The organism is Dermacoccus sp. Tok2021, from assembly GCF_019895135.1.
GTDB classification, from domain to species: Bacteria; Actinomycetota; Actinomycetes; order Actinomycetales; family Dermatophilaceae; genus Dermacoccus; species Dermacoccus abyssi.
The window spans coordinates 57,672-109,593 of record NZ_JAGTHU010000010.1 but is presented as its reverse complement, the minus strand read 5'-3'; the positions used below and the strand labels follow the sequence as shown (position 1 = coordinate 109,593).

The 51,922-nt window shown below is 67.9% G+C and carries 45 protein-coding genes and 2 pseudogenes (1 of these 47 running past the window's edge); 23 read left to right on the top strand and 24 right to left on the bottom strand.

Translation table 11 applies throughout. The features are described from left to right. Window positions 1–416 precede the first annotated feature (416 nt). Window positions 417–2,411 (top strand): heavy metal translocating P-type ATPase, encoded by a 1,995-nt coding sequence (locus K9D12_RS07690; protein WP_225911053.1) that lies wholly within the window; start codon window positions 417–419, stop codon window positions 2,409–2,411. 388 nt (window positions 2,412–2,799) lie between these two features. On the opposite strand, the gene K9D12_RS07685 is transcribed toward K9D12_RS07690, so the two are convergent. From K9D12_RS07685 to K9D12_RS07675, 3 genes are all read right to left on the bottom strand, one after another. Next, window positions 2,800–3,147, bottom strand: coding sequence for a hypothetical protein (locus K9D12_RS07685; RefSeq protein ID WP_182434792.1), 348 nt, complete (start codon window positions 3,145–3,147; stop codon window positions 2,800–2,802). A gap of 508 nt (window positions 3,148–3,655) precedes the next feature. Further along, window positions 3,656–4,588: a TniQ family protein gene (locus K9D12_RS15255; protein WP_370633476.1), complete on the bottom strand. Its 933-nt coding sequence runs from the start codon at window positions 4,586–4,588 to the stop codon at window positions 3,656–3,658. Continuing rightward, a complete protein-coding gene (locus K9D12_RS07675; RefSeq protein ID WP_223059863.1) occupies window positions 4,485–5,417 on the bottom strand; it encodes an ATP-binding protein in 933 nt (310 codons plus the stop codon). The genes K9D12_RS15255 and K9D12_RS07675 overlap by 104 nt, the downstream gene beginning before the upstream one ends. Before the next feature lie 643 nt (window positions 5,418–6,060). Here K9D12_RS07675 and dnaK point away from each other — a divergent pair. The 4 genes from dnaK (at window position 6,061) to K9D12_RS07655 (ending at window position 10,419) form a co-directional block, all read left to right on the top strand. Beyond that, complete coding sequence (dnaK, locus tag K9D12_RS07670) at window positions 6,061–7,941, top strand: molecular chaperone DnaK (protein ID WP_223059862.1); 1,881 nt, start codon at window positions 6,061–6,063, stop codon at window positions 7,939–7,941. A 162-nt stretch (window positions 7,942–8,103) separates the two neighbouring features. Beyond that, window positions 8,104–8,754, top strand: coding sequence for a nucleotide exchange factor GrpE (locus tag K9D12_RS07665; RefSeq protein WP_223059861.1), 651 nt, complete (start codon window positions 8,104–8,106; stop codon window positions 8,752–8,754). A gap of 169 nt (window positions 8,755–8,923) precedes the next feature. Then, complete coding sequence (locus tag K9D12_RS07660) at window positions 8,924–9,943, top strand: DnaJ C-terminal domain-containing protein (protein WP_223059860.1); 1,020 nt, start codon at window positions 8,924–8,926, stop codon at window positions 9,941–9,943. After that, complete coding sequence (locus K9D12_RS07655; protein WP_370633475.1) at window positions 9,940–10,419, top strand: heat shock protein transcriptional repressor HspR; 480 nt, start codon at window positions 9,940–9,942, stop codon at window positions 10,417–10,419. Before K9D12_RS07660 ends, K9D12_RS07655 begins: the two co-directional genes overlap by 4 nt. A 112-nt stretch (window positions 10,420–10,531) precedes the next feature. Here K9D12_RS07655 and K9D12_RS07650 read toward each other — a convergent pair. The 5 genes and pseudogenes from K9D12_RS07650 to K9D12_RS07630 form a co-directional block, all read right to left on the bottom strand. Further along, window positions 10,532–11,518 (bottom strand): annotated as a pseudogene (locus K9D12_RS07650) (IS481 family transposase). Window positions 11,519–11,659: 141 nt separating this feature from the next. Then, entirely contained in the window at window positions 11,660–12,046 is a 387-nt protein-coding gene (locus K9D12_RS07645; RefSeq protein ID WP_047310491.1) for a VOC family protein, read from the bottom strand. Next, complete coding sequence (locus tag K9D12_RS14845) at window positions 11,934–12,389, bottom strand: helix-turn-helix transcriptional regulator (RefSeq protein ID WP_225911068.1); 456 nt, start codon at window positions 12,387–12,389, stop codon at window positions 11,934–11,936. The genes K9D12_RS07645 and K9D12_RS14845 overlap by 113 nt, the downstream gene beginning before the upstream one ends. Window positions 12,390–13,139: 750 nt before the next feature. Further along, window positions 13,140–13,973 (bottom strand): SGNH/GDSL hydrolase family protein, encoded by an 834-nt coding sequence (locus K9D12_RS07635; RefSeq protein ID WP_225911052.1) that lies wholly within the window; start codon window positions 13,971–13,973, stop codon window positions 13,140–13,142. A 145-nt stretch (window positions 13,974–14,118) separates the two neighbouring features. Then, window positions 14,119–14,382: a hypothetical protein gene (locus K9D12_RS07630; RefSeq protein ID WP_118914607.1), complete on the bottom strand. Its 264-nt coding sequence runs from the start codon at window positions 14,380–14,382 to the stop codon at window positions 14,119–14,121. A gap of 90 nt (window positions 14,383–14,472) precedes the next feature. Here K9D12_RS07630 and K9D12_RS07625 point away from each other — a divergent pair, with 90 nt between their 5' ends. Beyond that, window positions 14,473–14,754 (top strand): hypothetical protein, encoded by a 282-nt coding sequence (locus K9D12_RS07625; RefSeq protein WP_047310487.1) that lies wholly within the window; start codon window positions 14,473–14,475, stop codon window positions 14,752–14,754. A 79-nt stretch (window positions 14,755–14,833) separates the two neighbouring features. On the opposite strand, the gene K9D12_RS07620 is transcribed toward K9D12_RS07625, so the two are convergent. Next, window positions 14,834–15,298: an SRPBCC family protein gene (locus K9D12_RS07620; protein ID WP_129664125.1), complete on the bottom strand. Its 465-nt coding sequence runs from the start codon at window positions 15,296–15,298 to the stop codon at window positions 14,834–14,836. A gap of 129 nt (window positions 15,299–15,427) precedes the next feature. Between K9D12_RS07620 and K9D12_RS07615 the strand changes: the two genes are divergently transcribed. Then, a complete protein-coding gene (locus tag K9D12_RS07615; RefSeq protein WP_129664127.1) occupies window positions 15,428–16,051 on the top strand; it encodes a DUF2382 domain-containing protein in 624 nt (207 codons plus the stop codon). Between the two features lie 211 nt (window positions 16,052–16,262). Next, window positions 16,263–17,114, top strand: a complete 852-nt coding sequence (hchA, locus tag K9D12_RS07610) for a glyoxalase III HchA (RefSeq protein ID WP_223059857.1) — start codon at window positions 16,263–16,265, stop codon at window positions 17,112–17,114. A 257-nt stretch (window positions 17,115–17,371) separates the two neighbouring features. On the opposite strand, the gene K9D12_RS07605 is transcribed toward hchA, so the two are convergent. Then, complete coding sequence (locus K9D12_RS07605; protein WP_223059856.1) at window positions 17,372–19,210, bottom strand: ABC transporter ATP-binding protein; 1,839 nt, start codon at window positions 19,208–19,210, stop codon at window positions 17,372–17,374. A gap of 330 nt (window positions 19,211–19,540) precedes the next feature. On the opposite strand from K9D12_RS07605, the gene clpB reads away from it, so the two are divergent. Beyond that, complete coding sequence (gene clpB / locus K9D12_RS07600) at window positions 19,541–22,180, top strand: ATP-dependent chaperone ClpB (RefSeq protein WP_047310482.1); 2,640 nt, start codon at window positions 19,541–19,543, stop codon at window positions 22,178–22,180. Between the two features lie 131 nt (window positions 22,181–22,311). Then, window positions 22,312–23,196 carry a universal stress protein gene (locus K9D12_RS07595; RefSeq protein ID WP_047310481.1) on the top strand — a complete coding sequence of 295 codons (885 nt, stop codon included), beginning with the start codon at window positions 22,312–22,314 and terminating at the stop codon, window positions 23,194–23,196. A gap of 72 nt (window positions 23,197–23,268) precedes the next feature. On the opposite strand, the gene K9D12_RS07590 is transcribed toward K9D12_RS07595, so the two are convergent. The 3 genes and pseudogenes from K9D12_RS07590 to K9D12_RS07580 form a co-directional block, all read right to left on the bottom strand. After that, window positions 23,269–24,699 carry an MFS transporter gene (locus K9D12_RS07590; RefSeq protein WP_129664133.1) on the bottom strand — a complete coding sequence of 477 codons (1,431 nt, stop codon included), beginning with the start codon at window positions 24,697–24,699 and terminating at the stop codon, window positions 23,269–23,271. A 5-nt stretch (window positions 24,700–24,704) separates the two neighbouring features. Further along, window positions 24,705–26,042: a M20/M25/M40 family metallo-hydrolase gene (locus K9D12_RS07585; protein ID WP_225911051.1), complete on the bottom strand. Its 1,338-nt coding sequence runs from the start codon at window positions 26,040–26,042 to the stop codon at window positions 24,705–24,707. Window positions 26,043–26,166: 124 nt separating this feature from the next. Continuing rightward, a pseudogene (locus K9D12_RS07580) lies at window positions 26,167–27,387 on the bottom strand (MFS transporter); the annotation flags it as partial. Between the two features lie 68 nt (window positions 27,388–27,455). On the opposite strand from K9D12_RS07580, the gene K9D12_RS07575 reads away from it, so the two are divergent. After that, window positions 27,456–27,794: a TetR/AcrR family transcriptional regulator C-terminal domain-containing protein gene (locus K9D12_RS07575; RefSeq protein WP_129664137.1), complete on the top strand. Its 339-nt coding sequence runs from the start codon at window positions 27,456–27,458 to the stop codon at window positions 27,792–27,794. A gap of 58 nt (window positions 27,795–27,852) precedes the next feature. Here the strand turns inward: K9D12_RS07575 and K9D12_RS07570 are convergent, their stop codons facing one another. After that, window positions 27,853–28,713 carry an alpha/beta fold hydrolase gene (locus K9D12_RS07570; RefSeq protein WP_129664139.1) on the bottom strand — a complete coding sequence of 287 codons (861 nt, stop codon included), beginning with the start codon at window positions 28,711–28,713 and terminating at the stop codon, window positions 27,853–27,855. 131 nt (window positions 28,714–28,844) lie between these two features. Between K9D12_RS07570 and K9D12_RS07565 the strand changes: the two genes are divergently transcribed. Both K9D12_RS07565 and K9D12_RS07560 read left to right on the top strand, forming a co-directional pair. After that, window positions 28,845–29,555: an LppX_LprAFG lipoprotein gene (locus K9D12_RS07565; RefSeq protein WP_129664141.1), complete on the top strand. Its 711-nt coding sequence runs from the start codon at window positions 28,845–28,847 to the stop codon at window positions 29,553–29,555. After that, on the top strand, window positions 29,552–31,282 hold the full coding sequence (locus K9D12_RS07560) for an MFS transporter (RefSeq protein ID WP_129664143.1): 1,731 nt from the start codon (window positions 29,552–29,554) through the stop codon (window positions 31,280–31,282). Before K9D12_RS07565 ends, K9D12_RS07560 begins: the two co-directional genes overlap by 4 nt. An 81-nt stretch (window positions 31,283–31,363) precedes the next feature. Here K9D12_RS07560 and K9D12_RS07555 read toward each other — a convergent pair whose 3' ends face one another. The 7 genes from K9D12_RS07555 to K9D12_RS07525 form a co-directional block, all read right to left on the bottom strand. After that, window positions 31,364–32,293 carry a formate/nitrite transporter family protein gene (locus K9D12_RS07555; RefSeq protein WP_129664145.1) on the bottom strand — a complete coding sequence of 310 codons (930 nt, stop codon included), beginning with the start codon at window positions 32,291–32,293 and terminating at the stop codon, window positions 31,364–31,366. 202 nt (window positions 32,294–32,495) lie between these two features. Continuing rightward, complete coding sequence (locus K9D12_RS07550) at window positions 32,496–33,317, bottom strand: CoA ester lyase (protein ID WP_129664147.1); 822 nt, start codon at window positions 33,315–33,317, stop codon at window positions 32,496–32,498. A 105-nt stretch (window positions 33,318–33,422) separates the two neighbouring features. Continuing rightward, window positions 33,423–33,932 carry a MaoC family dehydratase gene (locus K9D12_RS07545; RefSeq protein ID WP_047310477.1) on the bottom strand — a complete coding sequence of 170 codons (510 nt, stop codon included), beginning with the start codon at window positions 33,930–33,932 and terminating at the stop codon, window positions 33,423–33,425. A gap of 199 nt (window positions 33,933–34,131) precedes the next feature. Continuing rightward, the gene (locus K9D12_RS07540; RefSeq protein ID WP_129664149.1) at window positions 34,132–35,310 is read right to left on the bottom strand and encodes an acyl-CoA dehydrogenase family protein; all 1,179 of its coding nucleotides are present in this window, start codon (window positions 35,308–35,310) and stop codon (window positions 34,132–34,134) included. A 71-nt stretch (window positions 35,311–35,381) separates the two neighbouring features. Continuing rightward, complete coding sequence (locus K9D12_RS07535; RefSeq protein ID WP_223059855.1) at window positions 35,382–37,556, bottom strand: biotin carboxylase N-terminal domain-containing protein; 2,175 nt, start codon at window positions 37,554–37,556, stop codon at window positions 35,382–35,384. A gap of 6 nt (window positions 37,557–37,562) precedes the next feature. Continuing rightward, window positions 37,563–39,140, bottom strand: coding sequence for a carboxyl transferase domain-containing protein (locus tag K9D12_RS07530; protein WP_129664153.1), 1,578 nt, complete (start codon window positions 39,138–39,140; stop codon window positions 37,563–37,565). Between the two features lie 218 nt (window positions 39,141–39,358). Beyond that, complete coding sequence (locus K9D12_RS07525; protein ID WP_129664155.1) at window positions 39,359–39,637, bottom strand: hypothetical protein; 279 nt, start codon at window positions 39,635–39,637, stop codon at window positions 39,359–39,361. Between the two features lie 227 nt (window positions 39,638–39,864). On the opposite strand from K9D12_RS07525, the gene K9D12_RS07520 reads away from it, so the two are divergent. Beyond that, window positions 39,865–40,407 (top strand): GNAT family N-acetyltransferase, encoded by a 543-nt coding sequence (locus K9D12_RS07520; RefSeq protein WP_240730138.1) that lies wholly within the window; start codon window positions 39,865–39,867, stop codon window positions 40,405–40,407. Between the two features lie 70 nt (window positions 40,408–40,477). Here the strand turns inward: K9D12_RS07520 and K9D12_RS07515 are convergent, their stop codons facing one another. Further along, window positions 40,478–41,179 carry a hypothetical protein gene (locus K9D12_RS07515; RefSeq protein WP_129664157.1) on the bottom strand — a complete coding sequence of 234 codons (702 nt, stop codon included), beginning with the start codon at window positions 41,177–41,179 and terminating at the stop codon, window positions 40,478–40,480. Between the two features lie 234 nt (window positions 41,180–41,413). Here K9D12_RS07515 and K9D12_RS07510 point away from each other — a divergent pair, with 234 nt between their 5' ends. From K9D12_RS07510 to K9D12_RS07490, 5 genes are all read left to right on the top strand, one after another. Beyond that, window positions 41,414–42,040 carry a TetR/AcrR family transcriptional regulator gene (locus K9D12_RS07510; RefSeq protein WP_129664159.1) on the top strand — a complete coding sequence of 209 codons (627 nt, stop codon included), beginning with the start codon at window positions 41,414–41,416 and terminating at the stop codon, window positions 42,038–42,040. Between the two features lie 127 nt (window positions 42,041–42,167). Then, a complete protein-coding gene (locus tag K9D12_RS07505; protein ID WP_223059854.1) occupies window positions 42,168–43,805 on the top strand; it encodes an AMP-binding protein in 1,638 nt (545 codons plus the stop codon). Window positions 43,806–43,872: 67 nt separating this feature from the next. Next, on the top strand, window positions 43,873–44,376 hold the full coding sequence (locus K9D12_RS07500; RefSeq protein WP_223059853.1) for a tRNA (cytidine(34)-2'-O)-methyltransferase: 504 nt from the start codon (window positions 43,873–43,875) through the stop codon (window positions 44,374–44,376). A 72-nt stretch (window positions 44,377–44,448) separates the two neighbouring features. Beyond that, window positions 44,449–45,708 carry a glucose-1-phosphate adenylyltransferase family protein gene (locus K9D12_RS07495; protein ID WP_223059852.1) on the top strand — a complete coding sequence of 420 codons (1,260 nt, stop codon included), beginning with the start codon at window positions 44,449–44,451 and terminating at the stop codon, window positions 45,706–45,708. Window positions 45,709–45,817: 109 nt separating this feature from the next. Then, entirely contained in the window at window positions 45,818–46,264 is a 447-nt protein-coding gene (locus K9D12_RS07490) for a hypothetical protein (RefSeq protein WP_223059851.1), read from the top strand. Here the strand turns inward: K9D12_RS07490 and K9D12_RS07485 are convergent. Continuing rightward, window positions 46,257–47,729: an NAD(P)/FAD-dependent oxidoreductase gene (locus K9D12_RS07485; protein WP_223059850.1), complete on the bottom strand. Its 1,473-nt coding sequence runs from the start codon at window positions 47,727–47,729 to the stop codon at window positions 46,257–46,259. The genes K9D12_RS07490 and K9D12_RS07485 overlap by 8 nt on opposite strands. Window positions 47,730–47,804: 75 nt before the next feature. Next, a complete protein-coding gene (locus K9D12_RS07480; protein WP_047310470.1) occupies window positions 47,805–48,593 on the bottom strand; it encodes an exodeoxyribonuclease III in 789 nt (262 codons plus the stop codon). A gap of 731 nt (window positions 48,594–49,324) precedes the next feature. On the opposite strand from K9D12_RS07480, the gene K9D12_RS07475 reads away from it, so the two are divergent. The 4 genes from K9D12_RS07475 to cobA all read left to right on the top strand — a co-directional run. Further along, window positions 49,325–50,104: an SDR family oxidoreductase gene (locus K9D12_RS07475; protein WP_223059849.1), complete on the top strand. Its 780-nt coding sequence runs from the start codon at window positions 49,325–49,327 to the stop codon at window positions 50,102–50,104. 20 nt (window positions 50,105–50,124) lie between these two features. Then, window positions 50,125–50,679 (top strand): orotate phosphoribosyltransferase, encoded by a 555-nt coding sequence (pyrE, locus tag K9D12_RS07470; protein ID WP_129664175.1) that lies wholly within the window; start codon window positions 50,125–50,127, stop codon window positions 50,677–50,679. Window positions 50,680–50,808: 129 nt separating this feature from the next. Further along, entirely contained in the window at window positions 50,809–51,696 is an 888-nt protein-coding gene (locus tag K9D12_RS07465) for a DUF4031 domain-containing protein (RefSeq protein ID WP_223059848.1), read from the top strand. Window positions 51,697–51,855: 159 nt separating this feature from the next. Beyond that, window positions 51,856–51,922: the beginning of a uroporphyrinogen-III C-methyltransferase gene (gene cobA / locus K9D12_RS07460; protein ID WP_225911048.1), read on the top strand. It continues 686 nt past the right edge of the window; 67 of the gene's 753 nt are visible here — the first part of the coding sequence; the start codon lies at window positions 51,856–51,858; its stop codon lies off the right edge, out of view.

Sequence of the window (51,922 nt, the reverse complement as noted above, 5' to 3'; positions counted from 1 at the left end):
CCAGCCTTGCCGGCACCGACGCGTCTGGATTTCAGACGGCCTTCCTCGTCGCTGCGGTCGCGGCTCTGGTTGGCGCAGTTGTCGCTGGCGTGGTGATTCCCCGCGCACGTCAGTAGCTGCACCAAGCCATGTTCACCCGACCCGCTCCCCGGTGGCGACCGCCGTCGGGGAGCGGGATACCGCGCGTTGACTTATACCCCTAGGGGGTATAACTTCCACGGATGAGCTCGAGCCATGACCACATGTCAGCACCGGGATCAGACGAGCGCGAGAAGCGCAACTCGCACCAAGCGGACAGTCCCGGGCACACACACGCGGGCCATCAGAATCACGACACAGGCCATAGCCAAGCTGATCACGGCGGGCATGCAGGTCACGGTGACCATGTCGGGCAGTTCCGTCGCCTGTTTTGGATCATGCTCGTCCTGGCAGTCCCGGTCGTCGGCTTTAACGACATGTTTGCCGACCTCGTCGGTTATGACCTCCCCAGTGGGGAATGGGTTCGTTGGGTCTCGCCCGTGCTCGGCACCGTTATGTACCTCTGGGGTGGTTGGCCCTTCCTGACCGGCGCCGTCAGCGAAATCCGCAGCCGCAAGCCGGGGATGATGCTGCTCATCGGACTGGCCATCACCGTGGCCTTCATCTCCTCCTGGGGCGCCAGCCTGAACGTCCTCCACCACGAGCTGAACTTCTGGTGGGAGCTGGCCCTGCTGGTGGTGATCATGCTCCTGGGTCACTGGATCGAGATGCGGTCCCTAGCCCAGACGACCTCGGCTCTGGATTCTCTGGCAGCGCTCCTGCCCGACGAGGCCGAGCGTCTTGAGGGCGACGACGTGGTCACGGTCGACCCTGCCGAGCTGGTGGTCGGTGACGTCGTGATCGTTCGTCCCGGTGCAGCTGTGCCTGCTGACGGACGGATCGTCGATGGTTCCGCGAGCATGGACGAGTCGATGGTCACGGGCGAGTCCAAGACCGTGCGCCGCGGCAAGGGCGAGAGCGTCGTGGCGGGCACGGTGGCCACCGACTCCGGTCTGCGCGTGGAGGTGACAGCGACCGGCGAAGACACCGCCCTGGCCGGGATCCAAAAGCTTGTGGCCGACGCCCAGGCGTCTTCCTCCCGCGCTCAGCGCATCGCCGACACCGCGGCCGGGTGGCTGTTCTGGTTTGCCCTCGGCGCCGCAGCGATCACCGCCGTTGTCTGGTCGCTGCTCGGCATGCCCGATGACGCGGTGGTGCGCACTATCACCGTCCTGGTCATCGCCTGCCCCCACGCGCTCGGCTTGGCGATCCCGCTCGTGGTCTCCATCGCGACCGAACGTGCCGCCCGTGGCGGTGTTCTCATCAAGGATCGGTTGGCGCTGGAGTCCATGCGCACCGTCGATGCCGTTCTGTTCGACAAGACCGGCACGCTGACCAAGGGCGAGCCCACCGTCACCGCCATCCAGGCGTTTGAGGGTCGCGACGACGACGAGGTGCTCGCCTTGGCCGCGGCCGCCGAGAGTGACAGCGAGCACCCGCTGGCCCGCGCCATCGTCAGCGCCGCTCGCGCCCATGAGCTCGAGGTCCCGCGAGCAGGTGACTTTTCCTCCTCACCCGCGGTGGGGGTGCGGGCCATCGTGGACGGGAAGACAGTTGAAGTTGGTGGCCCCCACCTCCTGGAGCAGCACGGCCTCGACGAGCTCCCCGTCGCGGACGCCTGGCGCGAGGAGGGCGCGATCATCCTGCACGTCGTGGCGGACGGCGCAGTCATCGGCGCACTGCGCCTGGCCGATGAGATCCGGCCCGAGTCCCGCGTTGCCGTCGACGCCCTCCACGCTGCCGGCGCCCAGGTCGTGATGATCACCGGGGACGCTGAGGCCGTGGCCCAGACCGTCGCCGCCGAGCTGGGCATCGACCGCGTGTTCGCCGGCGTCCGTCCAGAGGACAAGGCCGCCAAGGTCGCCGCGCTCCAGGACGAAGGGAGGAAGGTCGCGATGGTCGGCGACGGCGTCAACGACGCCCCGGCCTTGGCTCAAGCCGATGTCGGCATCGCCATCGGCGCTGGCACCGACGTGGCCATCGGCTCCGCAGGGGTGATCCTCGCCAGCTCGGATCCACGCTCCGTGCTCTCGGTCATCGACCTCTCCCGCTCTTCCTACCGCAAGATGAAGCAGAACCTGTGGTGGGCCGCCGGCTACAACCTGATCTCCGTGCCCCTGGCAGCAGGCGTCCTCGCCCCCATCGGATTCGTTCTCCCAATGAGCGTCGGAGCGATCCTCATGTCCGCCTCTACCGTCGTTGTCGCGCTCAACGCCCAGCTCCTACGCCGCCTCGACCTGTCACCGGCCACCAGTACCGCGAAGTTCATCGACGACGAGAGTGCAGCCTGCGCCGGAGACTCTGGACAGGCCAGGGAGTCGGATGCTGGCTGACGCCTCAACCGACTGTCCGCGGGAATTCGCCTGGAAGGCGGCGGGGGAGAGGCTCGTATGGGAACAGATCGTCGGGGGTGAGGTTCCAGGTCGTCCGGAGGTTTTGTCGGGGAACTGCGCCGTTGAGGTCCTCCAGTTTCGAGAGCGGCCCGCAGGTGTGGATGAGCGCTTCGCGCAAGTCGTTGCGTTGACTACTCCAAGTCAATCGCTGGTGGGCCCATCCGTCTTCTCGCAGGTTCGTCGCTGGGTCCATGACCCCGAGGTCCTGCTCGCGTCCATTCGCGGAAATGGTGGGAACCAGACGGCTGATCAGTTGTCGGACGTTCTGGCAGTACGGGTCATGGTCGCGGCCTGCGCTGCGTCTGCTGGGTAGTCCCGGGCGACCTCTTCAAGGCGGCGTCCAGGTGAGGGGGCCATCGACGGTGTTCCCGTGATGGCCGATTAGGCGTTCGTGGTACTGCCGAAATAGGACGTCGTGTGCGTCGTCGAGGTGCTGCCTTTGTGCGACATGTTCCAGATGCGCTGAGGTTCCTCCTGGCGTCCCCAGCGGATGGGGGGCCAAGCGGATGTCGCCTCCCGTGAACACCTCCCAGAATCGGCGAAGGCCAGCGAGATCATCATCGCGGTGCGCGCCGACCACCTTCGCAAGTTCGGCCACGCTGTGAGCAGCGCGCCGCCGTGCGCTGTAGTTGATCGGCGGCGGTGCCTGTCGCAACTGGGTGAAGAGATCCTCCATGTCCTGCAGGACATTTGGCCAACGATGATGGTGGAGGGACCGGAGTCGGGTTCCGGCGGAGCGTTGGAATGTGGCGGGCAGTCCGAGTTCGAGTGCGATGTGGCTCCATGGCGTAGTCCGCCCTAGTCGCAGCAAGATCATGGATAGCACGGGCCCGTCGTCTTCTTGGACGTCGTGGGCGCGTAGGGCGATAGTCCAGAGAGACTGCGGGACCCAGCTTGCGGGCGGCAGGAGGGGCTCTGTCTGGTGTTCTTGGAGGATGTGCTGCCCGTGGTCCCGAGGTGAGGTCCACTCCGGTGGGTGGGCGGCCCATGCGCGGGCTGTTCGGCAGGTGAGTCGGGAGCTCGGTGGGATGGCGGATGCGATGTTGCGAATCCCGGCGGCGACCAGGATGGGGCCGAGGTCACTGCGGAGCGCCTGTGATCGGGGTCCGAGTAGCCCGGTGGTCTGGTGGTCCGAGAGCATGAGGTTGATGGTCGGTCCGCTGCCGTCGGTCTGGTTGAGATCGTCAAATGCCGCGCTGGCTCGGGCGAGGTGGTCGGCCCAGGAGGAGGCTGAGCGGGCCTGAGCGACGGACAGTCGCAGGAGTGCGCAAAACGTGTGTAGGTGCGGACTGGCGGTGGCTGACCACGGCCCAAGGCTCCTTGGGCCGCTCGGGTCCCGGTGCGCCGCGTCCACGAGAACGAGGAGTCGTTGCTGGGCGTGCAGGGCCGCATCGTGAACCGGGATCTGGGCTGCGTCGCCGAGGTTGCCGTTGCAACCAGGGACGGATGCTCCGTTGCGATGTGCCGCCCTTGGGCCTGGGCTCACGTTCGGTGCAGCACGCTTGGCCAGCCAAGCGTCCGCCCCAAGACGATGACGACCACGGCCGCTGACCGCAGGATGGACAGGTTGCGATGAGGGCGATGTGGTGGTGGGGGCATGCGAATGTCCAGGGCTGCTGCCAGAGTGTCGACCAACCGAACCCTGACGCGAGGCATTCGGGGCAGTATCTGCTGGAGGTGTTCTTGGGCACCGACTCTGAGAGACGCCCGTCGTCGATCAGCGGGATCTTCACGGGCTCGGGTGGCTCGGTGCCGAGCACGGCATAGAATCCCGAACGCTTGTCGAGCAGTACTCGCTCTAGGTCGCTCCCTGGGGGATTGCCGGGGATGTGCATTGCAGTGAGGAACTGGCGCGGGGTGAGCCCGTACCGGTGGCTCGCTCTGACCAGCCAACTGCGTGGCTGTTCGTTCGGCTGGGGCGGGACGCATATCGGCCACTGCGAGCGGTGAGTGGCCGGGACAAGATCTCGGAGGTATTCTCCGCCTGGCTCTGTGGCTGGCTCTGTGGCCGGGTCAGCCCGTACTGGCGTCCTCGGCGGCGTTGTCGACGACGACGGAAGCGAGGATTCGCGAGTCAATGGTTTCGGCTCCTGTGCTGATCGCGAGACTGCAAGCACGGTCGATCAAGTTGGTGACAGAGACCATGTAGCCCTGGGTGCGGCGGAGGATCTCTTGCGCCTGCTCGGTGAGACAACCGGGCTGGGCGTCTGCGAGCTTGATGCGACCCTCAAAGACCTGAAGCATCGCTACCCAGGCCCGCATCCCACCGTCGGTCTTGATGTTGAAGGGGGCCATCGCGCACCGCGTAGCCCGGCGACTCGTCTGGGCGTAGGCCGCCTCGCTGTGGTGCAGTCCTTCGTCGAAGAACTGCTTCTGGGAGAGCCCGACGCCGACGTAGACGAAGGTGGCTGGCATCTCGTTGGCGAGCCACTTGAGGTGGTTGCTCAGGTCCATCCCGTTGCGATGGTTGAAGTTGATGAAGTGCAGGTCATCCAGGATGATCAAGCGGGTCTCGGCCGTGGCAACGCAGTCCACCGCGAGGTCTCCCAATTCGGCGCGGATAGCGCGTCCTGCTGCTGGGTGGTCGTAGAAGCGCAGCAGTTTCTGGTTGAGGTTCTTCAGGGACATGTTCGCCGTGAGGGCGATGAACGCGACAGGCAGACGCGGGCTCCCGTAGGCTGTGAGATGCCCGTAGCGACGGCGCTGTCGACGATCAAAGGTGCGACCGAAGCGCGTGGCAGCGGTCGTCTTTCCGAGGCCCGGGAGCGAGTCCAACAACACCGACCCGCGCAGGCTGTCCCCGTCACGATGCGATGACGCCAAGACCTGCTCGAAGATGCCGTTCACACGCTGAAGTTGTGGCGTCTTGATCACGGGTGCGTTGGCGTGCCACACGCCTCGGACCTCGTTGTAGTCCACCAAGGACTCGGCGTCGAGCTCATCCATCTCAGAGCGCGAAAGAGTGGCGAAGTCCTCGCGGGGGGCGCCGCGTGTCGACGCTCGTTGCCGGACACCAGTCCGGTGATGCCGAAAGGCTGGCTCGCGATGCCCTTCACGGCTGGATCGAAGTCTGCGACGAGTAATCGGTCTCGCTCCAGCAGGCTCTCGTAGCCCACCAGGTCCTTGTTGGTTGAGGACCACCACCAGCCGGGGTAGTGGCGCATTCCGGCGTAGGAGCCGAACCGCCGCACTGGCATGCCTTGGACGATGGCCGTTGCCGAGGCATCTGCCAAGGCAGTTCTGATCGGCGCCCCGTCGGCGGGCGCGAACTCGACGATCACGTCAACGTCACGTGCTGTGACCACGCCCACAGCATCCTCTGGTGACAACTTGGCAGGAACGTGACACGCCGTGACAAGAAGATAGGAGAATGACAAGTTACGCCGGAACCCACAAAAATCTCTTGAAAAAGATCCTTCGGCACCCGGGAATGATCCACCGCTCACGAAAGTTGAGTCAGATAAGAGCAACTTTGGTGAGTCTGGGATTGACACTGCAGACCAACCGGAGTTGAGTCAGCATCAGTCAACCTGACGGCTCGGGTCATGCGGCCCGGCGTCGTCGTGAGCAACACGAAGGAGCATCCCTCATGGGTCGCGCAGTAGGTATTGACCTCGGTACCACCAACTCGGCCGTTGCCGTCCTCGAAGGTAACGAGCCCAAGATCATCGCGAACGCCGAAGGCGCTCGCACCACCCCGTCGGTCGTCGCGTTCTCCAAGGGCGGCGAGATCCTCGTCGGCGAGATCGCCAAGCGTCAGGCCGTGACGAACGTCGACCGCACCATCCGCTCCGTCAAGCGCCACATGGGCACCGACTGGAGCACGCAGATCGACGACAAGAAGTACACCCCGCAGGAGATCTCGGCGCGCACGCTCATGAAGCTCAAGCGCGACGCGGAGTCCTACCTCGGTGAGGACGTCACGGACGCCGTCATCACGGTTCCGGCGTACTTCGACGACGCCGAGCGTCAGGCCACGAAGGAGGCCGGCGAGATCGCGGGCCTCAACGTCCTGCGCATCGTCAACGAGCCCACCGCTGCTGCTCTGGCCTACGGCCTCGACAAGGGCAAGGAAGACGAGCTCATCCTGGTCTTCGACCTCGGTGGCGGTACGTTCGACGTCTCCCTCCTCGAGGTCGGCAAGGACGAGGAGGACGGCTTCGCCACCATCCAGGTGCGCGCCACCTCCGGTGACAACAAGCTCGGCGGTGACGACTGGGACCAGCGCATCGTCGACCACCTCGTCAACAAGGTGAAGAGCGAGTCGGGCGTCGACCTGTCCAAGGACAAGATCGCCATGCAGCGTCTGCGTGACGCCGCGGAGCAGGCCAAGAAGGAACTCTCGAGCTCCAGCTCGACGAACATCTCCCTCCAGTACCTGTCCATGGGCGAGAACGGCCCGATCCACGCGGAGGAGACGCTCACCCGCGCGCAGTTCGAGAAGATGACCTCCGACCTGCTCGAGCGCACGAAGAAGCCGTTCGAGAACGTCCTCAAGGACGCAGGCGTCAAGGTCTCCGACATCGACCACGTCGTGCTCGTCGGTGGTTCCACCCGCATGCCGGCCGTCACGGAGCTCGTGACGAAGCTGTGCGACGGCAAGGAGCCGAACAAGGGCGTCAACCCGGACGAGGTCGTCGCCGTCGGCGCCGCCCTGCAGGCCGGTGTCCTCAAGGGTGAGCGCAAGGACGTCCTCCTCATCGACGTCACGCCGCTGAGCCTCGGCATCGAGACGAAGGGTGGCCTGTTCACCAAGCTCATCGAGCGCAACACGGCCATCCCGACGAAGCGCACCGAGGTGTTCTCCACGGCTGAGGACAACCAGCCGTCGGTCGACATCCAGGTGTTCCAGGGTGAGCGTGAGATCGCCAAGGCCAACAAGCCGCTCGGTAACTTCGAGCTCACCGGTATCGCCCCGGCTCCCCGTGGCGTGCCGCAGATCGAGGTCACCTTCGACATCGACGCGAACGGCATCGTCCACGTCTCCGCGAAGGACCGTGGCACGAACAAGGAGCAGTCGATGACGATCTCCGGTGGCTCCGCGCTGCCGAAGGAAGACATCGAGCGCATGGTCAAGGAGGCCGAGGAGCACGCCGCCGAGGACGCGAAGCGTCGCGAGGAGGCTGAGGCCCGCAACACGGCCGAGACCCTCGTCTACTCGACGGAGAAGTTCCTCGAGGAGAACGGCGAGAAGGTTCCGGCTGACGAGAAGTCCGCCACGGAGACCGCGCTCGGCGAGCTCAAGGACGCCCTGAAGCCGGAGTCCGGTGCCTCGGCCGAGGACATCAACGCCAAGGCCACGGCTCTGTCGGAGGCCAGCCAGAAGATGGGCGCTGCGATGTACGCCGCGAACGCCGAGGCCGGCGACGCCGGTGCTGAGGGTGCTGCCGGGGAGCAGCCCCAGTCCGGTGGCGACGACGACGTCGTGGACGCCGAGGTCGTCGACGACGAGGACGACACCAAGAAGTGATGCGGTGACGGGTGGAGGCCGGTGACGGTCTCCACCCGGGCCCTCACATCGTCGAGCTATGGCTCGGCACGAGACGGATCTGCACGGCCGGTGGGCTGCCCACGGGCAGCTCACCGGCCGCTGTGCCACCCGGATCACCCGCGTGGCAGGAAGGAGTCCGACATGACGGACGCACAGAACAACCCCGCACCGGGCGAGGGTGACAACTCGTTCGCCGGCGGTGTCGGCGACGACCTGCCCGGCGGCGAGAACACGAAGAACGTCAAGGCGTCCGAGCAGGACGCGGCCGGCGAGAACCTGCAGCAGCAGGCCGACGAGGCCGAATCGGCGTCGACGCCGGACGAGGTCGCCGGCGAGGCCAGCGAGAGCGTCGAGGAGAACGAGCACCCCGACACCAAGCTCGCGGCCGAGCGCCTGGCCGACCTGCAGCGTCTGCAGGCCGAGTACGTCAACTACCGCAACCGCGTCGAGCGTGACCGGGCCCGCGAGAAGGAGACGACGATCGGTTCGGTCGTCGAATCCCTCATCCCGGTGCTCGACGACATCGAGCTCGCCCGCCAGCACGGCGACCTCACCGACGGCCCGATGAGCAAGATCGCCTCCAAGCTGGAGACGACGCTCGACCGCTACGGTGTCGCCCGCTTCGGCGAGGCCGGTGAAGCGTTCGACCCGAACGTCCACGAGGCCCTCATGCACGTCGAGGCCGAGGCGCCCGAGGGCGTCGAGGGAACGTTCGTCGTCCAGGTGCTTCAGCCCGGCTACAAGGTGGGTGAGCGCGTCGTGCGCGCCGCCCGCGTCTCGGTGGCAGGCTGACGCCGAACCACGTCGGCGTGGGGCCGCACGAACCGTTCGGTCCCACGCCACCCCCAGGTGAGCGACTCGCTCACCTCGACCACATTCATCTTTCGCACGCGCACGCGATACGCGCCCCCAGCGTCCCGGACGCCGGACGACGCGCCATCACACAGATCAGGAGGTGCGCATGGCCAGTCAGGACTGGTTCGAGAAGGACTTCTACGCCACTCTCGGTGTCGCGCAGGACGCGAGCGAGGACGAGATCAAGAAGGCCTACCGCAAGCTCGCCCGCACGTGGCACCCGGACAAGAACCCCGGTGACGCTGCCGCGGAGCAGAAGTTCAAGGACATCGGCGAGGCTCACCAGGTGCTCGCCGACCCCGAGCAGCGTCAGCAGTACGACGCCGTTCGCCAGATGGCGCGCGGCGGTGCCCGCTTCGGCGGCGGCGGCGCCGGGGGAGCTGGCGGCTTCGAGGACGTTTTCTCCTCGATGTTCGGTGGCGGTGGTGGCGCCCGCACGTATTCGGCGGGTGGCGCCGGTCAGCAGGGCCTCAACCTCGAGGATCTGCTCGCGCAGTTCGGCGGAGCCGGTGGCGGCTTCTCCGGCGGAGGGTTCCCCGGGGGCGGTGGCTACCAGCGTCAGGCGCAGCCGCGCGGAGGCCAGGACGTCGAGGCGCGCGCCTCGATCACGTTCCGCCAGGCCGTCGAGGGCGACACGGTGCGCGTCACCGGTGCCGACGGAGCGAGCTTCAACGCGCGCATCCCGGCGGGCGTCAAGGACGGGCAGAAGATCCGTCTGCGCGGCAAGGGCCACGCCGGCAGCTTCGGTGGCCCCGACGGCGACATGATCCTGCACGTCAGTGTGGGCAGCGACCCGGTGTTCGGCCGTGACGGCAACAACCTCACCGTCGATCTTCCCGTGACGTTCGCCGAGGCGACGCTCGGAGCCACCGTTGCGGTGCCGACGTTCGACGGCAAGACCGTCAAGGTGAAGGTCGCGCCGGGCACGCCGTCCGGCCGCAGCCTGCGCGTCAAGGGCCGCGGTATCGCGACGAAGAGTGCCACCGGCGATCTCATCGCCAAGGTGCACGTCGTCGTGCCTACCGACCTGACCGACGAGCAGCGCCAGGCCGTGGAAACACTCGCCGCCGGTGAGGCCGACCCGCGTGCCGACCTCATCGCGAAGGCTCACCGGGACGCGTCGTGACGCCGCGCGAGAGCGGTGGTTTCCGCTCCGGGCAGGCCGACTTCGTGCGTGCCGACCCGTCCAAGCCGGTCTATGTCATCTCGGTGGCGGCCGAACTGGCGGGCATGCACGCGCAGACGTTGCGCCAGTACGACCGGTTGGGGCTCGTCACGCCGGAGCGTTCCGGCGGTGGCGGGCGCCGCTACTCGATGCGCGACATCGAGCAGCTGCGTCAGGTGCAGGAGCTGTCGAGCGAGGGCGTTTCCCTCGCGGGCATCCAGCGCATCATGGAGCTGGAGAACCGGGTCGATGCTCTCACCCAGCGCGTGGGGGAGCTGACCGAGGAGAACCGCCAGTACCGCGAGGCGCTCGATTCGCGCGGTGGGGGCCGTGTGTTCGCTGCGGGGCGTGACGGCATCGTTGCGCTCAAGCCCGGCGAACGCCCCCGCGGCCGCGCGCCGGGCAGTTCGCTCATCCTCTATCGTCCGCGCGGCTGACCTCCGCGCACACGAAGGGCCGCCGATCACCGTGAGGGTGATCGGCGGCCCTTCGTCGATCTGCGGGTCTGGAGGTGCGAACCCTTCAATGAGCTACTGCTCAGCGGGTGGGTTAGGTGTACTGATCGGGGACGTTGATCAATCGTGAGAAGGGCGGCTGGTTCCCGCAGGCTGTATGGGGACGGTGCTGGTTGTAGTAATGGAGCCATCCGGCGAGTTCGCCTCGGCGCTAAGCCTCCGAGGTATAACCCCGGGCGTGGGCCCAGCCGTCGGCCATGGTGCGATGGAAGCGTCCGATCTTGCCGTTGGTCTGCGGCCGATACGGCCTGGTGCGTTTGTGCTTGATCCTCAGCTCAGCGCAGGTGTCGCGCCACAGATGTGAGCGGTAGGCGCCACCGTTGTCGGACAGGACTCGCTCGACCCTCACACCACGGGCCCTGAACCACTCGACCGCCCGGATCAGGACCGCCGTCGCGGTGAGGGCGGTTTCGTCGTCGTGGATCTCGGCGTAGGCGACGCGGGAGTGGTCGTCGATGACGGTGTGGACGTAGGCCTTGCCCATCAACGGATCGCTGTACTTGTTTCGGGGCTTGTCGGGAGTGGCGGCTCTGTTCTTCTCACCTTGCCTGCGCCCTACGTAGCGCCAGCCCCCGCCATCGGGAATGTTCCCGAGCTTCTTCACGTCGACATGCAGCAGGGAGCCGGGATGGTCATGCTCGTAACGGCGGACTGGCTCTCCGGTGGCGCGGTCGACGTGTGAAAGCCGGTTTAGGTGCGCGTGGACCAGGATGCGGTGGACAGTGGACGGGGCGATCCCGAGTCGGCACGCCAACTGCACCGGCCCCTCCCTCAGGCGCAGCCGCAGATTGATGCAGCGCCGAGTGGTCTTCTGACTCGTCTTGTTCGGGGAGCGACGCGGCCGGGAAGACCGGTCTTGCATGGATTCGCTGTCTCGGTAGCGGTCGGCCCAACGCTTGACGGTGGGCCAGGAGACTTGGAATCGGGCGGCGACCTCGCTGATCGGCCAACCGTCGTCAACAACCATGCGAGCGACGATCAGGCGATGCCGTGGGGTGGGCGCCGCGTTGGCGTGGGACATGACTGAGCCTTCCTGGGGGCATGTGCCGCCCAGGAAGGCCAGATGCCGCCGCGGGCGGCGAGATTGTTTGGGTGAAGGGCAACGGGTGCGTGGGACCTCGTGGGCCTTGTCATCAGCCGCCGCCGAGGGCGGCTTCCCGGCTCAGGCTCCCGGGTAGGAATCGATGTTCCACCAGTGGCCATCGAAGTCGGCGACGCATGCGTTGCGGCCGCCGTGAAGTGCATAGTTTGGCTCGGTGACGGTCGATGCTCCGTGTTCCAAGGCCGTGGCGAAGAGGCTGTCGACGTCCTCGTCGCTGGCGACCACCAAGTTGCAGATCCCTGGCCCGTAATGCGGGTCACCGTCCTGAGTAGAGCCGAGCATGATGCCCCCATTGTCGCGCCAGGCAAGTTGCGCATGGGTCACCACGGTCGAGTCATCCGGGTCCCGCACGACCATCGCCGTGGTGAAGCCGATGGCTTGAAGGAAGTTGATGCCTCGATCGGCATCTGTGTAGCGCAGGCAGTGAAACAGCTGTGGTCTCGTCATGGCTACAGCCTTGTCCTTGGAGCGCTTGAGCGTCTTGAAGCAATGGGAAATCAGCCCTCGACTGGCGCAGCGTCCATCCCGTCATCGACCTCCATTCTCGGGACAGGTGCGCCTGGTCGCTGTAACCAGCCGCTGCCGCAATGTCCGAAGGAAGGGCGCCGCTCTGGACAAGTTTCTTGGCGTGCTCGAAGCGAGCGATCCGCGCCACCTGCTTGGGCGAGAGACCGGTCTCGAGGTTGAACAGGCTGGAAAGTCGCCGTCTGGACAGACCAACGTCTCGAGCTAGGTCGGCGATGGGGATTGTGCCCCGGGCCTGATGGATCCGCGCCAGCGCTTCGACCATGTCTGCTCGCGGTGTGTGGGGATGCTGCTCGAGCCGTTTGGTGAGGAATGCCGCCAAGAGTTGGAACCGTCCTAGCCAAGTTGACTGCCGCAGCTGGTCGAGCAGGTGTGGGGGCCACTGGAGATCTGTCACATCAACCATCAACCCCGCCAAGGCCCCGGCTGGTAGTCCAAGAAGCCGGCGGGCCGAAAGGGGGTGAATCGACAGTTCGAGTCCCTGCTGGCGTCCCCTCGACTGGATCAAGGCCGGCGCGGTGTGAAGACCGGAAGCCAGTACGTCCAGTAACTGCCGTTCACCGCCATCAAGCCAGCCACAGTCGATGGGTTCTGCGAGCGACAGCACCACCGTGACGCCCATCGAGGGAACCCCGTGATGGACGGCTTCGGTACTGGCGAAGTCGTACCCCACCCAGGAAAGGAGATGGGGCTGCAACCTCTGCGGGATGGATGGCTGCCAGACGGGCATGCCACCAACCCTAGAGAAGCCCGGCTCAGAGAACCGACAGTGATCTGGCGCCCATGGTGGTGTCCGCTACACCCTCGTCAGCCACCCACTGCCATGCCCGTTGCGGCTCAATCAACGTCTCCGGTCAGTACACCTAGGGCTTGGTAGATCTGTCCATGTTGAGACTGGAGCCGAGCGGTAAAGCAGCCTCCAGGGCCTTGTGAAGCTCTGCGCCGCTTCCCCCAGGCGACAGATCTGGCCCGCGCTGGGCGTTTCTTGCAGGCGCTGCGTCGACGGGGAGGCTCGTCAGGCGACGTGTGCCGCGCGCTCGTGAACTTCCATCGCGTCACCGGAGCGGGCGCGGGCGAGGCGCTTCATGCCGTCGGCGGGGCGGATGGGGTCCGGCCACTTCGGTGGCAGCGTGTCGCCCTCGCGCACACCGTTCATCCGTCGTCGCATGAGCGGCACCACCTCGGAAGCGAGCCACCGCCCCTCGGTGCGCAGCGTCTCGCGCCAGTCCGGGCTCTCGAAGGGCCCCAGCTCGGGCAGCTTCAGCGTGTGCGGCACACCCAGCTCGCCGAGCACGTACGCCGCGAGATGCTTGTGGCCCACCTTGCTCATGTGGATGCGATCGAACGCCCACATCCGCCGGTCCTCGAACTCGCGGTACTGCGTGTGATCGATGAGCAGGCACCCGTAGCGTGCAGCGAGCGTCCGCACGGCGTCGTTGTAGTAGACGATCCGACGGCGTAGCGGCTCCAGGGCCGTCGAGATCTTCACGTCGAACGTCGTGAACAGCATGACGTCGGCGCCCGAGGAAACGAGTCGATCCAGAGCGCTCTCGTAGCGATCCATGATGCTGCGCATGTCGGCCCGCACCGCGAGGATGTCGTTGCCGCCTGCATAGAAGGAGATGAGCGTCGGGTTCAACGCGAGTGCGGCGTCGAACTGTTCGTCGACGATCTCGTCGAGGCGTTTGCTGCGAATGGCGAAGTTCGCGTACTCCCAGGAGGAGTCGGCCTTTCCCAGCTGGCGCGCCATCCGGTCGGCCCAACCACGCACCCCGTTCGGGTACATGAGGTTGGCGTCACCGACGCCCTCGGTGAACGAGTCACCCACCGCAACAAAACGTCCGTTCATCGCCGCGACGGTAGGCGTGACGGGCGACGCTGCCATGGCGACGCGGGGGACGGCCCGAGACGGGATCGTGAAGCGCGCGTGAATGACCCGGCGGCGTCACGGTGGTGACGCCGCTCGACGTGTCACGGGTGGGCGCCCGTCGTCGTCAGATCTGCGGGTTGTTCCTCGCGATGACCTCGACGGCGCTCTTGCTCTCGACGAGACCGAGCCCGGTGGCCTTGCGGTACACCGCGATCGCCTCGACCTCGCGGCCGTTGTTCACGAGGTAGCTGACACGCTGGGAGATGTCCTGGCCGCTGCGCAGATCGGTCACCTCCTGCTCGAGCTGGCGCACGCGCTTCTGCAGCGCGAAGTTGCTCAGCGCGACGAGCACGAGAAGGATCAGCGCGATGACGAACGCCCAAGTCATTCGGGGGACTCCTTGAGTGGGGGAACGCCGCCCAATCTACCGGCGGCGCGTCCTGTGGCAATCGGCGAGCTCGCTTGGCACAGTGGTGGCATGACCGAGTACCTCATGATCTTCCCCGAACGCGAGATCGCCGACGAGATCGCTGAAGACCTGCTTGAGGAGGACGACTTCACCGAGGTGCGCGTCGTCCGCGAGGCGCTCGCCGGTGAAGAGGACGACGAAGACCACGACTGGGGCGTCTACGTGCGTCAGGCGACGATCGACGACGCCGCCTCCGCCGTCGCGCAGGCGCTCGCCGAGCGCTTCGAGAAACTGGCCGAGGAGAACGGCGGCTGGCTCGACGACAACCCCGCGCAGCAGCCCACCCGCTGACCGACGCGCGCTGACCGACGCGACGAAGCGCCGCACCCCCTTTCGGGCGTGCGGCGCTTCGCGTTGTGCGTTTCAGGCGTCAGCTTGCGGCCAGCTCGGAGAGCTTCTGCAGGCTCTCCTCGAGCGCGTGCTCCTGGACGAGCGGGAAGTGCACCTTCTTGAGCAGTTCCTTGTCGGTGACCTTGCTCCAGTCGTACGTGAGGGTCACCTCGGTCTCGTTCGGGCCCTTCGCGTCGAGCTCGTACATCCACTCCCAGCCCTTCGGCTCGGTGCCGGCCGGCGCCGTCTGCCAGGCGACGAGCTTGTCGTCGACGTAACCGGTGACGTGGTTGTCGGTCTGGTACTCGCCGCCCATGTGCTCGCCCTCCATGTTCATGGTGAACACCTGGCCGACCTTCTGGATGCGGTCGCCGTGGTCGACGCTGCGGATGAAGCCCGAGCCGTCGAGCTTGACGTGCTCGGCCGGGTTGGTGAGCACGTTGAACACGCTCTGGGCCGGAGCCTCGATCGTGCGGGTGACGGTGATCTTCTGGTTGTCAGTCATGCCTTCACCTTTTCTCACTCGGCAGCGCTCCGCAAGGGGGGGCCGCAGGGGAGCGTGCCTTCGACCGCTCCGGTAGCGTGAACGTGAAACCGGGTGGCGCGCACCGCGCCACGGACGAAGGAGTCACAGATGAGCGACCAGCGAGGCGTCGAGCGCCCCTTCGACGGGCGCCGCGACGAGGCGGACGGCATGGTGCTGCACGAGGAGCGCCTGACGCCCGGCGTCGAACGCTACGAGGTGGGGCGGGTCGAGGTGCGCAAGCGCATCATCGTCGAGGAACTGACGGTGACGCTGCCCGTGCGCCGTGAGGTGGCTGACCTCGTGCGGGTCTACGACGACGGCAGCGAGGAGGTGCTCGATCTGCCTCCGTCCTACTGGGAGCCGCGCATCGAGGACCGCACCGGCGGCATGCCGTACGGCTCGAAGGAGACCCCCGCCGGCGCCTACGGCGAGGCCGAAGGCCGGGACGACGATGCCATTGACGGCGTGCGCTCCGACTCACGCGACGAGGTCTACGACGGCCAGCGCGACGAACGCGAGCGCTCCGGAGCCCGCCGTTCGGCAGAGGCCGACGGTTACGACGTCGTGCTGCACGAGGAGCGCCCGGTCATCAGCACCGAGGTGTACGCCGTCGAGCGGCTGCGTCTGAGCGTCGACCGCGAGACGCAGAACATGACCTACACCGACACGGTGCGCCGAGAAGTCGTCGACTTCGACCTCGACGGCGACACCTACCCCGACGTCACCCGCTGACACGGAGGACGGGAGGCGGTGGTCCACGATTGCGCCTCGTCGTCCGTCGCCCCGCACGGCGGGAACGTGGTCGCACGTGAGCGGCGCGCCCTCGACGGGAAGCGCCGCACCCAGCACGAACAGGGCATCGTGCCCCGGGGTACCGCTGGAATAGTTCAGCAGCAGAGGCGTTGAGCCTGAGCACGATTCAACCTGATCCGGAGGTCACACCATGTCCGAGTCCAAAAAGCCCCAGGCCGACGAGGCCGAGCACGGCGCGTACTTCCCCTCGGTGTACTCCCTGGGCCAGTACGTCCCGGCGAAGAGCGACTTCGACGGCGGTGAGAAGCACACCGTGACCGAGGGGCCGAAGAAGATCCTCGCCGTCATGGTCGATGAACGTTACCTGCCCGTCGAGGGCGAGGCGCTGTTCAGCACCGGCAACCACCCGATCGAGACGCTCGTACCCCTCATGCACCTGAGCGAGGCGGGGTACGAGATCGAGATCGCGACGCCGTCCGGGCTCATGGGCAAGTTCGAGTACTGGGCGTTCCCCAAGGAGGACGACGCCGTCAAGGACGCGTTCGAGACCCTGTTGCCCAAGATCCGCAACCCGAAGAACCTCGCGGACGTCGTGAAGAACGAGCTGGGCGCCGACAGCGAGTACGCCGCCATCTTCATTCCGGGCGGTCACGGTGCGATGATCTCGCTTCAGGATGACGAGAACGTCGGCGCGGCGCTGCGCTGGGCACTGGACGTCGACCGCTACGTCATCACCCTCTGCCACGGTCCGGCTGCGCTGCTCGCGGCCAGCGAGAACGGCTCCTCACCGTTCGACGGCTACTCGATCGCGGTGTTCCCCGACTCTCTCGACGAGGGCGCCAACGTCGAGATCGGCTACCTGCCGGGCAAGCTCACCTGGGCGCTCGGTGAGGCGTTGCGCGCTCAGGGCATCACGCTCGTCAACGACGACATGACCGGTGCCGTTCACGCAGACCGCAAGCTGCTCACGGGCGACAGCCCACTGGCCGCGAATGCGCTGGGCCGTCTCGCCGTCGAGCACCTCACCGGCACGGTCTCCTGACGCGATCGTCTGCGCCCGGCTTGGGTGGTGGAATCCTCGCTTCGCTCCGGTCCCACCACCCAAGCCGTTCTTGTCAGCCCGCGATCGCATGACGCGGTTGCCTGCGCCCGGAGCCAGCGCGGACATCCTCGCTCCGCTGCGGTGCCCACGCAGGCTCCGTTCTTGTCAGCCCGCGATCACATGACGCGGTTGCCTGCGCCCGGAGCCAGCGCGGACATCCTCGCTCCGCTGCGGTGCCCACGCCGGCTCCGTTCTTGTCAGCCCGCGATGTCGTATTCCTTGAGGCGCTTCTTGTCGGTCTTGCGCCCCGAGGCCTGCAGGGCCAAAAGCTCCGCATAGATGCCGCCGGAGACGGCGAGTTCCTCAGGGGGCCCGATCTCGTCGATGCGCCCGTCACGCAGCGTGACGATGCGGTCGACCGTGCTGATCGTCGAGAGGCGGTGCGCGATGATGAGCGACGTGCGCCCCTCCATCAGCTCGTCGAGGCCGGCCTGCACGAGGCGCTCCGACTTCGTGTCGAGCGCGCTCGTCGCCTCGTCGAGAATGAGGATCGGGGCGTCCTTGAGCATCGCTCGCGCCACGGCGATGCGCTGCTTCTGCCCACCCGAGAGCTTGAGGCCGCGTTCGCCGATCGTCGTGTCGTAGCCGTCGTCGAAACGGCGGATGAAGATGTCGGCGTTTGCGCGCTTCGCGGCGTCGACGATCTCTTCCTCGCTCGCGTCGGGCCGCCCGTACGCGATGTTCTCCCGGATGGTTCCGCTGAACAGCGAGCTGTCCTGGAAGACCACGCCGAAGTCCGAGCGCAGCTGCGCGAGCGGCGTCTCGTCGACGTCGCGACCGAAGACGCTGAGGCGGCCCTCGCGCAGGCGGTAGAGGCCGAGCAGCAGGCTGATGAGCGTCGTCTTGCCGCCGCCCGACTCGCCGACGAACGCGATGCGCTCACCGTGTCGGATGGAGAGGTCGATGTGCTCGAGCACCGCGCGATCGTCGTCGTAGCCGAAGGTCGCGTCGTCGAACTCGATCACGGTGTCGTCGCGGCCGTCGACGCTCCCACGAGCCGTCGCGCTGCTCGCCCGCGACGCCGGCGCATCGTCGGCAGCGAGGGCGGCGATGTCACGCTCGGGCATTTCGTCGAGCACCTTGAAGTAGTCGCGGCTGCCCGCGACGGCGCGCTGGCCCGAGTCGACGAGGTAACTCATCATCATGACGGGCTGGCGGGCCATGTTGACGAGCTGGATGAGCAGCACCATGTCGCCGATGGTGAAGACGCCGCGCACGGTCTGTACGAACACGATGGCGTACACGCCGAAGAAGATGACGTTGAGCGAGCCGCGGCGGGCGGCGTCCATGAGGTGCCAGTAGCGCGACTGCACGCGCGTGGTCGCGACGGTGCTGGCGTACCGGTCGTCGAACGACGTGAGCTCGCGCTTTTCCTGGCCGAAGCTCTTGACGACGCGGATCTGCCCGACGACCTCCGCGAAGCGGCCGCCGGCGATGTCGAACTGCTCGTTCTTCTGTTGCTCGAGCACCTGCCACTTCTTGCTCGTGAGCGTCGTCAGGTACATGTAGACCGGGAAGACGATGAGCAGCAAGAGCGCGAGTGGCCACGAGTAGACCGCCGAGATGATGAGTACCGCGAACGTCGTGAGCAACATCGGCAGGAAGTTGTTCGCGAACATGTTGAGGAACTGCGTCGTCTCGGAGATGTTGCGCGACAACCGGTTGATGATCGTGCCGGTCAGTTCACGGTCGAAGTAGCTCTGCGGCAGCGTGAGCAGCTTCTCGAAGTAACGCGTCGACAGGATGCGGCGCATGCGTACCGCGGCGACGTCACCGATGTACCCGCCGATGTTGCTGATGAACGTGTTCGCGAGGTCAGCGACGAGTAGCGCGACGGCGAACCACACGATCGTCTTCACATGCCCGTCGGTGTGCCCACCCGCCTTGACGACATCGACGACCTCGTCGGTGGCACCCGAGATGATGAACGGCATGAGCAACGCCGTTGCGGTGATGAGCACCGAGGTGAAGAGGATGGCGACGTAGGAGGGCCACAACACGCGTGTGGAGGAGAGGATCTTGCCGAGACTGCGCACAGTTCAGAGTCTCACCGGGGTGTGACAACCCGAAATCGCGTCAATCGTCCGGCGCGAGCCGCGAGGATGGTTGCGGGGGCTCGCGGGCTCCGATCAGGCGTCGCCTCCCTGGCTCGTCGAGGTCCGCATCTCGCAGCAGCGAACCGGCAGCGACGTCGGTGACCGTGTCGTTGGTGGAGAAACGCCGCACTGGCGGCAGCCTTGAGTGGAATAGGCTCAACTTTCCTGTCGTTGACGATGACAAGCAGTGTTGCACCCAGTAGAACTGTTCCCAGTGACACGGTGAAAGCAGCACGCATCGCACACGTTTCAAGGGCAAGGAGTCAGCCAATGGATCTTCAACTAACCACGAAGGCGCAGGAGGCCCTCTCCGGCGCCGTCACCGCAGCGCAGACGGCGGGCAACCCGTCGATCGAGCCTGCCCACATGCTCAAGGCGCTCGTCGAGCAGACCGACACGACGACGCGTCCCCTGCTCGAGGCCTCGGCATCGAGCCCGGCCGCCGTCACGGCGGAGGCCGACCGCGTGCTCGCCACGTACCCCAGCTCGAGCGGCGCCAGCGTCGGACAGCCGGGCATGAGCCGCGAACTGCTCAACATCCTCGAGCAGGCGCGCACGATCATGTCGTCGATGGGTGACTCGTTCACCTCCACCGACCACATCCTTCTCGCGCTCGCGCGCACCGGCCGTTTCTCGTCGCTCGACGCCGAGGGCATCGAGGCTGCGATCCCGGGCACACGTGGCGGGCGCAAGGTGACGAACGCCGACCCGGAGGGCACCTTCGAGGCGCTCGAGAAGTTCGGTACCGACCTCACCGCCGTCGCCCGCGAGGGCAAGCTCGACCCGGTTATCGGCCGCGACAGCGAGATCCGTCGCGTCGTGCAGGTGCTCAGCCGCCGAACGAAGAACAACCCGGTGCTCATCGGTGAGCCCGGCGTCGGCAAGACGGCCGTCGTCGAGGGCCTCGCGCAGCGCATCGTCGCCGGTGACGTGCCGGAGAGCTTGCGCGACAAGCGCCTCATTTCGCTCGACCTCGGCGCCATGGTCGCCGGAGCCAAGTACCGCGGCGAGTTCGAGGAGCGCCTCAAGGCCGTTCTCGAGGAGATCAAGAGCTCCGACGGCGAGATCGTCACCTTCATCGACGAGATCCACACGGTCGTCGGCGCGGGCGCCGGCGGCGACTCGTCGATGGACGCGGGCAACATGCTCAAGCCGATGCTCGCGCGCGGCGAACTGCGCCTCGTCGGCGCGACGACGCTCGACGAGTACCGCGAGAACATCGAGAAGGACCCGGCGCTCGAGCGTCGCTTCCAGCAGGTGTTCGTCGGTGAGCCGAGCGTCGAGGACACGATCGCCATCCTGCGCGGGCTCAAGGAGCGCTACGAGGCGCACCACAAGGTGGCCATCGCGGACCAGGCGCTCGTCGCCGCGGCGTCGCTGAGTGACCGCTACATCACGAGCCGTCAGCTGCCCGACAAGGCCATCGACCTCATCGACGAGGCCGCATCGCGCATGCGCATGGAGATCGACTCCTCGCCGGTCGAGATCGACCAGCTGCGCCGTAGCGTCGACCGTCTCAAGATGGAGGAGCTGCACCTCGAGAACGAGACCGACCCGGCGTCCGTCGACCGGCTCAAGAAGCTGCGGGCCGACCTCGCCGACACCGAGGAGCAACTCGCCGCGCTGACGGCGCGCTGGGAGGCGGAGAAGGCCGGCCTCAACAAGGTGGGTGACCTCAAGGCTCAGATCGACGACCTGCGCACGCAGGCCGAGCGGCTGCAGCGCGAGGGCGACTACGCGTCGGCGTCGAAGCTGCTCTACGGCGACATCCCGACGCTCGAGAAGCAGCTCGAGGAGGCCCAGGCGGCCGAGGCCACCAGCTCGACGGCCGGTGGTGAGGCGCCGATGGTCTCCGAGGAGGTCGGAGCCGACGACATCGCCGAGGTCATCGCAGCATGGACCGGCATCCCCGCAGGCCGCCTGCTCGAGGGCGAGACCGAGAAGCTCCTGCGCATGGAGGACTTCCTCGGTGAGCGTCTCATCGGCCAGCGTGATGCCGTGGAGGCTGTGTCCGACGCCGTGCGCCGTTCGCGCTCCGGCATCGCCGACCCCGATCGTCCGACCGGTTCGTTCCTCTTCCTCGGCCCGACGGGTGTGGGTAAGACGGAACTCGCGAAGTCGCTCGCCGACTTCCTCTTCGACGACGAGCGCGCCATGGTGCGCATCGACATGTCGGAGTACTCGGAGCGTCACGCGGTGGCTCGCCTCATCGGCTCGCCGCCCGGATACGTCGGGTACGAAGAGGGCGGTCAGCTCACCGAGGCCGTGCGTCGTCGCCCGTACTCGGTCGTGCTGCTCGACGAGGTGGAGAAGGCTCACCCCGAGACCTTCGACATCCTGCTGCAGGTGCTCGACGACGGACGCCTCACGGACGGTCAGGGCCGCACGGTCGACTTCCGCAACGTCATCCTCGTCATGACCTCGAACCTGGGCAGCCAGTACCTCGTCGACCCGACGATGAGCCCGGACGCGAAGCGTGACGCCGTCATGGGTGCGGTGCGCGGGCAGTTCAAGCCCGAGTTCCTCAACCGTCTCGACGAGGTCGTCATCTTCGATCCGCTGACGCAGGACGAGCTCTCGCACATCGTCGAACTGCAGGTGGCGTCGCTCAGCCGCCGCCTCGCCGACCGCCGCATCACGCTCGACGTGACGCCGGCCGCGCGCGAGTGGCTGGCCGCGACGGGTTACGACCCGGCCTACGGCGCACGTCCGCTGCGCCGACTCGTGCAGAAGGAGATCGGCGACCGCCTTGCGCGCGCGCTGCTCGGCGGCGAGGTGCTCGACGGGCAGAACGTCGTCATAGACGTCGAGCGCGGCGAGGCGCTGAAGATGCCCGAGGGTGTCGAGGCGCCGGCGGGTATGGAGGCTCCGGTCACGGGCCTCAAGGTCGTGCCCGGTGCCGTGAGCTGACACGTTCCCTCACGAGAGGCGGCGGTTCCCCTGGGAGCCGCCGCCTCTCTTCGTGTCGGCCACGGTTTCTCGTTCAGGGGAGCACCCTTGGGAGGGGACCAATCCCACCCGATTGGCGGTAAGTTCGAATCATGGGAAACAACGACTCGGCAGTGCCCGCGGGCGGCTCCCGCTACCTCGTCGCCTGGGGTGGCGACAAGCGCTCCCAGGACGCCCTCAAGCTGGGCTCCGTGCTGGCGCGCACCTTCGACGCCACACTCGACATCGTCTACGTCGTGCACCACCCCACGCACACGGCGACGCTGGCCATCGGCGACACGAGCTTCGAGAAGGGGGTGGAGAAGGAGGCCCGCGGCTGGCTGAAGAAGGCCGCGAAGTCGGTCGACAAGGACGTCAACGTCGAGACGCACGTCGCGCACGACACGTCGATCACGCAGGGCATCCTGCGCACCGCCGAGCAGCTCGGCTCGGCCATGATCGTCATCGGTGCCGGTTCCGGCCCCGGTCAGGCCGTGGCGACGAACCCCATCGTCGGGGGTCTGCTCCACGCGAGCCCCGTTCCGGTGGCGATGGCGCCGCGTAACTACCGCAAGTCGAAGTTCGACACCCTCGCGTCGCTGTCGGCGGCCATCGGCCCGCGCCCGGGCGCGCAGGAGATCGTGCTCGAGGCAGCCGAGGGTGTTGCCCGCGTCGGCCTGCCGCTCGACCTCGTCTCGCTCGTCTCGCTCAAGGACGACAAGCAGCTGCACGTCGACGGTTTCGACGAGGCCGAGCGCGTGCTCGCTAATGCGGCGAAGCGCATCGGTGCGCGCGCCGACGTCACGACGCGCGTCGGCAAGGGCCGCTCGCTCAAGCACGCCGTCAAGAAGATGGACTGGGACGAGCGCACCGCCCTCATGGTCGGCTCCTCGCGCCTGGCGCGCGGGCGCACGACGTTCCTCGGCACGTCGGCCACGCGCATGCTCGCCGCTCTGCCGGTGCCGATGATCATCGTTCCCCGCAGCGACGCCCGCTGAGGCTGACGCCTGGTTGACCGCGAAAAGTGGAGGTTGTGCACGATATTTCGTGCACAACCGTCACTTTCTGCATCACTGGGGTTCGGGGCCACCGCTCACTCGGCGGGCGCGCCACAGCAGGAGGGCCGCGCCGACGGCCGTGGCCGAGCAGATCGCCCAGACGGCGAGGTAGCCGCCCAGCGGCGCGTGGTCGCCCACGTCCTCCGTCTGCCCGGCCGAGGCCAGGCACAGGGCGAAGATGCTGGACGCGATCGCGCCGCCCACCGTCTTCGCCATGTTCGTCAGCCCCGTCATCTGGCCCGTGTGCGACGCCGGTGCCGCACCGGCGGCGGCCACCGGGAGCGCCGCCACGAGGGCGCCGCTTCCGATTCCGGCGATCATCATGTTGACGAGCAGGCCGACGACCGAACCGTGACTGACGACGTTGAGCCCGTACCCGAGCGCCACGAGGCACGCGGCCACCGCCAACGCGCCGAACTCGCCGAGCCGCTTCGCGAGCGCGGGCGCCGTCACGGCACCGAGCCCCATGGACAGCACGTAGCCGCCGATGAGCATCGAGACCCCACCCGCGCTGGCGCCGAGGCCGTAGCCCGTGACGTCCGGGTCGGTGCGGGCGAACGTCGACAGCGGGATTTGGGCGCCGAGCACGCTGAAGCCGAACAGGCCGGTGGCCAGCTGCACCGACAACTGACGGCGCTCACGCAGGAGGCGTACGTCGATGACCGGGTCGGGGTGGCGCATCTCGTGGCGCACGAACGGCACGACAAGGCCGGCTCCGACGACGAGGGCCAACCACGGCCACGGGCTTCCCGGCCCGACGAAGCGCACGAGCATCAGCCCGGCCATGACGGCGAGCAACAACCCGCACAGCAGCGCGGCACCCGGCAGGTCGAGGCGGTGCGAGCCCGTCGGGGGCGTCTCGGGCACCCCGAACCAGATGACGACGAAGCACGCCGTGATCGCGACTGCCGGGATGGCGAGCAGACCCGTCATGCCGATCACCGGTTGGAGGGCGCCTGACGTCAGCGCTCCTGCGATGACGCCGACCTCGAGCGCGAGGACGAGCACGGCAGCAGCCGTCCGGGTGCGCGAGCTATCGCCCTTCGTGCGCCGGTGAACGAGCGCGATCTCGAGCGGCAGCCACACGACGTACGGCCCCATGAGCGCCCAGGCGATGAGGAAGAGCCAGAAGTTCGGCGCGAAGGCGACGCCCCATGCGGCGCACGCCGTGATCGCACTGGAGAGCAGGAGCACGCGTTTGTGCCCGACGATGTCGCCGAGGCGCGCCAACACCGGCACCGTGACCGCGGAGACGAGCAACTGCGCCGCCTCGAACCAGTTCACATCGGCGTCGTGGATGCCCAGATGCCGCGCGATATCGGTGTAGAGCGGCGTGAAGTAGCCCTGGATGACGCCGGACGTCAGTTCCACCACGACGAGGAAGCCGACGACGGCGGCGATCTTCGGAACGACGTCGCCGCCCGATCGCGTGCTCAGCTCCACGGGAATCAGGCCTCCTCGACGAGACGCTCGTACCAGCGCACGCCCTCGAGCCACGAGGCCCGCGTGATGCGCTCGTCGACGTTGTGCAGACTCTCGCGCTGCGCTTTCGACATATGGAACGGGGTGAAGCGATAGACGTGCGGCCACACGGCGTGGAAGTGACGGGCGTCCGTGGCCTGGTTCATGACGTAGGGAGCGACGTGGGCGTCGGCCAGCACCTCGCGTGTCACGCGGCGCAGCGTCTCGAACGCGGGGTGATCGACGGGCGCCACCTGCGTCGGCCCGCTGCCGCCGATGAGCTCGACCTGTGCGTGGGGCCTGACGGCCCGCTCGACGGCGCCCACCGCTTCGTCGAGGCTCTCGCCGACGCTGATGCGCATGTTGACGCCGGCTGTCGCGGTGGTCGCGATGACGTTCTGGGCCTTGGAGCCTTCGAGCATCGTGACGGCACGCGTCGTGCGGACGATGGCGGCGGTTTCGGGGCCGAGGCGCGTGAGAACCCGGGCGAAGAGGCCGCTCGCCGACCCGATCCGGCCCAGGACGAGGGAGAGCGGGCGGGCCGCCACCTCGGCGACCGCATCGAACATCGCGACGGCGGTCGGCGTCAGCCGCGCGGGGGCGGGGTTGGCGTCGAGTGCCGAGATGGCGCGGGCCAGTTTCGCCGTGGCGCCGCCCGTCTTCGGGGTCGAGGCGTGCCCGCCGTCGCCGTGTGCGACGAGCCGGAGATCGGCCGTGCCCTTCTCGGCGACGCCGATCATCGCGACGGGCTTCGTCACGCCGGGGAAGACCTCGGAGGCCACGGCGCCGCCCTCGTCGAGCACGAGGAACGGCGTGACGCCGCGCGCCCGCAATGCCTCGACGGCGGCCGCGGCGTGATGACCCATGACTTCCTCGTCGGCGCCGAAGGAGAGCCAGACGTCGCGACGGGGCGTGACCCCGCGGCCGAGCAACCGCTCGATCGCCACGCAGATGGCGACGAGGGAACCCTTGTCGTCGAGTGTTCCCCGGCCCCAGAGGAACTCCCCGTCGTCATGGGCGTCGAAGGGCGGGTGGGTCCACGTGTCGCTCGGTTCGATCGGGACGACGTCCTGGTGAGCCATGAGGACGAGCGGATCGGCGTCGGTGGTTCCGCCGACGCGCAGAAGCAGAGCGTCGCCCGGCACCTCGACCGACTCCGCCGCGGCGAACAGCAAGGGGAATGACGAGCGCAGCGTCTCGTGAAACGCGCTGAACACCGCGGCGTCGTAGGCGCTTCCGGCGACGGTCGGGTGGCGCAACGCGGCACGGAAAGCGGCCACCGCGTCGTCGTCCGTCATCGCCTGGGCAGGGTCGTGGTTCGACATAGGCTCACGCTACGACCGAGGCCCGGCGCCCCGTGCCGAAACCGCCCCACCCCATGACGATGTTGAGCGGTGAGCGCGGCATCGGTGTCGCGCTCACCGCTCAACATCGTGAGGGGGTCGTGGCTCAGTGCTCGTCGGTGGCCTTCGAGTCCGTGAGGGAGCGGGCGCCCAGGGCCACGAAGCCGGCGACGACGACGGCCATGATGGCGAAGCTGACCTGCTCGTCGTGGATGAAGTTGTCGACGAGCGCCTGCGGCCACTGGCCACCGGGAAGGTTGATGCCGACGATGATGGCCATGACGGTGCCGATGATGGCGACGCCGACCGAGTTACCGAGCTCCTGCACGGTGTCGTTGAGCGCGGCACCGAAGGACGTCTGGTCGTCGGGCAGGTCGCCCATGAGGGCGAGGGCGGCGCTGCTCATGGTGCAGCGGACGCCGACGACGAGGATCATCGTGGCTGCCGCGATGGCGATGAAGTTCTGCGCGACGGCGAACGTCATGACGACGAGGCCGAGCACGGCCATCGAGCCGCCGAAGACCGACGTCTTGCGCTGACCGATCGTCGCGATGAGCTTGTCGGCCAAGGGCGACGCGGCGAGCATCGCGAAGACGAACGGCAGGTTGGCGAAACCGGCCTCGACCGGGCTCCAACCCCAGGCGAACTGGAACTGCTGCGAGGTGCCGTACATCGTGCCGACCATGGCGAGCATGACGGCGGTCTGGATGAGGGCGCTGCCGCGGACGGTGGGGCGAGCGAGCAGGTTGAGGTCGACCATCGGATTGGCGGCGCTGCGCTCACCAAGGTAGAAGCCGATGCCGGCGGCGATGGCGACGGCGAAGCAAGTGAGCGTCGTCGTCGAGGCCCAGCCGTTCTGTACGCCGCGGGTGAAGGAGTAGAGGCCGACGGCGAGCGTCGTGATGGAGAAGAAGGCGCCGACGGTGTCGAGGCTGCCGGTGCGAAGTTCGCTCTTCTCGTCGGCCGGGATGCCCCAGGCAACACCGAGCACGGCGATGAGGGCGGCGGGCGCGTTGAGCAGGAGCAGGACGTGCCAGCTCTTGTGTTCGACGGCGAGGCCCGAGAGCACCGGGCCGATGGCGAAGCCGATCATCGCGACGGTGACGATGAGGCCGATCGCCTTGCCGCGCAGCTTGTCGTCGTCGAAGAGGCGGAAGGTGAGTGACATCGTGGCGGGGGCCATGAAGGCGGCCGCCATGCCGAGCAGGGCGCGGATGGCGGCGAGCTGCCACGCCGCGTCGATGAAGAGGACGCCGAGGCTGACGGCGCCAAAGGCGCTGAGGCCGAGGAGGAGGCTGCGGCGGCAACCGAACATGTCGCCAAGCGTTCCGCCAGGCGCGCCCGTGGACGGCGGCGCACTTCATGCACGACATGGAGCTGTAGGAGAACTCACTCGTGTTCTGGGAGGGCATCGGCCAACACCTGTTGCGCCTCGACCTCACGGATCGGCACCGCTTCCAGGCCGTTTCGGCCGTCGTCAACTACGTCGTCGGCATGGGCGCGCAGATGGCGATCGAGCAGGCACCCGAACCCGAGCCGGGGGAGAACCCCGACGAGATGCGCGAGCGCTATCTCGGCGAGTGGGCCGACACGTGGATGCAGCGCGACCCCGAGGTGTTTCCCTTCGCACACTCGATGGCGCCGATCTTCCGCGACCACGACGACTTCGAGCAGTTCGTCGCCGGCCTCGACCTCATCCTCGCGGGGCTGGAGCGTCAGGCAGGGCTCGCCTGACGGCAAGCCGCCCCGAGAAGTTGCCTGGGAAACGCGGGACCGGTGCCCCGGTGGCCGCTCAGGATCGGAGGATGGCGGCGGCCACCTCGTCGGGCGCCTCGTAGGTGAGCATGTGCCCCTTGCCCTCGAGGAACTGAGCGTCGGCGTCCGGCAGTGCCTCGGCGAGCGCCTTGGCGTGCCGCGGCGGGGTGAGCATGTCGCGCGTGCCGACGAGAATCGTCACCGGGGTGTCCTTGAGTGACTCAAGGGCCGCGAGTTCGTCGTGGGCCATGAGGGCCTTGTAGTAGCTGCCCGTCGTCGACAGGCGGGTGCCGCGCATCTGGGCGCGCGCGGCGATGACGTCCTCCTTGCGGGCCTCCTGGCCGAACGCGATGCGCTGCGAACGCGTCGTCGCGAAAACGCCCGGGCGCCACGGGATGTGGCTCAGGGCCCGCATGGCGAGTGCTTCGCCGGGGATGCGCAGGCCGCGCAGCTGCCCGGCGGACGTCGCCACGAGGACGACGGACGTGACGCGCTCGCGCACAACGTCGGGGTGCATGCCCGCGAACGCCATGATCGTCATACCGCCCATCGAGTGGCCCGCCAGGATGATCGGTGAGCCCGCCGGAACGGCCTTCTCGATGACGAGGGCGAGGTCGTCCCCGAGCGCGTGGACGCTCGCCTCCCCGCCACGTCGTGCGCCACCGGCGACGCTTGAGCCGCCGTGTCCGCGCTGATCCCACGCCACGATGCGACGCCCGCCCTCGGCGGCGAGCCGCTCGGCGACGGGCTCCCAGGAGCGGTGATCCAGGGTCCACCCGTGCGCCATGACGATCGTCGTCGCGTCCGGGGCGAGACCGGCCGGTTCGTGGACGAAGACGGCAAGTCGGGCGCCGTCGGGAGCAGTCACTTCGCGGGTGTTCCAGTCGATGCGGGCCATGAACACACCCAAACACACGCTGCCGCCGTCAGGTGGGCGGAACCGGGAAGGCTCCGGCGAGCGTCTCAATCGGGAAACGCCAATGCGCACAAATGGGGCGCTCGCGCGCCCCCGATGGATAGGTTGACCGCATGACCGCACAGTTGCCCTCCCGCCGCATCGCGCTCGCCGGAGCTTTCGCCACGCTCGCCCTGGCCGGGTGCTCGTCGACGAAGAAGTCCGACACGTCGGACGACAGCGACGCCAGCACGCGCCTCAAGGCCGCGCAGGACGTCATGGCGAAGACGGCGGGTTACCACGTCAAGCTCACCTCCTCGGGGACGCCGGACCAGGAGTCGTCCCTGAAGTCCGGTGAGGGTGACGTCGTCAACTCGCCGCAGTCGTTCAAGGGCACGGTCACCGCGAACACCGGCGGCAGCGACGTCAAGGCCGAGGTCATCAGCATCGAGAAGGAGAGCTGGGTCAAGCCCGGCTTCTCGTCGAAGTACATCGCCGTCAACCTCGACGACATGGGTGTGCCGCTGCCGTCGTCGCTGTTCAACGCCTCGAAGGGCCTCCCGGCACTGCCGGTGCTGAGCAAGGACATGAAGAAGACGGGCGAGAAGCTCGTCGGCGGCGAGAAGGTGACCCTGTTCAAGGGCACGGTCGACGGACCCACCGCCACGAAGGCCATGGGCTTCGGGCGCACGCGTAAGGACTACACGGTCGAGGTCGGTCTCAACGACAAGAACGAGATGCGTTCGATGTCGATCAACGGTTCGTTCTTCGACTCCTCCGACGCCACGTACAACCTCGAGATGTCGAAGTTCGGGCAGAAGGCGACGATCTCCAAGCCCGCATGAGCACCGACGCCACCGTGACGCCCGCGGTGAGCGAGCCGACGCCCCGATCGAAGGCGCTGCTCGCCACAGCAGCGCTCGCCGTCCTGTTGACGGCTGCCGACACCTACGTCGTCGTCCTCGCGCTCGAGGAGATGATGTCGGGCGTCGGGCTCGGTATCGACCAGCTGCAGCGTGCCGCGCCGATCGTCTCGGGCTTCCTGCTCGGCTACATCGCGGTGCTTCCCCTCATCGGGCGGCTGTCCGACCTCGTGTCACGCCAGCGCGTGCTCCTGTGGTGCCTCGTGCTCTTCGGCCTCGGCAGCGTCGTGACGGCGCTCGCCGTGGACCTCCCGGTCATCGTCGGAGGCCGTGTCATTCAGGGCATCGGCGGTGGCGGCCTCGTGCCCGCCACGCTCGCCCTGGTGGCCGATCTCCTGCCGCGCGAACGCCGCGGCGTCGCCCTCGGCATGGTCTCGGCCGTGCAGGAGATCGGTGCCGTCATCGGCCCGCTGCTCGGAGCAGCCGTCCTCGCGTTCTGGTCCTGGCGTGCCATCTTCTGGCTCAACGCCGGCGCGGCGGTCGTCCTGGCCGTCGTCATCGCCGTGCTCGGCCGGGGCGCGCCGACCGGTGAACCGCTGCATCTCGGCGCTCGCTCGAGGTGGGTCGCACGCGTCGGCTGGATCGCCGGAGCGCTCGGCACGGCCGTCGTCATCTTGGCGCTGTGGGCGCCGGAGAAGCTGACGTCCAACGTCACTTACGGCCCGCCGTTCGTGCCGTACGAGGGCTACACGTCCCGCCTCATCACGCCGATCGGGTTCTGGGGTCTCGGCCTGCTCGCCGGCTTCGTCGTGCTCACGGCTCCGGTGTGGTGGCCGCGCCTTCGGGCGGTCGACGTGTTCGGTGCGGCCCTGCTCACCGGCGCGCTGGCGTGTGTCGTGTGGACGTTCGCCACCGCCGACTCCTCGAAGCAGGCCATGAGCGACTCGGGTGTCTGGCTGCTGCCGGTCGCCGGGGTGTTGCTCGTCGGCTACGTCGTGCGGCACCTGACGGCGAAGCAGCCGCTCATCGAGCGCGGCGTGCTCACCGGACGTGTGCCTGCGGCGCTGCTCGTGTCGTTCCTCGTCGGGACGGCCCTCGTGGCGGTCGTCGTCGAGATCCCGGTGCTCGCGCGCCTCACGATGACGAACTCGCAGACGACGGCAGCCCTCGTCCTGCTGCGCTTCCTCGTCGCCGTGCCGATCGGTGCGCTCGTCGGCGGTCTCCTGCTGCGCCGCATCGGCCCGGCGTTCGTCGCGGCTCCCGGGCTCGTGCTCGCGGGCGGGGCCATCCTCGCCATGTCGGGGTGGCGCAGCGGAGCCCTCTCCGATCTCGTCATCTCGACGCTCGTGCTCCTCGTCGCGGGCTTCGGCATCGGTCTCGCCATCGCCCCCGTCAACGACGCGGCGTTCGCCGACGCCCCGGAGAGCGCGCACGGCGTGACGTCCGCGCTCGTCGTCGTCGGCCGCATGATGGGCATGGTCGTCGGACTCGCGCTGCTCACGGCCGTCGGTCTCCACCGCTTCTCTACGGAGATGCAGAAGGTCGACCGGCCCAACGCCCAGACGGTGCGCGACGCCGGCGTCGTCCAGGTGCACACCGTCTTCATCGGCGCCGGCGTCGCGGCACTCGTGGCTGCCGCGATCGCACTGTTCTTCCTCGGCCGCTCGGTCATCGCCGCACGCGACGTGGCGGATCCGCTGGAGAGCTGATCGATGTCGGCTCAGGTCCGACAACGTGAAGGAGGCAGGCACCCCAGCCAGGTGCCTGCCTCCTTCACGTTCGCTCGGAACTCAGCGCTCGCGCTGCATGAGCCGCGAGACGATGTAGAACGGGAGCGCTACGAGCAGGGCGCCGCCGATGAAGTTGCCGAGCGTCGTCGTCGCGAGGTTACGCAGCATGCCGTGATCGCCGAAGTCCCACGTGATGGGCGTGGCGGGCGCGGCGTCGGGGTGGAACGCGTGGAGCAGCCACGGGAAGCCGATGAAGCCGATGTTCGCGATGACGTGCTGCGTGCCGCCGACGACGAAGGCGAACGGGCCGTAGAACGCGAACGCCATCCGGGTGCCTTCATTGCGTGCCTTGAAGAACATGAACATGGCGGTCTGCAGGAACCAGGTGCACAGGACGGCGAGCAGGATGGCCGAGAACGTGCCCTCACCGCTCTTCGCGACGCCGACCTTGAGCGCCTGCTCGGTGAACGGCTTCGCGAGATAGGGCCCGCCGGCGAGGGCAGCCACCGTCACGAAGAAGAGTGTGCCGAGCAGGTTTCCCACTAGCCCGAGGCCGAGGAATCGGCCGTACGCGCCCACGCCGATCTGGCGGCGCAGCAGGAGGATGAGGCCGGCGGCCATGTCGGCGGTGATGAGCGAGACGCCCGAGACGAGGATGAGGACGAACGACATCCCGAAGGCCAGGCCCATGACGAGGGATTTGAGGCCGGGTGTCGACACGCCGGTTGCCACCGTCAGGGAGAGCAGGACGCCGAAGGCGACGAAGACGCCGCCGACGAGGGAGCGCACGAAGTGCGACAGCGGGTGGCTCGCCTTCTCCAGGGCGCCTGCGGCGACGCGGTCGACCATCTCGGGGATGGTCGAGAACTCGGAGACGGGCCGCGCTGCGGGCGTCGGGCTCGTGCCGGACGAGCGGTGCGCAGGCACGTGCTCGTCGCTGTTCCGGGCGTCCGAGGCGCTGTCGCCCGGGCGCTCGAGGGTGTCGGTCATGGTGGTCCTTCTGGTTTCGGTGGAGCGTCAGATCTCGTAGGTGAGGGCTGCTTCGTTCCAGTCGTGCATCGTGCCGGAGTGGTAGAGCAAGGGGCTCTTGTCGTTGCGCTGCATCTCCTCGATGTGGACGCAGGATGCGACGAAGCCCCGGCGTCACCGGTGGGGCGACGTCGGGGCTTCCGATGTGAGTGATTGGACGGCGTCAGTTCTCCGCGCGCCGCAGGATCTGCTGGGCCTGCTTGAACACCGGCCCGTCGACCATCTGACCCTCGTACGTGAAGACGCCGCGCTCGCCCTCGGCGGCTGCGAGGAGGCCCTCGGCCCAGGCGACCTGCTCGTCGGTGGGCGCGTAGGCGTCGCGGATGACCGCGACCTGCTTGGGATGGATGGCGACCTTCGCGTCGAAGCCGATGTTCACCCCGTCGTCGGTCTCCGCGGCGAGGGCGTCGAGATCGCCGATGTCCATGAAGACCGAGTCGAGGGCGAAGCAGCCGTGGGCCTTGGCGGCGAGCAGGACGCTGCCGCGCACCTGCGTCACGATCGGGTGATAGCTGCCGTCGGCGAGGCGGCTACGGCGCCCGCCGAGCCCTGCGGTGAGGTCTTCCGAACCCCACATGAAGCCGACGACGTTCTCGGCCGCTGCGATCTGGGAGGCGTTCACCGCGCCGAGCGGCGACTCGACGAGGGCGATGACCTCGTACCCGTCGAGCTTGTCGACGTCGGCGCGCGTCTCCGTCTTCGCGAGCATGACGCGCCGGTAAGGCGTCTTCTCGAGCGCGGCGAGGTCGTCGGCGAACTCGTCCGTGGTGGCCGCGTTGACGCGCACGAGCGTGCGCTCGACGTCCTGCGGGTCGTCGACGACCGACTGACGCGCGCCCGCCTTGGCGTCCGGGCTCACCGCGTCCTCGAGGTCGAGGATGACGACGTCCGCGGCTGCCGCGGCCTTCGCGTAACGCTCAGGGCGGTCGGCGGGGCAGAAGAGCCAGCCGGGGCCGGGCATCGTCCACGAGGTTGCAGTGTCCATCGGTTCCTCCGGGTCGAAGACGGTGACGGTTGGGGTAAGTGGTGACGGTCAGACGTCACCACTTACCCCAACCGTCACCAGGTGCAGATCATGAGGTCGGCTGGTTCAGGAAGCCGGTGCGCACTTCACGAGCGTCTGACGCACCGCCACCGCGACGACGTCGCCGTGCTGGTTGCGCCCGGTGTGACGCAGCGTGACGATGCCCTGGCCTGGGCGCGATTTCGACTCGCGCTTGTCCTCGACGGTCGTCTCCGCGTAGAGCGTGTCACCGGCCTTCATCGGCGCCGGGAACGAGATCTCGCTGAAGCCGAGATTCGCGACGATGGTGCCCATCGTCAGCTGCGCGACGCTGAGGCCGACGAGCGTCGACAGCGTCCACATCGAGTTGACGAGGCGCTCGCCGAACTCCGTCTCGGCGCCGTAGGCGGCGTCGAGGTGCAGGGCCTGCGTGTTCATCGTCAGCGTCGTGAACAGAGTGTTGTCGGCTTCGGTCGCCGTGCGTCCGGGGCGGTGCAGGTAGGTCGTACCCACCTCGTACTCCTCGAACCACAGGCCGCGCTGCTCGACGGTCTTGCCCTGCGTGACGTCGTCCGGCGTCTCGGGGATGGGGGTCATGGGAGTGTCCTCACTCGTGCGTGTGGCGTGTTCAGGAACATTTTCTTGGGACTCTTCGGTCACTCGTTCCGGTCCGGTGCTCGCTGCGCTGCGCTCGGATCCTCGGGAGTGATTCAGAGTCAGCATTTTTGTGGGGACTCTTCGGTCACTCGTTCCGGTCCGGTGCTCGCTGCGCTGCGCTCCGATCCTCACGAGTGATTCAGAGTCCCAGTTCCCGGGCGATGAGCATGAGCTGCACCTCGGTGGTGCCCTCGCCGATCTCGAGGATCTTCGAGTCGCGGTAGTGGCGCGAGACCGTGTACTCGTTCATGAAGCCGTAGCCGCCGTGCACCTGCGTGGCGTCGCGGGCGTTGTCCATGGCGGCCTCGGAGGCCACCATCTTCGCGACGGACGCGGCCTTCTTGAACGGCTTGCCGGCCAGCATGAGCGCTGCCGCGTTGTAGTAGGCCGAACGCGCGGCGTGGGCGCGGGCCTCCATGCGGGCGATCTTGAACTGGATGGCCTGATAGGCGCCGATGTTCTGCCCGAACGCCTGACGCTCCTTCGCGTACTTCACCGACTCGTCGACGCAGCCCTGCGCGGCACCGACGGCGAGTGCCGCGATGGCGATGCGGCCCTCGTCGAGGATGCGCAGGAAGTTGGCGTAGCCACGGCCGCGCTCACCGAGGAGGTTGGCCTTGGGCACGCGCACGTCGTCGAAGCTGAGGGGGTGCGTGTCGGAGGCGTTCCAGCCCACCTTGTCGTAGGCCGGTTCGGCGGTGAAGCCCGGCGCGGAGGTCGGGACGATGATCGTCGAGATCTCCTTCTTCGTGCGGCCGTCGCTCGTCTGCGACTCACCCGTGACGGCGGTGACCGTGACGAGCTTCGTGATGTCCGTGCCGGAGTTGGTGATGAACTGCTTCGAGCCGTTGATGACCCACTCGTCGCCGTCCTCGCGGGCCGTCGTCTTCGTGCCCGACGCATCGGAACCGGCACCGGCCTCCGTCAGACCGAAGCCACCGAGGGCCTCACCCGAGGCGAGCTGCGGCAGCCACTCGCTCTTCTGCTCCTCGTTGCCGAAACGGAAGATCGGCATGGCGCCCAGGCCGACGCCGGCCTCGAGCGTGATGGCGACGCTCTGGTCGACCTTCGCGAGCTCCTCGAGGGCGAGGCACAGGGCGAAGTAGTCGCCGTCCATGCCGCCGTACTCCTCGGGGAACGGCAGCCCGAACAGGCCCATCTCGGCCATGCCCTTGACGACCTCGTACGGGAACGTGTGGTTCTTGTCGTGCTCGGCGGAGACGGGCGCAACGACCTTCTGGCTGAAGTCGCGCACCATCTTCTGCAGGTCGGCGTACTCGTCGGGCAGATTGTCGGCCGCGAGGAACGACGTGTTCATCGGTTTCTCCTTCGTTCGGGAGGAAGTCGGTGTGCTGGTATCGGCGCGCGTGACGCGCCGCGGGTGATCGGTCAGGTGGCGTCGGGTGGGGTGATGCGGGCGAGCACCTCGTCGACGGCCACCTGGGTGCCGGCGGGGGCGAGGATCTCGACGGTGCCGTCGATGGGCGCGGTGAGCGAGTGCTCCATCTTCATGGCCTCGACGATGACGATCGTCTGGCCCGCGCTCACCTCGTCGCCGTTCTCCACCTGCACCGCGATGACGGCGCCCGGCATCGGGCTCTTGATGTCGTCGCCGGCCGCGGCCGCCGCGTCACCGTGGAGGCTGACGTGCTTGGCCTCCTTGACCGCGAACGTGCCCTCGGGCGAGCCGACCCACACGGTGCGCACACCCTGCTTGTCGGTGACGACCTCGGTGCTGAACGTGCGGCGCAGCCCCGCCGTCGTCATGACGAGACGGCCCGAGCCGTCACGGCGCGTGATCGTGGCGCGAGTGGCGTCGCTGCTCGCGGCGTCGGCCTGCGGCTGGCTCGCCTGCTGGGGCGGCAGACCGCGGCGCAGCGTGACCTCCTCGCCGCCGTCCTTCGTCGAGACGAGGGCGACTTCGGTGACGCTCGTGCCCGATTCGGTCTCGGCGTCGGCCACCTCGAAGCGCACCGTCCGTGCGCTGCGGCGTCCGCCGACGCGCCAGCCGTCGATGCCCCGCCACACGGCCTGAGCCCCCGTCGGGGTGGTTTCGGCGTCGGAAGAAGGCGCGAGCAGCGTCGCCGCAGCGGCGACGAGCACGTCGTCGGGGGCCGGGGTTGCCACGTAGTCGCCGACGCGGGCGTCGAGCAGGCCGGTGTCGAGGCGTCCGGCTTGAACGTCGTCGTCGGCGAGGAGGAAGCGGACGAAGTCGATGTTCGTCGTCACGCCGAGCACGTGGGTCTTCGCCAGGCCCTCGTCGAGCGAGGCAAGAGCAGCGGCGCGGTCTTCGCCGTAGCCGATGACCTTGCTCAGCATGGGGTCGTAGTCGGAGCCGACGACGGTGCCACGGGCGATGCCGGAGTCGATGCGCAGGTTCGCGGCCTGCGGCTCGTCGAGCCCGACGACCGTGCCACCGGTGGGCAGGAAGCCGCGGGCCGGGTCCTCGGCGTACACGCGCGCCTCGACGGCGTGGCCGGTGAGCGTGACGTCGTCCTGGGTGAACGGCAGTTCCTCACCGGCGGCCACGCGCACCATGAGCTCGACGAGGTCGAGGCCCGTGACGAGCTCCGTGACGGGGTGTTCGACCTGCAGGCGGGTGTTCATCTCCATGAAGAAGAACTCGTCCGGCGCGTCGGCCGAGACGATGAACTCAACCGTTCCCGCACCCACGTAGTCGACGGATCGTGCTGTGTTGCAGGCTGCTTCGCCGATTCGAGCACGCGTTTCGGCGTCGAGCAGGGCCGAGGGCGCCTCCTCGATGACCTTCTGGTGCCGGCGCTGGAGCGAACACTCGCGCTCACCGAGGTGGATGACGTTGCCGTGCTTGTCCGCGATGACTTGCACCTCGATGTGGCGCGGGCGCAGGACGAAGCGTTCGAGGAAGAGCGTGTCGTCGCCGAAGCTCGTGGCGGCCTCGCGGCGGGCGCGGGCCACGGCGTCGGCCATGTCCTCGGCGCGCTCGACGACATGCATGCCCTTGCCGCCACCGCCGGCGCTCGGCTTGATGAGCACCGGGAAGCCGACGTCGGACGCGGCAGCGACGAGTTCGTCGTCGGTGAGACCGGGGCGCGCGATGCCCGGCACGACCGGCACGTCGAACGCCATGACGGCGTTCTTCGCGGTGATCTTGTCGCCCATCGTCTCGATCGCGTGCGCGCTCGGGCCGAGGAAGGCGATGCCGTTCTCCTCGCACGCGGCCGCGAAGGCCGTGTTCTCGGAGAGGAAGCCGTAACCGGGATGGACGCCGTCGGCGCCCGTGAGGCGGCACGCGGCGATGACGCGGTCGATGTCGAGGTACGGGTTCTTGGGCCGGCCGTCGGGGTAGCGCTCGTCGGAGGCTCCCTCGAGCAGTTCCGGGGAGGCGAGGCGGACCGCGTCGTCGGCCTCGCGCACGTGCAAGGCACCTGCGTCGGCGTCGGAGTAAACCGCGATCGAGCGGATGCCCATGTGTCGCAGCGTGCGGATGACGCGCACCGCGATCTCGCCGCGGTTGGCGATGAGGACGCTCGTGATGGCGCGCTGCCCGGGCGCCTGGGCCGTGGTCGTCGTGCTCTCGTTCATCTCAGATCACATCCGGAAAACGCCGTAGGAAACATCGTCGAGCGGGGCCTGGGCGCACGCGCCGAGGGCCAGGCCGACGATGTCGCGCGTGTCGGCCGGGTCGATGACGCCGTCGTCCCACAGGCGCGCGGTGGAGTAGTAGGGGTTGCCCTGGTCTTCGTACTGCTGACGGATGGGCTCCTTGAAGGCGTCGGCGTCCTCGTCGCTCCACGGCGTGCCGGCCGCTTCGAGCTGGTCGCCACGAACCGTCGCGAGCACCGACGCCGCCTGCTCGCCGCCCATGACGGAGATGCGGGCGTTCGGCCACATGAAGAGGAAACGCGGCGAGTACGCGCGACCGCACATCGAGTAGTTGCCCGCGCCGTACGAGCCGCCGATGACGACGGTGAGCTTGGGCACGCGGGCGCACGCGACGGCGGTGACCATCTTCGCGCCGTGCTTCGCGATGCCGCCGGCCTCGTACTCGCGCCCGACCATGAAGCCGGTGATGTTCTGCAGGAACAGCAGCGGCGTCTTCCGCTTGTCGGCGAGTTCGATGAAGTGCGCGCCCTTCTGGGCGCTCTCGCCGAAGAGAACACCGTTGTTCGCGATGATCGCGACGGGGTGGCCGTGGATGTGAGCGAAGCCCGTGACGAGCGTCTTGCCGTACTCGGCCTTGAACTCGTGGAACTCGCCGTCGTCGACGATGGTGTCGATGACGTCGTGCACGTCGTAGGGCGTGCGCAGGTCGACCGGCACGACGTCGTAGAGGCGCTCCTGGTCGTGCTTCGCCGGGCGCGGCTCCACCATGCGCCACGGAACCTCGGCCTTCGGGCCCAGGGTGCGCACGATGCTGCGCACGCGACGCAGCGCGTCGTGGTCGTCGTCGGCGAGGTGGTCGGTGACGCCGGAGGTCTTGGAGTGCAGATCGCCACCGCCGAGATCCTCGGCCGTGACCACTTCACCCGTGGCAGCCTTCACGAGCGGTGGACCGCCGAGGAAGATCGTGCCCTGATTGCGCACGATGACCGTCTCGTCGCTCATCGCCGGAACGTAGGCACCACCGGCGGTGCACGATCCCATGACGGAGGCGATCTGCGGGATGCCCTTCGCCGAGAGGGTGGCCTGGTTGTAGAAGATGCGGCCGAAGTGCTCGCGGTCGGGGAACACCTCGTCCTGCTTGGGCAGGAACGCGCCGCCGGAGTCGACGAGGTAGATGCACGGCAGGTGGTTGTCGCGCGCGATCTCCTGCGCGCGCAGGTGCTTCTTCACCGTCATCGGGTAGTAGGTGCCGCCCTTGACGGTGGCGTCGTTCGCGACGATGACGCACTCGCGCCCCTCGACGCGGCCGATGCCGCCGATGACGCCGGCGCCGGGGCACTCGTCGTCGTACATGCCGTCGGCGGCGAGGGCGCCGATCTCGAGGAAGGGGCTGCCCGGGTCGAGGAGCGTTTCGACGCGGTCGCGCGGCAGCAGCTTGCCGCGGCTGACGTGACGCTCGCGGGCCTTGTCGCTGCCACCGCGGGCTGCGGTGCGGAGTTTGCCGTCGAGCTCCTCGAGCAGGCGCCGGTGCTCTGCTCGGTTCGCGGCGTGATCGAGGGCCATGCGTTCGCTCCCCGGTGTCGGTGGGTCGGAAGGCGGTCGGGGCGAGTGACGTCACGTCGCATCCGTGCGCGCCGTTGAGCACGTCGTGACGTGGGTCACTCGCGAACTCAGTTAATCACAATTAACTGAAATGTGTGGGACTCCGCGCGAGTGTCGACTCGACGGGCATGCGAAACGGCCCCGAACCGTGAGGGTTCGGGGCCGTCCGGGGGTGGGCTTCAGGGTGTGATGCCGAAGCCGCCGCTGCTGCCGCCAGAACTATGCGTGCCGTAGTAACTGATGCTGCTTCCCTCGCCTTGGCGGGTGCTCGCCGGCCCCGTGCCGCCACCTGGTCCGAAGTGGACGGTGACGGGGTGATCCTCTTCGAGGAAGCGCTGTTCGGCGTGGTTGCCGAAGCCGTCTGGGCTGGAGCGAATCGTGCGGCGCTTGCGGTCCTTGTTCCATGCGAGCGCGAGTGTGATCACGATGGCGGCGATGACGATCGACCAGAACACCATGGTGTGTGCCTTTCCTCGTGTCCGGTACCACGACCGGCTCTTGAGGGGAGCGTAACGCCGTCGCGATCGGGGCGGAACGGTTCGAGTGGTCACGGTTTTGTGTCGCCACGTGCGCGTTGTCGAGGCTCGGAGCCGCGCGGCGACGCGGTGCGAGGAAGGCCGCCGCTCGTGGAGCTGTCGCTCCGACCCCGTCCAGCAGCATCGGTAGAACATGGTGTGATGCCCGCGTGGACATCGACATTCGCGAAGAGACTGCGGCAGACGCTCCCGCCGTGCGGCAACTCGTCGCCGAGGCGTTCGCGGCGGCCGAGCACAGCGCCCCGCCCGTCGAGGCCGACGGAGCGCCGGGGGAGGCCACTCTCGTCGGCTGGCTGCGTGAAAGCGACGCGTACGAGTCTCGTTTCGCGCTCGTGGCGAGCAGCGGCGACGCCCCCGTGGGCTATGCCGTGGCGACCTGGGGCGACGTCGACGGAGTGGCCGCGCTCGGCATCGGCCCGATCGCAGTGACCCCGACGTTCCAAGGGCGCGGCGTGGGCGCGGCCCTCGTCCGCGAACTCCTACGCCGCGCGACGGAGGGCGGTGAGCGGGTCGTCGTCCTGCTGGGCGATCCCGGCTACTACGCCCGGTTCGGGTTCGTCCCGGCCTCGCACTTCGGCATCGCCGCCGACCCTGCATGGGGCGCATACTTCCAGGCGTGCGCCCTCGGCGACGAAGCCGACGTTCCGAGCGGCACGTACACCTACGCGGAGCCTTTCGCCCGTCTCGGGTGAGGACCGCGGAGGGCGGGTTGGGCCGAGGGTGCCCGTGACGGCCAGACCAGCTTCGGTCAATGTGCCTCGATCATCGTGATTGCGACGCGGTCACCCACCCGGAGGGCGCCTGGGGGACTGGCAATTTCTCGCCGTACGCGAACGTCCACCGACCCCGTGTCCGTCTCTCGTCGCCGACAGTCTTCTCCTCGTGCATCTCGGTGAGGCGAGCCTCTGTGCGCGCGTAAACGCGAACCGGTCGTATGCGCTCAGGGTGGTCGGTCGCTTGCCGCCTCGTCAGGGTGACGCTGCTGTCGTCGGTGGCCGTGACGACGAACTCCTCCGTTGACCGTTGGCCCTGCGGAGGTGAGCAGGCGTCGGAGACTGTGGCGAAGGCGACCACGTGATCGGGGTCGCGCAAGGGCTTGCCCTCTCGTTCCAGGACGAGGAGTTCGTCGTCACGTTGGACGAACGCCTTCTTGTGTGAGCAGTCGACGTATGTCACGAGCGTGGTGTCCTGCGAGAGAGCATCGTCGCGATACATCTTCGTTGTCGTGACGGTCCCGGCCCGCCGGGCAGCCGCCGCGTCGAGCCGATCGAGTTGGTCCACGGTGAACACATCCCCCTTGCGCACCTTGCTCAGGTCCAAAAGCCGGCCTGCGACGCCCGGGCCGGACGATGCGTGTGCTGACAGCCTCGTCGATCCCTCGGTGGGAGTGTGCCCCTTGGGGGCTCGCGGCTGCCCGTCGCTGCTCGCGGCGGCGCAACTCGTCAGGGCGAGGGTCGTCGCCACGAGTTGGACCGTGCGGGCCGCCGCTGTTCTCTTGCTCGTCGCCGTTGACGATCGATGTGTCAGGGCCGTGGTCCGCCGCCTTCCGTGCGCTCGCGTGCTTCGTGAAACAACCTCTGCGCGCCCCCGCAACAGCGTTCGGCGCCCCTGGGCGCGCGCTGGAGTGTGCACGGTTCACCTGTCTTTTCGGTTAACTGTGCTTAACTGAAATCTCCAGCGACCGAGAGCGAGACGGTTATGACGGCGACCGACGCGGCGGCGGACACGCGCACCGCCCGCGAACGCGGCAAGGCCGAGCGTCGTCAGCAGATCCTCGACGCCGCGGCCGAACTCATCGCCGACCGCGGCCTCGCCGGCGTCCGGCTCGAAGACCTCGGAAAGGCCGTCGGCATCAGTGGCCCGGCGGTCTACCGACACTTCGCCAACAAGGAAGCCGTTCTCGAGGAGCTCCTTGTCGGCATCAGTGAGTACCTCCTCACCCACGGCTCTGCGGTCGTCGAGGCGGCACCAACTCCGCAGGCCGCGCTCGAATCGCTCGTCGACTTCCACATCGACTTCTCCTTGACGAAGCCCGCACTCATCCGGGTGCAGGGGCGCGATCTCGCGAGCCTCGACGCCGACGCCCGCCACACGGTGCGTCAGCTGCAGCGCCGCTATGTCGAGATCTGGGTGCGCGTTCTGTGCGATCTCGACCCCGAACTCTCCGTCGAGAGCGCACGCATCAAAGCGCACGCCGGGTTCGGCGCCCTCAACTCGACACCGCATTCCAGTGGCCGCACGACCCCCCTCGCCGCGGCTCAGGGGGAGCGTACCCGCGGCGTCCTGCGTCAGATGGCGCTCGCCGCGCTCACGCCGTCGCGCTGAGACAGCAGAAGAATTTCGGTTAATAGCCATTAACTGAACCCTTGTGATGTGGTTCACTGGCCGGACCGACCTGTGACCCCAGTCACCGCGCGCGCGGCCCGGACGCCGCGCCGATAGGGAGCTGACGATGACCGAAACGCTGGACGCCGCACTCAGTCACACGCGCGGTGAGACGGACACTCCGCTGATCGAGCAGACGATCGGCGACAACCTCGACGCCACCGTCGAGACCTACGCCGATCACGAGGCGCTCGTCGACATCGAGAGTGGCCGGCGCTGGACCTACGGCGAGTTCCTCGCCGATGTCGAGACGCTCGCGGCGGGCCTGCTCGAAGCCGGCGTCGAGAAGGGCGATCGAGTCGGCATCTGGGCGCCCAACTGCCCCGAATGGACCCTGACGCAGTACGCCACCGCGAAGATCGGCGCCGTCCTCGTCAACATCAACCCGGCCTACCGCAGCCACGAACTCAAGTACGTGCTCGAGCAGGCGGGCATCTCCACGCTCATCTCGATGCCGAACTTCAAGACGAGCAACTACGCGCGCATCATCGAGCAGGTCAAGGACGAGTGCGAGCAGTTGGCGCGCATCGTCTTCATCGGTGAGCGGGCCTGGGACGAACTGTTCGCCGCCGGACGCGACGCGGGGGAGCGCGGCGTCGCGGCCGTTCGCGAGATCCAGGCCGGTCTCGACAACGGCGAGGCCATCAACATCCAGTACACGAGCGGCACGACGGGCTTCCCCAAGGGCGCGACGCTGAGTCACCGCAACATCCTCAACAACGGCTTCTTCGTCGGCGAGCTGTGCAGCTACACAGCCGACGACCGCGTCTGCATCCCGGTGCCCTTCTACCACTGCTTCGGCATGGTCATGGGCAATCTCGCGTGCACGACGCACGGCGCCGCCATGATCATCCCCGCGCCCGGTTTCGACCCCGTCATCTCCCTGCGAACCGTCGAGGCCGAGCGCTGCACGAGCCTCTACGGTGTCCCGACGATGTTCATCGCCGAACTCGCCCTCGACAACTTCGACGAGTTCGACCTCACGAGCCTGCGCACCGGCATCATGGCCGGCTCGCCGTGCCCGGAGCACACGATGCGCCAGGTGATGGAGAAGTTGCACATGGAGGAGGTCTCCATCTGTTACGGCATGACGGAGACCTCACCGGTGTCGCTGCAGACGCGCAAGAACGACACCGTCGCGCAGCGCACGCAGACGGTCGGCCGCGTCGGCCCGCACCTCGAGGTGAGCATCGTCGACCCCGTGACCAACGAGGTCGTCGGCCGCGGCGAGCCCGGCGAGCTGTGCACCAAGGGCTACTCGGTGATGCTCGGTTACTGGGAGGCCGACGACAAGACGGCCGGGGCGATCGTCGACGGCTGGATGCACACCGGCGACCTCGGCGTCATGGACGAGGACGGCTACGTCGCCATCACCGGGCGCATCAAGGACATGGTGATCCGCGGCGGCGAGAACATCTACCCGCGTGAGATCGAGGAGTTCCTCTACAACCACCCGGACATCGTCGACGCGCAGGTCATCGGCGTGCCCGACGAGCGCTTCGGCGAGGAACTCATGGCGTGCGTGCGCCTGCGGGACGGCGCCGAGGAGCTCACAGCGGAGTCGCTACGCGAGTACTGCAGCGGCAAGCTCGCCCACTACAAGGTGCCGCGCTACGTACGTGTCATGGACGAGTTCCCCATGACGGTGACGGGCAAGATCCGCAAGATCGAGCTGCGCGAGCAGGCCTCGGAGTACATGAAGTGACGCCGGTCGCCGGCGCGCGAGCAGCCCTTGGGTTCGCTCGCGCGCCGGCATCCGCTAGGTTCGCCGCGTGCAGATCGTCCTCGTTCACCCGCAGATCGCGCCCAACACGGGCAACGTCATCCGGCTTGCGGCGAACGTCGGGGCGAGCCTGCACCTCGTCGAGCCGCTGGGCTTCTCGATGGACCACCGTCTCCTGCGCCGCGGCGGGCTCGATTACCACGAGCTGACGGAGGTGCACGTTCATGCCGACCTCGATTCAGCCCGCGAGGCGTGCCCGGGCCGGTGGTTGGCGCTGACCTCCCGTGGCGCTCGTCGGTATGACGAGGTTGACTACCGCAGCGACGACGTTCTCGTCTTCGGCTGTGAGGCAACCGGTTTGCCTGACGAAGTGCTCGCTACCTTCGCTACGGACGAGCGTGTGCACCTGCCGATGGCGCCGGGTAACCGAAGCCTCAACCTCGCAAATGCCGTCGCCGTCGTCGCCTACGAGGCGTGGCGTCACCTCGGCTTCGGGGGAGCGGGCGGGGCGGCGACGAGCATCGAGGCGATTGCGGCGCAGCCCCTCGACTGAGGCTGTCACGACTCGCGTCGCCCACCCCGGCGAGTGGTTGTGAACGCCGGTGGCGCCCGGCAGGATTGGCGCATGGCCGACTCGATGCCCCTGCCCCGCGCACCCAAGGTGCTCGCCATCGTCCAAGCCGGCGGAAAGGGCTCCCGCATGGGAGCGCTCACCGCCGACCGCGCGAAGCCGGCTCTGCCTTTCGGAGGTACTCACCAACTCATCGACATCACCCTGTCGAACGTCGCCAACTCGGGCATCGGCTCGGTGTGGGTTTCAGTGCAGTACCAGGCCGGTTCACTCGACGAGCACCTCCAGCACGGGCGGCCGTGGGATCTCGACCGCAACGTCGGCGGCTTCCGGCGCGTCGTGCCCGACGAGGTCGACGCCGTGCGCACCGGTGGCTTCGCAGCGGGTAACGCGGACGACCTCTACCGCATCCGCCGGGAGATCGAGCGCGAGGACGCCGACGTCGTCGTTGTCCTGAGCGCCGACCAGATCTTCGCCCTCGACCTGCGCGACGTCATCGCGGCTCACCTCGAGACCGGGGCCGCCTGCACCATCGTCACCACGCAGGTGTCGCGCTCGCAGGCCTCCGACAAGGCCGTCGTCATCACGGACGCCACCGGCAAGGTGACGCGCGTCGAGGAGAAGCCCGAGAACCCGGAGAGCACGACCATCTCGGCGGAGATCTTCGTCTACGAGAAGGACGCCTTCCTCTCGGGCCTCGACAAGGCCGAGAAGGCCACCCGCCCTGACGACGGGAAGGGTGACGACGCCGTCGACGAGACGGGCCTCGGTGACTTCGCGGAGCACCTGCTGCCGCAGATCATCGCGGACGGCCTGGTGCGCACGTACCCGCTCGAGGGGTACTGGAAGGACATGGGGCGACCGGAGTTGTACCTCGCGGCACACCGTGACCTCGTGCGCGGCGTCGTGCGTGTCTTCGACGACGTCGACTGGCCGATGCGGACGCTCGCGACGAACAGGGGCGCGGCGCGGGTCCGTGCGGGGGCCGTGGTCGAGGAGAGCGTCATCTCGCCCGGATGCGACATCGCGGGAACGGTGCGGGGTTCGACGCTCGGCCCCGGCGTCGTCGTGCGCGAAGGTGCCGTGGTCGAGGACAGCGTCATCTTCGACGCGTGCGTCATCGAGCGCGAGGCCGTGGTCAGCACGTCCATCCTCGATGCGAACGTCGCCGTTCGCGCGGGCGTTCGCGTGGGAACGTCGAGCGCCGGTAAGCGAGCCCACGACGACGCGATCGCCGTAGTGGGGCACGACAGTGTGGTGCGATCCGATGTCGTGGCAGGGAGCCAGATCGACCCGGGAAGCACCGTCGCCTGAGGCGCTGACATTGCCGCTCACCTGTGGACAACGACGCCTGCGCAGCGTTGTCCACAGGCCCGAAGGCTGCTCTCGGCAGCGACGAGCCGCCTCGCTCTAGCGTCGGACCATGACGTTCCTCGACGACACCCAGATCCAGGAGGGCGGCGCCGACTTCATTGTGTTCGGTGTGCTCTTCCTTGCCCCCGTCGTGCTGTTCGGCGGCCTGACGCTCTGGCTCATCACGTCACATGCTGCGATGACGAGCCTGCGCAAACGGCCGAGGCTTCTCGTCGACACGTTCGACGGGTGGCGCCGCTGGCGCACGCTCGTCTGGGCACTGCCGGTGCTGGGCCCGCTCGTCTACTTCGTCGCCTGGGTGTCTCGTCGCTCGCAACTGATGCCCGAGCAGTTCGAGGCAGCGCGTGAGCCGTTCCCGGAGATGCCGCCGATCCGCGGTTTCGTGCCGCCAACACCGATGCAGCCGCCGCCGGGGCACCTCCCGCGCCCTGGCTCCGTTCCACCGGCACCGAACGACCCGTGGCAGCCGCCCAGCGACGGCGGCCGGCTCAGGTGAACAGGAAGTCGATCGCGTCGGGCCGTGTGAGGCGCTGTTCGTACTCGCCGACGCCCCCGGGCCACAGGGTGCGGTTCTCTCCGTCGTCATCGAGGTACCAGGACGTGCAGCCGCCTTGGCGCCACACGGATCGTTCGCTGCGCTCGCGCATCTCGCGGGTGAAGGCGGGCACGAGTTCGGGCCGCACCTCGACCGATGACGCTCCGCGGCGGTCGCGCTCGTCGAGCAACCGCATGACGTGGGCGATCTGCGCTTCGACCATGAGCAGAACGCTCGTGTGACCGAGGCCGGTGTTCGGTCCGAGCAGCATGAAGAGGTTGGGGAAGCCCGCCATCGTCACGCCGAGGTAGGACTCGACGCCGCTCTGCCACTCCTCGGCGAACGAACGACCGTCACGTCCGGCGATCTGCAGGTGCGCGTAGGAACCCTTGGGGTCGAAGCCGGTGGCGAGCACGAGCGCGTCGAGCTCGTGGACGGTGCCCTCCTCGGTGACGACGCCGTCGGGCATGACGGCGACGATCGGCTCGGTGACGACGCTGACGTCCTCGCGCACGAGAGCGGGGTAGTAGGTGTCGGAGAGGACGACGCGCTTGCACCCCATTGTGTAATCGGGGGTGAGTTTGCGGCGCAGGTCCGGGTCCTTCACCTGGTTCTTGAGGTGTCGTGACGCTTCGCGCGAGGCGATCTCGAGCAGCTTGGGGTGGCTGTCGAACGCGACGGCGCGCAGATCGTTCTTTCGGCGTAACGCCTCACGGTGAACGCGCATGAGGGCGGGGTGGCGGCGGAAACGGTCGATCGTCGCGTCGGAGTACTCGTCGTTGTTCTGCGGCATGATCCACGGGGCGCTGCGCTGGAAGACGGTGAGGTGCTCGGCGTCCTCGGCGAGCGGCGGGATGCACTGCACGGCAGACGCGCCGGTGCCGATGATGCCGACGCGGCGGCCGAACATCGACGTCTCCTGCGGCCATGACGCGGTGTGGATGAGTTCGCCGCCGAAGGTGTGCAGACCGTCGATGAGCGGGATGTGCGGCATGTGCAGTGCTCCGACGCCGAGCACGAGGGCGCGGGCCGTGACGACGGAGACGGAGCCGTCGCTTCCCATCGAGGTGACCTGCCACGTGCCGGAGGCGTCGTCGTAGGCCGCGGCCTGCATCCACGAGTCGAACCGCACGTGCTCACGCAGGCCGTGCTTCTCGACGACCGAAAGCAGGTAGTCCTGGATGACGTCGCCGCTCGAGTACGTGTGTGACCAGTACGGGTTGAGGTCGAAGCTGAACGAGTACAGGTGGCTGGGCACGTCGCAGGCGACGCCGGGGTAGCGGTTCTCGCGCCACGTGCCGCCGATCTCGTCACCCTTCTCGAGGATGACGAAGCTGCGTCCGGCGGCCTTCAGCGCAACGGCCATGCCGATGCCGGAGAACCCGCTTCCGACGACGACGACGTCCACTTCGGCCACTGCACTCACGCATTCCAACCTAACGGTCTGTGCGCGCCGGGGACGGTACCGACACTGCCCGGTGGCCGCCCGATGTGTGCGGCGTCAGTCGAGATCGACGATGACAGGCGCGTGGTCGCTCGCGCCCTTGCCCTTGCGCTCGTCACGGTCGATCTGCGCGCCCTCGACGCGTTCGGCGAGCGCGGGGGAGCACAGGGCGAAGTCGATGCGCATGCCCTGCTTCTTCGGGAAGCGGAGCTGCGTGTAGTCCCAGTACGTGTAGGTGCCCGGGCCGGGGGTGAAGGGGCGCACGACGTCGCTGAAACCTGCGTCGATCATGGCCTGGAACGCGTCCCGCTCGGGCGGTGTGACGTGGGTCTTGCCTTCGAAGAAGCCCATGTCCCACACGTCCTCGTCGGTGGGGGCGATGTTCCAGTCGCCCATGAGCGCGATCTGGGCCAACGGGTCCTCGGCGAGCCACTTCGCACCGTCGAGTCGGAGCCGTTCGAGCCACTCGAGTTTGTAGGAGTAGTGCGGGTGGTCGATCTCGCGGCCGTTGGGCACGTAGAGCGACCAGGTGCGCACGCCGCCGCAGGTCGCGCCGATGGCGCGGGCCTCGGCCGCGATCGGGTCACCGAAACCCGGCATGTCCTCGAAGCCGATCGAGATGTCCTCGAGCCCGACGCGGGAGGCGATGGCGACGCCGTTCCACTGGTTGAGGCCGTGGTGGGCCACCTCGTAGCCGGCCTCTTCGAAGCGCGCCATGGGGAACTGCTCGTCCTTGCACTTCGTCTCCTGCATGGCGAGCACGTCGACGTCGTGACGCTCGAGGAAGGCGACGACGCGGTCGACGCGGGTGCGGATGGAGTTGACGTTCCATGTGGCGATTCGCATGCCCCAACCCTAGAACGCGCCGCCGACAACCCCCGAAAAGCAGGTGTCCTACATGTACTCCGTCCCATCCGCCCCATCGACCGTGACGGGGAGGCTCTCCTGGAAGTAGGTGAGGGGATGCGCGGCGAACGCTCCCTTTCGGGGATCCCGGATGCGCACTGGGCGGTTGTGGATCCACGGGCCGTACACGTGCTCCCCACCTCGATCGGGGTGTCGATCCAGGGGCGGTTCTTGCAAGAGGTGTCGCCAAGCAATCAGTGTTGCCCAGGCGTCCTGTGGGGTGAAGGGGCACAAGGGAATGTCGGCCCAAACGGTGAGTTGCCACGAGCGAGCTGGGTTCGGGGTCAGATACATGTCACCGACTCCTGCGCAACGCACCTGATGGGGAGATCGGCGGATGGCCGCAAGGCAGTCCGTCACCTTTGCCGCCTCGACGACGAAGGTGGACAGGGAGATGTCCGTGACGCCAATAATGAGCAGTGCTCCCGTCGGAGACTTGTGCGGCTGGTAGTCCCCGAGGCCGTCAAGGTCCGTCACTTGGTCTGGCATCTTCCCTCCGGGTGGTTTCCTCGGCTTCCTCCCCGCCGCCCAAGGGCCTCGATCCAAGGTGGGTAGCGGCGGGCATGCCGCTCAATGACCTTTCATGTGATCTGCGTCATGTGCGAAGTCTGGGGTTCCGGATGACCCGAATTGACCCGTTGCGCTCGCCTCTCGCATGTCAGAGTGAAGCCATGACAACAGCACTCGTCACGGGAGCCAGCGCCGGGATCGGCCGGGAATTCTGCGAACAGCTCGCCTCACGTGGGCACGACCTCGTCGTCGTGGCCCGACGGGCCGAGCGGCTCGAGGAGATCAAGGCCGAGATCGAAGCCCGCCACGGCGTGAAGGTCGAGGTGCTCGCAGCCGACCTCGCCGTCGCGGACGACCTGCGCCGCGTCGCCGAGCGCGTGGGTCGGCGTGACGAACCCGTCGACGTCCTCGTCAACAACGCAGGCTTCGGCGTGAAGACCTCGTTCCTCGACACTCCGGTCGAGAAGGAGATCGAGTCGGTCGACGTCATGGTCAAGGCCGTCGTCGTGCTCACCCATGCCGCGGCGGGCGCGATGGTCGAGCGTCGACATGGCACCGTCATCAACGTGTCGTCGGTCGCGAGCTTCATGGCGAGCGGCACGTACTCGGCCGCCAAGTCGTACGTCACCGTGTTCAGCGAGTCCATCGCGGCGCAGCTGCACGGCACGGGTGTCACCGTCACCGCGCTGTGCCCCGGCTTCACACACACGGAGTTCCACGAGCGCGGCGAGATCCCCGTCGACAAGACCAGCCCGCTGGCCAAGCGGCTGTGGCTCGACGTCGACCGGCTCGTGCGCGACGGTCTCGCCGACGTCGACGCGGGCAAGGTCGTCTCCGTACCCGGCCGCCAGTACAAGGCCATCACCGGCCTGCTGCGCGTCGTGCCGCGCCCGCTCGTGCGCAGCCCGCGTCTGAGCAACCGCCACCGCCCTCGCGAGTGACGTTTCCTAGAATCGCTGCCATGACGAACATCGACGCCGATCGCGCCGCGCTGCTGCAGCTCATCAAGGACCAGGCCATCGTCCACGGAAGGGTGACGCTGAGCTCCGGCAAGGAGGCCGACTACTACGTCGACCTGCGCCGTATCTCACTCTCCGGCGAGGCCGCGCCTCTCGTCGGTCGCGTCATGCGCGACCTGACGTCCGACTTCGACTACGTCGCCGTCGGTGGCCTGACGCTCGGCGCCGACCCGGTCGCCACGTCGATGCTCCACGCCGCGGCCGCCGCAGGTGAGCGTGTCGACGCGTTCGTCGTCCGCAAGGCGGGCAAGGCACACGGTCTTCAGCAGCGCATCGAAGGCCCGTCGATCAAGGGTCGTCGCGTGCTCGTCGTCGAGGACACGACGACGACCGGCGCGTCGCCACTCGAAGCCGTTGCCGCGTGCCGCGAGGAAGGCGCCGAGGTCGTCGGCGTCGCCACGATCGCCGACCGCGCCACCGGCTCCAAGGAGAAGATCGAGGCCGAGGGCCTCACCTACGTCAGCGCGTTCTCGATGGAGGACCTCGGCCTCGCCTGATCGCGTCGCTGAACGCCACACCCCGGATGGCGGGTTTGGCTGAAGATGGAGGCAACGCCCGTTGCACTTTCAGCCACACCCGCCATCTTCGTGCCCGCCGGGGCAACCCACGCCGGGCACAATGGCCGAATGGCCATCCTCATCGATCCCCCGCGCTGGCCCGCGTGGGGCACGATCTTCAGCCACCTCGTCTCCGATTCGTCGCTCGAGGAACTGCACGAGTTCGCCGCAGCCAACGGTGTGCCGCTCGCGGCCTTCGATCACGACCACTACGACGTACCTGAGCGCATGTACGCCGCTCTCGTGGCCGCCGGAGCCGAGGCGGTGCGCGAGACGGAACTCATCCGTCGCCTCATCAAGGGCGGGATCCGGGTGCGCGCCACCGAGCGCACCCCGAAGCGCAAGGCTGCGACGACGCGGGCGCGCGACGCATGGCCGAAGCTCCTGCCCGGCGCGCCGCAGGTCGGCGCCGACCTCATCGAGCGCTGGAGCGAGCCGCACCGGCACTACCACGACGTGCGTCACCTCGTCGGGACGCTCGACGCCCTCGCCCGCCTCGGTTGCGACGATCGCAGCGTCCTGCTCGCCGCCTGGTTCCACGACGCGGTGTACGACGGCGCCCCGGGCCAGGACGAGGAGGCGTCCGCTCAGCTCGCCCGCGAGCAGCTCACGCCGCTCCTTCCCGCCGACGAGGTCGCGGAGGTCGAGCGACTCGTGCGTCTCACGATCACCCACGACCCGGCCGACGGCGACGAGCGCGGAGCGCTCCTGAGTGACGCCGATCTCGCCGTCCTCGGCGCCAATGCCGGGCGCTACGACGTCTACGCCCGCGACGTGCGCCTCGACTTCGACCACCTCGACGACGCCACGTTCCGCGCCGGTCGCATCGAGGTTCTCGAAGGCCTCCTACGCGCGAAGCGGCTGTTCCGCACGGAACTCGGTCACGACCTCTGGGAGGACGCCGCCCGCGCGAACCTCGAGCGGGAACTGGCTTCGTTGCACCGCTACAGCGCCTGAAGGGTTGTCAGACACGGCCACACGGTCGCTCAAGAACGGGCGGAATGGCGAGGAAGGATCCGATCTGCGGAACGCTCGGAATCGCCGCGCCCACCTCGTCTAGCGTCGAAGGCCCATTCGAGGCGGTGAGCCGCCCGACGCGACGAAGGAGTGATGGCCATGGCGGGCAAGGTCGTCCTCGTCGGCGGTGGGCCGGGTGCGCTCGATCTCCTCACGCTGCGCGCGG

What these genes read in the sequence shown, in the direction of transcription:
- K9D12_RS07690 (WP_225911053.1), top strand. Translation starts at nt 417, where the DNA reads ATGCTCGTCCTGGCAGTCCCGGTCGTCGGCTTTAACGACATGTTTGCC.
- K9D12_RS07685 (WP_182434792.1), bottom strand. Translation starts at nt 3,147, where the DNA reads ATGGAGGATCTCTTCACCCAGTTGCGACAGGCACCGCCGCCGATCAAC.
- K9D12_RS07675 (WP_223059863.1), bottom strand. Translation starts at nt 5,417, where the DNA reads ATGGATGAGCTCGACGCCGAGTCCTTGGTGGACTACAACGAGGTCCGA.
- dnaK (WP_223059862.1), top strand. Translation starts at nt 6,061, where the DNA reads ATGGGTCGCGCAGTAGGTATTGACCTCGGTACCACCAACTCGGCCGTT.
- K9D12_RS07665 (WP_223059861.1), top strand. Translation starts at nt 8,104, where the DNA reads ATGACGGACGCACAGAACAACCCCGCACCGGGCGAGGGTGACAACTCG.
- K9D12_RS07660 (WP_223059860.1), top strand. Translation starts at nt 8,924, where the DNA reads ATGGCCAGTCAGGACTGGTTCGAGAAGGACTTCTACGCCACTCTCGGT.
- K9D12_RS07645 (WP_047310491.1), bottom strand. Translation starts at nt 12,046, where the DNA reads ATGACGAGACCACAGCTGTTTCACTGCCTGCGCTACACAGATGCCGAT.
- K9D12_RS14845 (WP_225911068.1), bottom strand. Translation starts at nt 12,389, where the DNA reads ATGGTCGAAGCGCTGGCGCGGATCCATCAGGCCCGGGGCACAATCCCC.
- K9D12_RS07635 (WP_225911052.1), bottom strand. Translation starts at nt 13,973, where the DNA reads ATGAACGGACGTTTTGTTGCGGTGGGTGACTCGTTCACCGAGGGCGTC.
- K9D12_RS07630 (WP_118914607.1), bottom strand. Translation starts at nt 14,382, where the DNA reads ATGACTTGGGCGTTCGTCATCGCGCTGATCCTTCTCGTGCTCGTCGCG.
- K9D12_RS07625 (WP_047310487.1), top strand. Translation starts at nt 14,473, where the DNA reads ATGACCGAGTACCTCATGATCTTCCCCGAACGCGAGATCGCCGACGAG.
- K9D12_RS07620 (WP_129664125.1), bottom strand. Translation starts at nt 15,298, where the DNA reads ATGACTGACAACCAGAAGATCACCGTCACCCGCACGATCGAGGCTCCG.
- K9D12_RS07615 (WP_129664127.1), top strand. Translation starts at nt 15,428, where the DNA reads ATGAGCGACCAGCGAGGCGTCGAGCGCCCCTTCGACGGGCGCCGCGAC.
- hchA (WP_223059857.1), top strand. Translation starts at nt 16,263, where the DNA reads ATGTCCGAGTCCAAAAAGCCCCAGGCCGACGAGGCCGAGCACGGCGCG.
- clpB (WP_047310482.1), top strand. Translation starts at nt 19,541, where the DNA reads ATGGATCTTCAACTAACCACGAAGGCGCAGGAGGCCCTCTCCGGCGCC.
- K9D12_RS07595 (WP_047310481.1), top strand. Translation starts at nt 22,312, where the DNA reads ATGGGAAACAACGACTCGGCAGTGCCCGCGGGCGGCTCCCGCTACCTC.
- K9D12_RS07585 (WP_225911051.1), bottom strand. Translation starts at nt 26,042, where the DNA reads ATGTCGAACCACGACCCTGCCCAGGCGATGACGGACGACGACGCGGTG.
- K9D12_RS07570 (WP_129664139.1), bottom strand. Translation starts at nt 28,713, where the DNA reads ATGGCCCGCATCGACTGGAACACCCGCGAAGTGACTGCTCCCGACGGC.
- K9D12_RS07565 (WP_129664141.1), top strand. Translation starts at nt 28,845, where the DNA reads ATGACCGCACAGTTGCCCTCCCGCCGCATCGCGCTCGCCGGAGCTTTC.
- K9D12_RS07560 (WP_129664143.1), top strand. Translation starts at nt 29,552, where the DNA reads ATGAGCACCGACGCCACCGTGACGCCCGCGGTGAGCGAGCCGACGCCC.
- K9D12_RS07555 (WP_129664145.1), bottom strand. Translation starts at nt 32,293, where the DNA reads ATGACCGACACCCTCGAGCGCCCGGGCGACAGCGCCTCGGACGCCCGG.
- K9D12_RS07550 (WP_129664147.1), bottom strand. Translation starts at nt 33,317, where the DNA reads ATGGACACTGCAACCTCGTGGACGATGCCCGGCCCCGGCTGGCTCTTC.
- K9D12_RS07545 (WP_047310477.1), bottom strand. Translation starts at nt 33,932, where the DNA reads ATGACCCCCATCCCCGAGACGCCGGACGACGTCACGCAGGGCAAGACC.
- K9D12_RS07540 (WP_129664149.1), bottom strand. Translation starts at nt 35,310, where the DNA reads ATGAACACGTCGTTCCTCGCGGCCGACAATCTGCCCGACGAGTACGCC.
- K9D12_RS07535 (WP_223059855.1), bottom strand. Translation starts at nt 37,556, where the DNA reads ATGAACGAGAGCACGACGACCACGGCCCAGGCGCCCGGGCAGCGCGCC.
- K9D12_RS07530 (WP_129664153.1), bottom strand. Translation starts at nt 39,140, where the DNA reads ATGGCCCTCGATCACGCCGCGAACCGAGCAGAGCACCGGCGCCTGCTC.
- K9D12_RS07525 (WP_129664155.1), bottom strand. Translation starts at nt 39,637, where the DNA reads ATGGTGTTCTGGTCGATCGTCATCGCCGCCATCGTGATCACACTCGCG.
- K9D12_RS07510 (WP_129664159.1), top strand. Translation starts at nt 41,414, where the DNA reads ATGACGGCGACCGACGCGGCGGCGGACACGCGCACCGCCCGCGAACGC.
- K9D12_RS07505 (WP_223059854.1), top strand. Translation starts at nt 42,168, where the DNA reads ATGACCGAAACGCTGGACGCCGCACTCAGTCACACGCGCGGTGAGACG.
- K9D12_RS07495 (WP_223059852.1), top strand. Translation starts at nt 44,449, where the DNA reads ATGGCCGACTCGATGCCCCTGCCCCGCGCACCCAAGGTGCTCGCCATC.
- K9D12_RS07490 (WP_223059851.1), top strand. Translation starts at nt 45,818, where the DNA reads ATGACGTTCCTCGACGACACCCAGATCCAGGAGGGCGGCGCCGACTTC.
- K9D12_RS07480 (WP_047310470.1), bottom strand. Translation starts at nt 48,593, where the DNA reads ATGCGAATCGCCACATGGAACGTCAACTCCATCCGCACCCGCGTCGAC.
- K9D12_RS07475 (WP_223059849.1), top strand. Translation starts at nt 49,325, where the DNA reads ATGACAACAGCACTCGTCACGGGAGCCAGCGCCGGGATCGGCCGGGAA.
- pyrE (WP_129664175.1), top strand. Translation starts at nt 50,125, where the DNA reads ATGACGAACATCGACGCCGATCGCGCCGCGCTGCTGCAGCTCATCAAG.
- K9D12_RS07465 (WP_223059848.1), top strand. Translation starts at nt 50,809, where the DNA reads ATGGCCATCCTCATCGATCCCCCGCGCTGGCCCGCGTGGGGCACGATC.